This window comes from Stenotrophomonas sp. P5_A9 (assembly GCF_056400525.1).
The window spans coordinates 1-57,671 of the sequence record NZ_JBFULC010000018.1 but is presented as its reverse complement, the minus strand read 5'-3'; the positions used below and the strand labels follow the sequence as shown (position 1 = coordinate 57,671).

At 68.2% G+C, this 57,671-nt stretch carries 44 protein-coding genes (1 of these 44 running past the window's edge); 30 read left to right on the top strand and 14 right to left on the bottom strand.

The annotated features are described in order from the left end of the window. Nucleotides 1-2,740: the 3' portion of an ATP-dependent RNA helicase HrpA gene (gene hrpA, locus AC1DR7_RS08055; protein WP_457317892.1), read on the top strand. 1,364 nt of this gene lie to the left of the window's left edge; only the last 2,740 of its 4,104 coding nucleotides appear in the window; the start codon falls outside the window, past its left edge; the stop codon is at nucleotides 2,738-2,740. Between the two features lie 52 nt (nucleotides 2,741-2,792). Here the strand turns inward: hrpA and AC1DR7_RS08050 are convergent, their stop codons facing one another. Then, the gene (locus AC1DR7_RS08050; protein ID WP_256776877.1) at nucleotides 2,793-3,317 is read right to left on the bottom strand and encodes a hypothetical protein; all 525 of its coding nucleotides are present in this window, start codon (nucleotides 3,315-3,317) and stop codon (nucleotides 2,793-2,795) included. Nucleotides 3,318-3,442: 125 nt separating this feature from the next. Between AC1DR7_RS08050 and AC1DR7_RS08045 the strand changes: the two genes are divergently transcribed. Further along, nucleotides 3,443-5,623 (top strand): RelA/SpoT family protein, encoded by a 2,181-nt coding sequence (locus AC1DR7_RS08045; RefSeq protein WP_478076441.1) that lies wholly within the window; start codon nucleotides 3,443-3,445, stop codon nucleotides 5,621-5,623. Nucleotides 5,624-5,652: 29 nt separating this feature from the next. Then, complete coding sequence (locus AC1DR7_RS08040; protein ID WP_478051450.1) at nucleotides 5,653-7,209, top strand: tetratricopeptide repeat protein; 1,557 nt, start codon at nucleotides 5,653-5,655, stop codon at nucleotides 7,207-7,209. Nucleotides 7,210-7,213: 4 nt separating this feature from the next. On the opposite strand, the gene AC1DR7_RS08035 is transcribed toward AC1DR7_RS08040, so the two are convergent. Continuing rightward, nucleotides 7,214-9,313 (bottom strand): glycosyltransferase, encoded by a 2,100-nt coding sequence (locus tag AC1DR7_RS08035; RefSeq protein ID WP_478051449.1) that lies wholly within the window; start codon nucleotides 9,311-9,313, stop codon nucleotides 7,214-7,216. Between the two features lie 96 nt (nucleotides 9,314-9,409). Here AC1DR7_RS08035 and mrcB point away from each other — a divergent pair, with 96 nt between their 5' ends. The 4 genes from mrcB to tsaB are packed head-to-tail and all read left to right on the top strand — an operon-like array spanning nucleotide 9,410 to nucleotide 15,215. Further along, nucleotides 9,410-11,848, top strand: a complete 2,439-nt coding sequence (gene mrcB / locus AC1DR7_RS08030; protein ID WP_457317887.1) for a penicillin-binding protein 1B — start codon at nucleotides 9,410-9,412, stop codon at nucleotides 11,846-11,848. A gap of 22 nt (nucleotides 11,849-11,870) precedes the next feature. Then, nucleotides 11,871-12,401, top strand: a complete 531-nt coding sequence (locus AC1DR7_RS08025; protein ID WP_256776872.1) for a tetratricopeptide repeat protein — start codon at nucleotides 11,871-11,873, stop codon at nucleotides 12,399-12,401. A 37-nt stretch (nucleotides 12,402-12,438) separates the two neighbouring features. Next, nucleotides 12,439-14,502, top strand: a complete 2,064-nt coding sequence (locus AC1DR7_RS08020) for a DNA repair helicase YoaA (protein WP_457317886.1) — start codon at nucleotides 12,439-12,441, stop codon at nucleotides 14,500-14,502. A gap of 5 nt (nucleotides 14,503-14,507) precedes the next feature. After that, nucleotides 14,508-15,215 carry a tRNA (adenosine(37)-N6)-threonylcarbamoyltransferase complex dimerization subunit type 1 TsaB gene (tsaB, locus tag AC1DR7_RS08015; protein WP_457317885.1) on the top strand — a complete coding sequence of 236 codons (708 nt, stop codon included), beginning with the start codon at nucleotides 14,508-14,510 and terminating at the stop codon, nucleotides 15,213-15,215. Between the two features lie 118 nt (nucleotides 15,216-15,333). Here tsaB and AC1DR7_RS08010 read toward each other — a convergent pair whose 3' ends face one another. Both AC1DR7_RS08010 and gshB read right to left on the bottom strand, forming a co-directional pair. After that, the gene (locus AC1DR7_RS08010) at nucleotides 15,334-16,221 is read right to left on the bottom strand and encodes an energy transducer TonB family protein (protein ID WP_457317884.1); all 888 of its coding nucleotides are present in this window, start codon (nucleotides 16,219-16,221) and stop codon (nucleotides 15,334-15,336) included. Continuing rightward, entirely contained in the window at nucleotides 16,218-17,168 is a 951-nt protein-coding gene (gene gshB / locus AC1DR7_RS08005; protein ID WP_256776868.1) for a glutathione synthase, read from the bottom strand. The genes AC1DR7_RS08010 and gshB overlap by 4 nt, the downstream gene beginning before the upstream one ends. A gap of 250 nt (nucleotides 17,169-17,418) precedes the next feature. On the opposite strand from gshB, the gene pilG reads away from it, so the two are divergent. From pilG to AC1DR7_RS07970, 7 genes are all read left to right on the top strand, one after another. Then, the gene (pilG, locus tag AC1DR7_RS08000; protein ID WP_017356958.1) at nucleotides 17,419-17,820 is read left to right on the top strand and encodes a twitching motility response regulator PilG; all 402 of its coding nucleotides are present in this window, start codon (nucleotides 17,419-17,421) and stop codon (nucleotides 17,818-17,820) included. 18 nt (nucleotides 17,821-17,838) lie between these two features. Beyond that, nucleotides 17,839-18,201 carry a response regulator gene (locus tag AC1DR7_RS07995; protein ID WP_256776867.1) on the top strand — a complete coding sequence of 121 codons (363 nt, stop codon included), beginning with the start codon at nucleotides 17,839-17,841 and terminating at the stop codon, nucleotides 18,199-18,201. Then, nucleotides 18,201-18,731: a chemotaxis protein CheW gene (locus tag AC1DR7_RS07990; protein ID WP_478076440.1), complete on the top strand. Its 531-nt coding sequence runs from the start codon at nucleotides 18,201-18,203 to the stop codon at nucleotides 18,729-18,731. Before AC1DR7_RS07995 ends, AC1DR7_RS07990 begins: the two co-directional genes overlap by 1 nt. A gap of 43 nt (nucleotides 18,732-18,774) precedes the next feature. Further along, on the top strand, nucleotides 18,775-20,811 hold the full coding sequence (locus AC1DR7_RS07985; RefSeq protein ID WP_256776865.1) for a methyl-accepting chemotaxis protein: 2,037 nt from the start codon (nucleotides 18,775-18,777) through the stop codon (nucleotides 20,809-20,811). Between the two features lie 94 nt (nucleotides 20,812-20,905). Further along, on the top strand, nucleotides 20,906-27,745 hold the full coding sequence (locus AC1DR7_RS07980; protein WP_457317881.1) for an Hpt domain-containing protein: 6,840 nt from the start codon (nucleotides 20,906-20,908) through the stop codon (nucleotides 27,743-27,745). Then, on the top strand, nucleotides 27,732-29,057 hold the full coding sequence (locus tag AC1DR7_RS07975) for a chemotaxis protein CheB (protein WP_457317880.1): 1,326 nt from the start codon (nucleotides 27,732-27,734) through the stop codon (nucleotides 29,055-29,057). Before AC1DR7_RS07980 ends, AC1DR7_RS07975 begins: the two co-directional genes overlap by 14 nt. Nucleotides 29,058-29,086: 29 nt before the next feature. Continuing rightward, nucleotides 29,087-29,560, top strand: coding sequence for a chemotaxis protein CheW (locus AC1DR7_RS07970; protein WP_256776862.1), 474 nt, complete (start codon nucleotides 29,087-29,089; stop codon nucleotides 29,558-29,560). Nucleotides 29,561-29,890: 330 nt separating this feature from the next. Here the strand turns inward: AC1DR7_RS07970 and AC1DR7_RS07965 are convergent, their stop codons facing one another. Together AC1DR7_RS07965 and bioA are read right to left on the bottom strand one after the other, a co-directional pair. Further along, nucleotides 29,891-30,625 (bottom strand): 16S rRNA (uracil(1498)-N(3))-methyltransferase, encoded by a 735-nt coding sequence (locus AC1DR7_RS07965; protein WP_457317879.1) that lies wholly within the window; start codon nucleotides 30,623-30,625, stop codon nucleotides 29,891-29,893. Next, nucleotides 30,616-32,007: an adenosylmethionine--8-amino-7-oxononanoate transaminase gene (gene bioA / locus AC1DR7_RS07960; protein ID WP_457317878.1), complete on the bottom strand. Its 1,392-nt coding sequence runs from the start codon at nucleotides 32,005-32,007 to the stop codon at nucleotides 30,616-30,618. Before bioA ends, AC1DR7_RS07965 begins: the two co-directional genes overlap by 10 nt. 50 nt (nucleotides 32,008-32,057) lie before the next feature. Between bioA and nudE the strand changes: the two genes are divergently transcribed. The 10 genes from nudE (at nucleotide 32,058) to AC1DR7_RS07910 (ending at nucleotide 39,761) form a co-directional block, all read left to right on the top strand. Continuing rightward, nucleotides 32,058-32,606 carry an ADP compounds hydrolase NudE gene (nudE, locus tag AC1DR7_RS07955; RefSeq protein WP_457317877.1) on the top strand — a complete coding sequence of 183 codons (549 nt, stop codon included), beginning with the start codon at nucleotides 32,058-32,060 and terminating at the stop codon, nucleotides 32,604-32,606. After that, a complete protein-coding gene (cysQ, locus tag AC1DR7_RS07950; protein ID WP_457317876.1) occupies nucleotides 32,603-33,406 on the top strand; it encodes a 3'(2'),5'-bisphosphate nucleotidase CysQ in 804 nt (267 codons plus the stop codon). The genes nudE and cysQ overlap by 4 nt, the downstream gene beginning before the upstream one ends. A 20-nt stretch (nucleotides 33,407-33,426) precedes the next feature. Beyond that, nucleotides 33,427-34,239 (top strand): nucleoside triphosphate pyrophosphohydrolase, encoded by an 813-nt coding sequence (mazG, locus tag AC1DR7_RS07945; protein ID WP_256776857.1) that lies wholly within the window; start codon nucleotides 33,427-33,429, stop codon nucleotides 34,237-34,239. Next, nucleotides 34,236-34,559, top strand: a complete 324-nt coding sequence (locus AC1DR7_RS07940; protein WP_457317874.1) for a YnfA family protein — start codon at nucleotides 34,236-34,238, stop codon at nucleotides 34,557-34,559. The genes mazG and AC1DR7_RS07940 overlap by 4 nt, the downstream gene beginning before the upstream one ends. Nucleotides 34,560-34,816: 257 nt before the next feature. Beyond that, nucleotides 34,817-35,119 carry an Mpo1-like protein gene (locus tag AC1DR7_RS07935; protein ID WP_457320616.1) on the top strand — a complete coding sequence of 101 codons (303 nt, stop codon included), beginning with the start codon at nucleotides 34,817-34,819 and terminating at the stop codon, nucleotides 35,117-35,119. Between the two features lie 50 nt (nucleotides 35,120-35,169). Then, nucleotides 35,170-36,132: an SPFH domain-containing protein gene (locus tag AC1DR7_RS07930; protein ID WP_457320614.1), complete on the top strand. Its 963-nt coding sequence runs from the start codon at nucleotides 35,170-35,172 to the stop codon at nucleotides 36,130-36,132. Between the two features lies 1 nt (nucleotide 36,133). Further along, nucleotides 36,134-36,565 carry an NfeD family protein gene (locus tag AC1DR7_RS07925; RefSeq protein ID WP_256776853.1) on the top strand — a complete coding sequence of 144 codons (432 nt, stop codon included), beginning with the start codon at nucleotides 36,134-36,136 and terminating at the stop codon, nucleotides 36,563-36,565. 75 nt (nucleotides 36,566-36,640) lie between these two features. Next, complete coding sequence (gene gcvT / locus AC1DR7_RS07920; RefSeq protein WP_256776852.1) at nucleotides 36,641-37,753, top strand: glycine cleavage system aminomethyltransferase GcvT; 1,113 nt, start codon at nucleotides 36,641-36,643, stop codon at nucleotides 37,751-37,753. Nucleotides 37,754-37,843: 90 nt separating this feature from the next. Then, nucleotides 37,844-38,239, top strand: coding sequence for a glycine cleavage system protein GcvH (gene gcvH / locus AC1DR7_RS07915; RefSeq protein WP_256776851.1), 396 nt, complete (start codon nucleotides 37,844-37,846; stop codon nucleotides 38,237-38,239). Nucleotides 38,240-39,197: 958 nt separating this feature from the next. Continuing rightward, a complete protein-coding gene (locus tag AC1DR7_RS07910) occupies nucleotides 39,198-39,761 on the top strand; it encodes a hypothetical protein (protein WP_478051479.1) in 564 nt (187 codons plus the stop codon). Nucleotides 39,762-40,134: 373 nt separating this feature from the next. Here the strand turns inward: AC1DR7_RS07910 and AC1DR7_RS07905 are convergent, their stop codons facing one another. Together AC1DR7_RS07905 and AC1DR7_RS07900 are read right to left on the bottom strand one after the other, a co-directional pair. Further along, the gene (locus tag AC1DR7_RS07905) at nucleotides 40,135-41,508 is read right to left on the bottom strand and encodes a serine hydrolase domain-containing protein (RefSeq protein ID WP_256775830.1); all 1,374 of its coding nucleotides are present in this window, start codon (nucleotides 41,506-41,508) and stop codon (nucleotides 40,135-40,137) included. A 153-nt stretch (nucleotides 41,509-41,661) separates the two neighbouring features. Continuing rightward, the gene (locus AC1DR7_RS07900; RefSeq protein ID WP_478076439.1) at nucleotides 41,662-43,254 is read right to left on the bottom strand and encodes a GMC family oxidoreductase; all 1,593 of its coding nucleotides are present in this window, start codon (nucleotides 43,252-43,254) and stop codon (nucleotides 41,662-41,664) included. 216 nt (nucleotides 43,255-43,470) lie between these two features. Here AC1DR7_RS07900 and AC1DR7_RS07895 point away from each other — a divergent pair, with 216 nt between their 5' ends. Then, the gene (locus tag AC1DR7_RS07895; protein WP_457318357.1) at nucleotides 43,471-44,805 is read left to right on the top strand and encodes an NTP/NDP exchange transporter; all 1,335 of its coding nucleotides are present in this window, start codon (nucleotides 43,471-43,473) and stop codon (nucleotides 44,803-44,805) included. A 28-nt stretch (nucleotides 44,806-44,833) separates the two neighbouring features. After that, the gene (locus AC1DR7_RS07890; RefSeq protein WP_256775827.1) at nucleotides 44,834-45,190 is read left to right on the top strand and encodes a DUF1304 domain-containing protein; all 357 of its coding nucleotides are present in this window, start codon (nucleotides 44,834-44,836) and stop codon (nucleotides 45,188-45,190) included. 41 nt (nucleotides 45,191-45,231) lie between these two features. Here the strand turns inward: AC1DR7_RS07890 and AC1DR7_RS07885 are convergent, their stop codons facing one another. The 3 genes from AC1DR7_RS07885 to AC1DR7_RS07875 all read right to left on the bottom strand — a co-directional run bounded on the left by AC1DR7_RS07885 (nucleotide 45,232) and on the right by AC1DR7_RS07875 (nucleotide 49,016). Further along, nucleotides 45,232-45,414 carry a hypothetical protein gene (locus AC1DR7_RS07885; RefSeq protein WP_457318358.1) on the bottom strand — a complete coding sequence of 61 codons (183 nt, stop codon included), beginning with the start codon at nucleotides 45,412-45,414 and terminating at the stop codon, nucleotides 45,232-45,234. A gap of 204 nt (nucleotides 45,415-45,618) precedes the next feature. Further along, entirely contained in the window at nucleotides 45,619-48,099 is a 2,481-nt protein-coding gene (locus AC1DR7_RS07880; protein ID WP_256777739.1) for an acyl-CoA dehydrogenase, read from the bottom strand. Beyond that, nucleotides 48,096-49,016, bottom strand: a complete 921-nt coding sequence (locus AC1DR7_RS07875; RefSeq protein WP_478052079.1) for an alpha/beta fold hydrolase — start codon at nucleotides 49,014-49,016, stop codon at nucleotides 48,096-48,098. Before AC1DR7_RS07875 ends, AC1DR7_RS07880 begins: the two co-directional genes overlap by 4 nt. A gap of 165 nt (nucleotides 49,017-49,181) precedes the next feature. Between AC1DR7_RS07875 and AC1DR7_RS07870 the strand changes: the two genes are divergently transcribed. Continuing rightward, nucleotides 49,182-49,784: a TetR/AcrR family transcriptional regulator gene (locus tag AC1DR7_RS07870; protein WP_228884169.1), complete on the top strand. Its 603-nt coding sequence runs from the start codon at nucleotides 49,182-49,184 to the stop codon at nucleotides 49,782-49,784. A 141-nt stretch (nucleotides 49,785-49,925) separates the two neighbouring features. On the opposite strand, the gene AC1DR7_RS07865 is transcribed toward AC1DR7_RS07870, so the two are convergent. The 3 genes from AC1DR7_RS07865 to hslO form a co-directional block, all read right to left on the bottom strand. Then, complete coding sequence (locus AC1DR7_RS07865) at nucleotides 49,926-52,778, bottom strand: TonB-dependent receptor (protein ID WP_457318360.1); 2,853 nt, start codon at nucleotides 52,776-52,778, stop codon at nucleotides 49,926-49,928. Nucleotides 52,779-53,236: 458 nt separating this feature from the next. Then, nucleotides 53,237-54,094 carry an XOO1806 family protein gene (locus tag AC1DR7_RS07860; protein WP_256775823.1) on the bottom strand — a complete coding sequence of 286 codons (858 nt, stop codon included), beginning with the start codon at nucleotides 54,092-54,094 and terminating at the stop codon, nucleotides 53,237-53,239. A 119-nt stretch (nucleotides 54,095-54,213) separates the two neighbouring features. After that, nucleotides 54,214-55,110 carry an Hsp33 family molecular chaperone HslO gene (hslO, locus tag AC1DR7_RS07855; protein WP_256775822.1) on the bottom strand — a complete coding sequence of 299 codons (897 nt, stop codon included), beginning with the start codon at nucleotides 55,108-55,110 and terminating at the stop codon, nucleotides 54,214-54,216. A 79-nt stretch (nucleotides 55,111-55,189) separates the two neighbouring features. Here hslO and mtgA point away from each other — a divergent pair, with 79 nt between their 5' ends. The 3 genes from mtgA to AC1DR7_RS07840 are packed head-to-tail and all read left to right on the top strand — an operon-like array spanning nucleotide 55,190 to nucleotide 57,373. After that, the gene (gene mtgA, locus AC1DR7_RS07850) at nucleotides 55,190-55,939 is read left to right on the top strand and encodes a monofunctional biosynthetic peptidoglycan transglycosylase (protein ID WP_457318362.1); all 750 of its coding nucleotides are present in this window, start codon (nucleotides 55,190-55,192) and stop codon (nucleotides 55,937-55,939) included. Between the two features lie 23 nt (nucleotides 55,940-55,962). Beyond that, complete coding sequence (locus AC1DR7_RS07845; protein ID WP_478052756.1) at nucleotides 55,963-56,982, top strand: glycosyltransferase family 2 protein; 1,020 nt, start codon at nucleotides 55,963-55,965, stop codon at nucleotides 56,980-56,982. Then, a complete protein-coding gene (locus AC1DR7_RS07840; protein ID WP_256775819.1) occupies nucleotides 56,942-57,373 on the top strand; it encodes a CBS domain-containing protein in 432 nt (143 codons plus the stop codon). Before AC1DR7_RS07845 ends, AC1DR7_RS07840 begins: the two co-directional genes overlap by 41 nt. Nucleotides 57,374-57,671: the final 298 nt, after the last annotated feature.

Genomic DNA, 57,671 nt, shown 5'->3' with positions numbered 1-57,671 from the left:
GATCGAGGATTTCCCGTTCCTGGAAGCGCCCGACGAGCGTGCCATTGCCGATGGCTGGCAGCAGCTGGGCGAGCTGGGCGCGGTGGATGCCGAGCGCCGCCTGACCCCGGTGGGCCGCCAGATGGCGCGGCTGCCGGTGGACGTCAAGCTGGCGCGCATGCTGGTGGCCGCGCAGGCGCAGGGCTGCCTGCGGCCGATGCTGGTGATTGCCTCGTTCCTGGGCATCCAGGACCCGCGCGAGCGCCCGCCGGAGGCCCGGGGCGCGGCCGATGCGGCGCACGCGTTGTTTGCCGACGGGCGCTCGGAGTTCGTTGGGGTGCTGCGGCTGTGGGATGGCTATCGCCAGGCCCACGAGGACCTCACCCAATCCAAGCTGCGCGGCTGGTGCGAACGGCATTTCCTCGGCTTCCTGCGCATGCGCGAATGGCGCGAGCTGCATCGCCAGCTGCGCGTGCTGTGCGAGGAGCTGGGCTGGACCGAAGAACCCGCCGCGACCGCGCTGGAACCGCTGCTGGCCGGCTCGACCGCGCCGGCCCCGGCGCGCGATGACGAGGCCAAGGTCAAGGCGACCCGGGGGCAGCAGCATCGCGCCGCGCGCCTGGCCCGCGAAGGCAAAAGCGAGCCGCCGGCCGCGCCGGCGCCCGCCACGGCGGCGGCGGTCGAACCCCGAGAGGCGCGCGGTGGCTTCAGCGACAAAGTGCGCGCCGCCGCCTACCAGACCCTGCATCGCGCGCTGATTGCCGGCCTGCCCACGCAGATCGGCCACCGCAGCGACAAAGGCGATTTCCTCGCCCCGCGCCAGCGCCGCTTCCTGCCGTTCCCTGGATCGGTACTGGCCAAGCGGCCGCCGCCGTGGCTGCTGACCGCCACGCTGCTGGACACCCAGAAAATCTGGGGCCTGACCAATGCCGCGATCGAGCCGGACTGGGTGATCGCCGAGTTGCCGCACCTGCTGCTGCGCAAGCACTTCGACCCGCACTGGTCGCGTGCCCAGGGCCAGGTACTGGCCTCGGAGCAGATCAGTCTGTTCGGGCTGGTGCTGGCACCGAAGAAACCGGTGCACTACGGCCGCATCGCGCCCGGCGAAGCGCACGACATCTTCGTGCGGCAGGGCCTGGTCACCGGCGAGATCAACACCCGTGCCAGCGTCATCGCCGACAACCTCAAGGTGCTCGCACAGGCCCACGAGGAGGAAGCCAAGCTGCGCCGCGCCGGCATCGTCGCCGACGAAGGTTGGCAGGCGCGCTGGTACCTGGACCGGGTGCCGTCGGAGATCCACTCGGCCACCGCGCTGGATACCTGGTGGAAGGGCCTGGCCCCGGAAAAACGCCGCGCACTTGCCTGGTCGCTGGCCGACCTGCTGCCGGGCGAAGGCAGCGATGCCGAACGCTATCCCAAGTACCTGCCGCTGGGCGACGCACGCCTGGCGCTGCACTACCGTTTCGAGCCGGGCAGCGAGGACGACGGCGTCAGCCTGGACGTGCCCCTGCACCTGCTCAATGCGCTGGATGCGGCGCGGCTGTCGTGGCTGGCGCCCGGCTTTGTTGCCGACAAGGCCTCGGCACTGATCCGCAGCCTGCCCAAGGCGATGCGTCGCAACTACGTGCCGGCACCGGACTTCGGCCGGGCGTTTGCAGAGGCGTTCCCGGACCCGAGCGCCGATGACATCCGTGGCGAACTGGCGCGCTTCCTGTCGCGCGCCACCGGTGCACAGGTGGCCGCGACCGATTTCGATGACGCCGCGCTGGACGCCCACCTGCGCATGAACCTGCGCCTGTTCGATGCCAACGGCACGCTGCTGGCCAGTTCGCGCGACCTCGACGCCTTGCGTGCACGCTTCGGCGGGCAGGCCGGCGAGGCCTTCGCCGCCCGTGCCGGACGCGCGCTGGCCGTGGCAGGGCTGCGCGATTTTCCGACCACGCCGATCCCGCTGCAGGTGCCTGGCGAAGCCGGCGTGCCGGCCTATCCGGCGCTGGTGGACGAAGGCGAGACGGCTGCGCTGCGGATCTTCGCCGACCCTGCCGAAGCGGCCGAACGGCATCCACTGGGCGTGCGCCGCCTGCTTGAAATCGCGTTGGCCGACAAGGCCAAGCAGGCGCGCAAGCAGTTGCCGGTGCCGCCCAAGACGGGCCTGCTGTACGCGGCGATCGAATCGCAGGAACGCCTGCGCGGCGATCTGGTCGATGCGGCGATGAACGCGATGCTGGCCGACGGCCTGGGCGATATCCGCGATCCGGCGACGTTCGCCCATCGCCGCGACGTGGCCGGCAAGGGCCTGTTCGGCGAGGCGATGGCGCGGCTGAAACTGGCCGAGAACATCCTGGCCCACGTGGCCGAACTCAAGCCCTCGCTGCAATCGACCCTGATGGGCTGGGCACGCGGCAACCTGGACGACCTGGAGCAGCAGTTGGCGGCGCTGGTACATCCCGGTTTCCTGCGCGATACCCCGGCCGATGCCCTGGCGCAGTACCCGCGCTACCTGCGCGCGATGATCCTGCGCAGCGAGCGTGCCAAGCGCGATCCGCCGCGCGACCAGGCGCGCATGCTGGAATTGCGACCGTTCCTGGATGCGCTGGCCGAGGGTGAGGCACGCGGGTTGCGCCAGCGCCCGCAATGGCAGGCACTGCGCTGGGACCTGGAAGAATTGCGGGTCTCGCTGTTCGCGCAGGAACTGGGCGCGAAAACCGGTGTGTCGGCCAAGAAGCTGGCCCAGCGCGTGACCGCGTTGCGCCAGGCCTGAACCGGCCATGCCCCGTGCCGTAGGGCACGGGGCAACGGGTCGGTCCACCGGCTTACTTGATCCGGCGCACCTTGGCGCGGATGTTCACCCCGTCCACGCGCATGTACCAGACCCCGGCCACGCCCGGGGTGATCGCGACCGCGGCGTCGGTCTTGCGCCCGCCCGACAGGGTCGTGTCGTCGGTCTGCTCCCATTCCTGCGCGTTGGCGAACACGTACTTGCGGCCCTTGCCAAAGCCGCGGAACTCGCCGGGCAGGGTGGTGGCGATTGGTTCCTTGCTGCCGAAGTCGAAGAAGCCGCGGTTCTTGACGATCACTTCCTGGCGGCCTTCTTCGCGCGCCTGTTCGCGGACCTGTTCGCGCACCTCGGCGGTGGCCGCAGCAACCTTGCCCTGCAGCCAGCCATTGAGGGCGGCCAGTTCGGTCGGGCTGAGCTTGTCGAGCCCGGCGGCCTTGAATTCGGCCGGCGACATCTGCTGCTGCAGGTCGCCCTCGACCACGCGCTGTGCCAGCGCGGGGCCGGTCATGCTCAACAGGACGGCCGCACTGGCCAACAAGCGTAGACGGGAAAAGCGCATGGCAGGTCTCCGGTGGTTTGCCGCAGTGTAGGGCCAGCGGCGGCGTTAGGGGACGGGCGGCATGAGCTCATGCGCGGGGATACGCGCGTTTTGATTGTCCGCAGGCGGTCGCGGCGCTAGTGTAGATGCCTCTGTCTTGCCTGCATGATGCTGTGAACCGCGCTTCTGTCCCCGGCCTGGATGCCTTGTTGAACCGACCCTCGGCGGCGTTGCTGCCGCCTGCGCTGCGCGAGGCGCTGCTGCAGCGCTGGCAGCTGCCCGAGGCCGACCCACAGATGCACGCCAGCTGGTCGGTGCTGGCCGATACGCTGGACGCGCTGGCGCTGTTGTCGGCCGATGAGAGTGCCTTGCTGGCCGCGCTGCTGTTCGACCTGCCGTGGCTGCGTGCCGGCCTGGACGCCCTGCCGCTGGGGCCGTTGAAACCGGCCGTGGTCGGCCTGCTGGAAGGCCAGGACGCGGCAGATCAGGTCTGGGCGCTGCACGCCGGGCGCGATGCCGGGCGCAACAGCGAAGGCCTGCGCCGGCTGCTGCTGTCGATCATCCAGGACCTGCGGGTGGTGCCGGTGCTGCTGGCCCGGCAGTTGGCGCGCATGCGCGGTGCCGACCGCCAGCCTGAAGAAGAGCGCCGCGCGCTGGCCCAGCTGACCCGCGACATCCACGCCCCGCTGGCCAATCGGCTGGGCATCTGGCAGTTGAAATGGGAACTGGAAGACCTGGCCTTCCGTCACCTGGAACCGGAGACCTACCGGCGCATCGCGCGCGAAGTGGACGAGACCCGGCTGGCGCGCGAGCGCTACGTGGAAACGGTCAAGAAGGTGCTCTCGCGCGAGTTGCTGGCGCAGGGCATCAGCGCCGAGGTCAGTGGCCGCCCGAAGCACATCTACAGCATCTGGCGGAAGATGCAGAAAAAGAAGCTGGCCTTCGAACAGCTCTACGACATCCGTGCGGTGCGGGTCATGGTGCAGGACGTGGCCGCCTGCTACGCGGCGCTGGGCGTGGTGCATTCGCTGTGGGCGCCGGTGCCCAGCGAGTTCGACGATTACATCGCCCGCCCCAAGGCGAATGACTACCGGTCGCTGCACACTGCGGTGATCGGCCCGGAAGGCCGCACCATCGAAGTGCAGATCCGCAGCCACGACATGCACGCCCAGGCCRAACTCGGCGTGGCCGCGCATTGGCGCTACAAGGAAGGCAGCAAGGGCGCTGAAAAGGCCTTTGACCGGAAGATCACCTGGATGCGCCAGCTGCTGGAGCATTCCCAGGACGGCCAGGCCGGTGAGCTGGCCGGCGCGCTGGATGCGGAGCTGACCGAGGACCGGGTCTACGCACTGAGTCCCAAGGACGAGGTGATGGACCTGCCGCAGGGCGCCACCCCGCTGGATTTCGCCTACCACGTACACACCATGGTCGGGCACCGCTGCCGTGGCGCCAAGGTCAACGGCCGCATCGTGCCGCTGACCTACCGGCTGCGCAGCGGCGACCGCGTGGAGATCCTGACCGGCAAGGAGGCCGATCCGCGTCGCGACTGGCTGCTGGTTTCCAACGGATACCTGGCCAGCAACCGTTCGCGTGAAAAGGTGCGTGGCTGGTTCCACAAGCTCGACCGCGCACGCAACGTGCAGGCCGGGCGCGACCTGCTCGACCGCGAGCTCAAGCGCCTCGGCCTGCAACATGCCGATCTGGCCATCGCGGCCAAGAAATTCCATGCCGACAGCGTCGATGACCTGTATATCCAGGTCGCGCTGGGCGACACCGGACCCAACCAGGTCAGCCGCGCGCTGCTCGAGGCCGAGCGTGCGGCCAGCCAGCCGGCCGCACCGGCGCTGCCCCGGCCGACCGCGCGCCGCGACAGCCTGGGTAAATCCAAGTTCACCGTGCAGGGGGTGGGCAACCTGCTGGTGCAGCTGGCGCGCTGCTGCCAGCCGGTGGCCGGCGAACCGATCGTCGGCTACCTCACCCGCGCCCGTGGGGTCACCGTGCACCGCACCGACTGTGCCGCACTGGCGCGGCTGTCGGCCACCAGCCCGCAGCGGATCCTGCCGGTGGAGTGGGGCCAGGCCGGCAGTGGCTATGAAGTGGATGTGGTGGTCGATGCGGTCGATCGGCGCTGGCTGCTCAAGGACATTACCAACCTGATCGCGCAGGAAGATGCCTACGTCCTGGATATCCACAGCGACAACGTGCGCAACAGTGGCCGCGCGCACCTGCGGCTGCGGCTCAAGGTCAGCGACTACGGCCAGCTCTCCACCTTGCTGGGCAAGCTGGATGCTCTGCCCGGGGTGAGCGAAGCGCGACGTCTAGGCTGACCTCACGTGGCCCACGCTAGGCTCAGGGAATGAGCCACCCCCCTGACCACGAAGACGCCGCGCATGCCGCGCTGCGCAGGGTGCGCCGTGAGGGCCGCTGGTGGTGGCTGCAGGCGCGCCATGCGCGGCGTGTCTGGCGTTGGGTGCTGCCGATCGCCGCGCTGGTGTTCATCGCCCTGGTGATGCTGCGCGGCCCACTGGCCAACTGGTTCTGGAACGAGCCACAGATCGAACAGCTGCTCGATCAGGGCGACCGCGCGCTGGCTGCTGGCCGCCTGAGTGCAGACGATGGCAGCGGCGCGCGCGAGTTGTACCAGGCCGCGCTGGCGCTGGATGGCGACCGCAGCCAAGCCCGTACCGGGTTGGCGCGGACCGCGCAGGCGGCGTTGCAGCAGGGGCGCGAGGCACTCGACCGCGGCGATATCGAGGCGGCGCAACGTGGACTTGCGTTGGCGCGCGCGCTGCAGGTGCCGCAGCGCGATGCCGCGCAGCTCGCGCAACGATTGGCCCAGCGTGGCACCGCCCATGCCGGCATCGCGGTGCTTCTGGGGCGTGCCGAGGCGGCCTTGCAGGCCCAGCGCCTGGACGGGGATCTGGACAGCGCATTGCCGCTGTTCCAGCAGGTGCTGGCGGTAGCGCCAAACCAGCTGCGTGCGCTCGAGGGCCGCGAGGATGCCTTGTCTGATCTGTTGCAGCAGGCACGCGATGCCTGCGGGCGCGGCGATCTGGCGCGGGCGTCGGCGCTGCTGGGCAGCGCGCGCGGCTACGACCCGGGGCATGTTGATCTGCCGGTCACCCAGGAAGCGCTGAACAATGCCCTTGAAGCACGCCTGCGGCAGGCGAACCAGGCACTGCGGCGGCAGCGCTGGGACAGTGCTGCGGCCGACTTCCAGACAGTACTGGCGGCCGCGCCGGAGGACCCGGTGGCGCGGCAGGGCCTGCAGCACGTGATCGACGCGCAATTGGCCAACGCCACCCGGCTGGCGGGCGACTTCCGCTTCGAACAGGCCGACCGCGCGCTCGCCGCGGCGCAGGCGCTGGGGGCAACCGAGCGTGCGCTGGGCGCGGCCCGACAGGTGCTGGCGCAGGCACGCCAGGCCGCGCAGGCACTGAAGACGCCGGGGGCGCCGCGCGCACAGCGCGAGCGGCGTCTGCGCGCGCTGCTGGCGCGGATCGTGGACGCCGAAGCGCGGGGGCAGTTCCTGTCGCCACCCGGCGGGAGTGCGTATGACGCGCTGCGTGAGGCGCAGGCGCTGGCCGCCTATGACCCGCGCGTGCGCGCGGCGGCGCAGCGGCTGTTGCCGGCCAGCCGCAGCTGCTTCGAAGATCGCCTGCGCGAAAACCGGGTGCAGGCGGCGGGCGCTTGCCTGGAGGCCTGGCAGACATTGTCACCGGGCGAGGCCACGCTGTCGGCGGCACGTCGCCGCCTGGCCCAGCGTTGGTTGGCGATCGGCAGCGAGCGGCTTGGCGCGGGCGACCTGGCGTTCGCGCAACAGGCATTGGCGCAGGCGCGGCACTGGCAGCCGGACCTGGCCGAACTGGGCGAGTTCGAGCAGCGCCTGCGCGATGCGGGCGGCCCGGGTTGAGGCCTCAGTCCAGGAATACCCGCTGCACGGTGTCGCGTGCGGTTTCCAGCGAGAAATGCGCGGCCACGTTGTGTCGCCCCGCACTCGACAGGCGTTGCCACAGCGCCGGGTCCTGGTACAGGCGCACCACTGCGGCGGCGAACGCGGCGGCATCGTCGGCCACCAGCACATCCTCGCCGTCATGCAGGTGCATGCCCTCGACCGCGCAGGTGGTGGCGACCACCGGCTGGCCGTGGGCCATGCTCAGGTTGATCTTGCCCTTGACCCCGGCGCCGAAGCGCAGCGGCGCCACCGCGATCCGGACCTGGTCCATGTAGGGCGTCACCACCGGCACGAAACCATGGATTTCGACGCCCGGCTGGGTGGCCGCCAGCGTCCGCAGCGCATCGGGAACATCGGCGCCGATGCAGTGGAAGCGGATCTGTGGCAACTGCGCGCGGATCAACCCGAATACCTCGCCGATGAACCAGTGCATGGCATCCACGTTCGGTGGATGGCGGAAGCCGCCGACGAACACCAGGTCCTGGCGGTCGGCCCAGTCGCCGCCGCCGGGCGCGACTTCGTGCAGGTTGGAGATCAGTTCCACTTCCAGGCCCGGCGCGTCGGTCTTCAACTGCTCGCGTTCGGCCGCGCTGACCAGCACGGTGACATCGCTGGCGGCCATCACCGCCAGTTCGCGCGCGCGGGTGCGCTCGGCATCGCGCAGCAGCCCGGCGTTGCCGGCCAGTTCGGCGCCACGGCGTTCGCGCAGGTAGTGCAGGTCCACGGTATCGAACACGGTGCGGGCCTGGGGCGCGTAGCTGCGCAGCAGCGGCAGGCATTCGCTGGCCACATGGTGGCGCACCATCATCACCACCGCAAAGCGCGGCCCGTGTTCGCGCAGCCACGGCCCGATGCCCTGCAGGAACGGCGCATACCAGACCTCCACGCCCAGCCGCTGCAGCGCCTCGGTGGGGGCGCCGGCATGTTCGCGGCGGGTCGGGACGAACACCACGTGGGCGCCGCCGTCGATCAGCATGCGAATCAGGTTGTACTGGCGCAGCGAGCCGGAATCGCGGTCGGGCTGCGGCACCGCTTCGTCCAGGATCAGGACCTGGCGCTGTCGGCGATGCAGCAGCGCGGGCGAGGGCACGCTGCCGACCGGCGGCTGGGCAAGCAGCGCCTGCGCCCATTTGTCGGCGAAGACGCTGCGGTTGCGCACCTGGTAGGCCTTGACCCCGCTGCCGGTGTCGGTGCCGTTGCTGGTGCCTTCGTCATGCACCAGGCGGCTGGCCGGCTGCACCAGCACGCGCAGGCCGGCGGCGCGCACGCCGAAGGCCAGGTCGGTGTCTTCGTAATAGGCCGGGCGGTAGCGGGTGTCCAGGCCGCCCAGCTGGTCCCACAACGCACGCGGGATCATCAGCGCCGCACCGGAGCAGTAATCGGCATCGCGCAGGGCGGTGTAGCGGGGATCTTCGGCCGATTCGAAGCGGCCGTAACTCCAGCCGCTGCCATCCTGGAAGACCACGCCGCCCGATTCCTGCAGACGACCGTCCGGATACAGCAACTGCGCGCCGACCAGGCCGGCCTGCGGCACCTGCACGAATGTGGCCAGCAACGCATCCAGCCAGCCCGGCTGCGGCACGGTGTCGTTGTTGAGCAGCACCACATAGCGGCCGCGCGAACGCGCCACGCCGTCATTGCACGCCTCGATGAAGCCGCCGTTGCGCTCGCGGACCTCGTAACGGAGCCCGTGGATCTGGCGCATCCATTCAGCGGTCTGGTCGCTGCTGCCGTCATCCACCACCAGGATTTCGCAGGCCGCGTGCGGCGGGTGCGCGGCCAGGGCGCGCAGGCAGGCCAGGGTGTGCGCGGCCTGGTTGTAGACCGGGATGATGATGCTGACCACCGGTGCGTGGCTTTCGGGCACGCTGAACGGCGCGAAGGGCAGGGCGGCGGGCTGGTACAGCGGCGCGCGGCGCGGCGGCGGCAGTGCCTGGGTATGCACGCGGATGCGCTGCCAGGTGGCGCGCCAGCCCCGGGTACGCAGGCTGGCCAGACTGCGGTGGAACAGACCGAGCATGCGGTTCAGGAAATAGCGTGCATCGGCCAAGGACATCGACATCCCGTTGCAACTCCAGCTTAAGCGGGGGAACCCGGGAGAACGCGCCGCTCGCGGTGGCTGCGTTAGACTCGCCGGAATTCATATTCTCGCATCCCCGTGCCCCGACGCTACGATTCCGACGACATCGACGAGTTCGAAGACGACACCGAAAGCCGCGGCCCGCTGTGGCGGCGACGGTTGATCACCTGGGGCATGGCGGCGTTCGCGCTGGCACTGGGGTTCCTCATTCCCTATACGGTGTACCTGAACAAACAGGTCACCCAGCGCTTCGGCGAGCTGCGTTGGCAGATCCCTACCCGCGTCTACGCCCGCCCGCTGGCGCTGGCACCGGGCGTGGCGATGGATGCGGCCACGCTCAAGACCGAGCTGGCCGCGGCGGCCTACCGCGATGACGGCACCGGCAAGTCCGCGGCAACCTACAGCCAGGAAGGCGGCCGCTTCGTCATTGCCAGCCGTGGCTACAACGATGTCGATGGCCGGGTCGCCCCGCGCCGCGTGGAGTTGAGCCTGTCCGGTGGCGAAATCGCCTCGCTGCGCGATGCCGACAGCCGCAAGGCGATCAAGGCCGCGCGGCTGGATCCGGCGCGGATCGCCACGCTGTACGGGCAAAAGCAGGAAGAACGCCGGCTGGTGCGCATCGAGGACACCCCCGAACTGCTGGTCACCGGCCTGCAGGCGGTGGAAGACAAGGACTTCAACCGCCACCACGGCATCGACCTCAGCGGCATCGCCCGCGCGATCTGGGTGACCCTCCGTTCCGGCGGCCAGAGCCGCCAGGGCGCGTCGACCCTGACCCAGCAGCTGGCGCGCAGCGGCCTGCTCGGGATCGGCAAAGAGCAGACGGTCACCCGCAAGTTCAACGAGGTGCTGTACGCGCTGATCATGGAAGCGCGCTACGACAAGCGCACCATCCTGGAGGCCTACCTCAACCAGGTCTACCTCGGCCAGCGCGGCAGCCAGGCGATCCACGGCATGTCCTCGGGCGCCGAGTTCTGGTTCGGCCGCGATCTGTCTTCGCTCAACACCGAGCACGTCGCGCTGCTGATCGGGCTGGTCAAGGGTCCGTCCTACTACGACCCGCGCCGCAATCCCGAGCGCGCGCTGGACCGGCGCAACTTCGTGTTGGGCAAGCTGCACGAAAGCCAGTTGATCGATGACGGCGAGTACCAGCGTGCGCTGAAGGCGCCGCTGGGCGTGCCCAAGACCCCGGGGCTGATCGCCGCCAACCGTTTCCCGGCCTATGTGGACCTGGTGCGTCGCCAGCTCGGCCACGACTATCCCGAATCGGTGCTGCAGGGCGCCGGCCTGAGCGTGATGACCGGCATGGCGCCGTCGGCGCAGGCCTACGCGGAAGGTGCGGTCACCAAGACCATCAAATCGCTGGAGAGCAAGAAGCGCCCCGAGCTGCAGGCGGGTATGGTGCTCACCGACGTGCACAACGGCGATGTACTGGCCGTGGTCGGCAGCCGCGACGTGTCCGAACCGGGCTTCAACCGCGCCATCGAGGCGCAGCGGCCGGTCGGTTCGCTGCTCAAGCCATTCGTGTACCTGCTTGCCCTGGCCCAGCCGGACCGCTATTCGCTGGCTACCTGGGTGGACGATTCGCCGGTGACGGTGCAACTGGGACGCGGCCGCAACTGGTCCCCCGGCAACGCCGACAACCGCAGCCACGGCACGGTGCGCCTGATCGATGCGCTGGCCCATTCCTACAACCAGGCCACGGTCCGGGTGGGCATGCAGGTCGGCCCGGAGCGGGTGACCCAGCTGATCCACGTACTGGCCGGGCTCAAGGCCGACCCCAACCCGGCGGTGATCCTCGGTTCCACCGACCAGAGCCCGTATGCGATGGCCCAGCTGTATCAGTTCCTGGCCTCCGGCGGCGAGATCCAGCCGCTGCATGCGGTGCGCGGCGTGCTCGACCCGCAGGGCAAGCTGATGAAGCGTTATGACAAGACGCCTGCGCCGGCCCAGGAAGGCGACTCGATTGCCGCCAACCTGATCAGCATCGGCCTGCAGCAGGTGGTGGCCAGCGGGACCGCGCAGCGTCTGAACGCCGACGGCCTCGGCCGCCTGCAGCCGGCCGGCAAGACCGGCACCACCAACGACGGCCGCGACAGCTGGTATGCCGGCTACACCGGCGACCACCTGGCGGTGATCTGGATGGGCAACGACCAGAACGAACAGGCCGGGCTGTATGGCGCCACCGGTTCGATGCGGGTGTGGTCGGGCATATTCCAGCGCCTGCCCAGCGCGCCGTTGAAAGTCAGCAGCAAGGGCCTGGACTGGCAGTACGTGGATGCCAGCGGCACCGGCAGCACCGATGAAACCTGCCCCGGCGCGCGTCGCTTCCCGTTCGTGGTCGGCTACGCGCCGGCGTATGCGCCGTGCACGGCCCCGACCGCCGTGCCGGAAGGCGAGGGCGGTGAAGCCACTGGCGAAGGCGGTGGCTGGCGCAGCTGGTTCGGGCTGGACAAGAAGCCCGAGCCTGCCGCCGAGCCGGCCCCGGCCGCTGCAACCCCTTCCCCAGCGCGATGATTCCGGAACGAGGCCGGCCCGCATGACTCACCGTACCCTGATCCGGTCCGCATCCCTGCTCACTCTGAGCTTGGCGCTGACTGCCTGCGTCACCCCGACCGCGCCGGTGAAGGCGCCGGTGGACACCACGACGCCTGCCCAGCGCATGGCGGCGGTGGACGCGGTGGCCGCCGGTGCCGACGAAAAGGAACTGGCGATACAGCCGCTGCGCGATGCCGAGATCGAAGACCTGCGCATGACCGCGCAGGCCCGGCGTCAGGCCAACGACCTGGCCGGCGCAGCCGATGCATTGAACCAGGCGCTGCTGATCTCCGAAGGCGATCCGTCGATCCTGCAGGAACGTGCCGAGATCGCGCTGCTGCAGGGCGACTGGGCGCGCGCGGAAACCCTGGCGCGCAAAGCGGTCGAGCTGGGCTCCAAGACCGGCCCACTGTGCCGCCGTCACTGGGCCACCATCGAGCAGTCGCGGCTGGCCCGTGGCGAAAAGGAAAACGCGGTCTCCGCGCACGCGCAGCTGGAAGGTTGCACGGTGCCCGGGATCAAGCGCTATTGATGTAGTGCCGGCCGCTGGCCGGCACTAACATTCCTTCATGTCCCGCCTTGCCCATGCCAGCAGCGAAGCCCTCAGCGAGGGCGGTACGCTCGCCAGCCAGCTGGATGCCTTCGTCGCACGCCCGGCGCAGCTGCGCCTGACCGTGGCCATCGCCGAGGCCTTCGACCAGCGCGATGTGCTGCTGGCCGAGGCCGGGACCGGCACCGGCAAGACCTACGCCTACCTGGTGCCGGCGCTGCTGTCCGGGCTGAAAATCATCATTTCCACCGGCACCCGCGCGCTGCAGGACCAGCTCTACCATCGTGACCTGCCACGGGTGCGTGCCGCGCTCGGCGTCGGCCACAGCAGCGCCCTGCTCAAGGGCCGCGCCAACTATTTGTGCCGTTACCGGCTGCAGCAGGCGCGCGGTGAGCCCCGCTTCGTGTCGCCCGAACAGGTCGCGCAGTTCCAGCGCATTCTGGCCTGGTCGGGGCGCACCCGTTTTGGCGACATGGCCGAGCTGGACGCGCTGCCGGAAGATTCCCCGCTGTACCCGATGGTGACCTCCACCGTCGACAACTGCCTGGGCACCGAGTGCCCGTTCTGGGACGACTGCTTCGTGGTGCAGGCGCGCCAGCGTGCACAGGCGGCCGACGTGGTGGTGGTCAACCACCACCTGCTGCTGGCCGACCTGGCGCTCAAGCAGGAGGGCTTCGGCGAGATCCTGCCCGGCGCGCAGGCGTTCGTGATCGACGAAGCGCACCAGCTGCCCGAGCTTGCCGCCAACTTCTTCGGTGAAAGCTTCGGCATGCGCCCGTGGCAGGAACTGGCGCGCGACTGCCTGGCCGAAAGCCGCAGCGTGGCCGGCGCGCAGGCCGCGCTGCAGGTGCCGGCCGCAGCGCTGGAACAGATCCTGCGCGACCTGCGCACCGCCATGGACGGGTTGCCCCCGCGTGGCACCCAGTGGCGCGCACTGACCGTGCCGCAGGTGCGCGACGGCTTCGATGCGGCGATGAGCGCGCTGGTGAACCTGCGCGATGCACTGGTCGGCGTACGCGAGGCCTCGCCCGGACTGGATGCCTGCCACGCCCGGGCGCTGGAAGCGGTGTCGCGGCTGTCGCGCTGGCTGGGCGACGACGCGCCGATGCTGGATTTCGATACCGACCCCGAGCACGCGCCGGCGCCGGCGGAAGTGTTGTGGTACGAACTGACCCCGCGTGGTTTCCGTTGCCAGCGTACGCCGATGGATGTGTCCGGTCCGTTGCGCGAGCATCGCCAACGCTCGATGGCGGCGTGGATATTCACCTCGGCCACGCTGACCGTGGACGGCGGCTTCGAGCATATTTCCCAGCGGCTGGGCCTGGACGATCCGGTCACGCTGCTGCAGCCCAGCCCGTTCGACTGGGCCACCCAGGCGCTGTGCTACCTGCCCACCGATCTGCCCGATCCGGCCGCGCGCGGCTTCGGCACCGCGCTGATCCGCGCGCTCACGCCGGTGCTGGACGCTTCGCACGGACGCGCCTTCCTGTTGTTCGCCTCGCACCGCGCGTTGCGCGAGGCGGCCGAGGCATTGCGCGATGCGCCCTGGCCGTTGTTCGTGCAGGGCGAGGCGCCGCGCGCGACGCTGCTGCAGCGGTTCCGCGAATCGGGCAACGGCGTGCTGCTGGGCTCGGCCAGTTTCCGCGAAGGCGTGGACGTGGTCGGCGACGCGCTCAGCGTGGTGGTAATCGACAAGCTGCCGTTCGCCGCGCCGGACGATCCGGTCTTCGAGGCCCGGCTGGACGCGATCCGCCGCGATGGCGGCAACCCGTTCCGCGACGAACAGCTGCCGCAGGCGGTGATCGCGCTCAAGCAGGGCGTGGGCCGGCTGATCCGCAGCGAGACTGACCGGGGCGTGCTGGTGCTGTGCGACCCGCGCCTGCTCAGCCGCGGCTACGGCCGGATCTTCCTGGATTCGCTGCCGCCGTTCCGGCGCACCCGTTCTCTGGACGATGTGCGCGGCTTCTTTGCGCCACAATGGCTGCCTGCCGACCTGCCGTCGCCGCCGGTTTCTGCGGCGCCCCCGTCCGTTGCCCCCGTGCTGCCCGCTGCACCTGATGAATTCCCCACTTCCCTGTTCTGACCGCCATGAAACTGCTCGCCTTTGAAACCGCCACCGAAGCCTGCTCCGTTGCCCTGTATGTGGATGGGCAGGTGCTGGAGCGGTTCGAGATCGCCCCGCGCCGGCATGCCGAACTGAGCCTGCCGTGGGCCGAAGCGCTGCTGGCCGAGGCCGGGGTGGCGCGTTCGCAGCTGGATGCGATCGCGCTGGGGCGTGGACCGGGCGCGTTCACCGGCGTGCGCCTGGCAATCGCCATTGCCCAGGGCATTGCGCTGGCGCTGGACCGCCCGCTGGTTCCGGTCTCCACGCTGCAGGTGCTGGCACTGCGCGCGCCGGCCGATGCCGACCACGTGCTGAGCAGCATCGATGCGCGCATGGGTGAGGTGTACGTGGCCCGGCAGGTACGGGTGGACGGCCAGTGGCAGTTGCAGGGCGAAGAGACGGTGTGCGCGCCGGAGGCGGTGGTATTGCCCGATGGCACGCGCTGGTTCGGCGTGGGCACCGGCTTCGGTGCGGCCGAGGATGTGTTGGCCCGCCGCCTGGGCGATCAGCTCGACGGCGTGGATGCCCAGGCGCTGCCGCGAGCGTCGGATGTGCTGGCGCTGGCGGTGCCGGCGTTCGCGCGCGGGGAGGGCATGGCCCCCGAACGGGTTGAGCCGGCGTACCTGCGCGACAACGTCGCCTTGACCCTGGTCGAGCAGCAGGCGGCGCGGGCGGCGAAGCAGGCGTCCTAGGAAGGCGCCAGCCACGCATGGCGTGGCTCTACCGGGGCGATCATCCAAGGGGCGAGGGCCGGCAAACGGGCGGTAGCGCCACGCCATGCGTGGCTGTACGGTCCGGCGATGCTGACGATCAGCGGTCGTCGCGCAGCGTGCCGCCGGGCAGGAACGCCCAGGTGCGGGTGACCTGCAGGATCTCCACGCCGTCCTCGGTCTTGGGCAGGGGCGGGAACGGCTGGGCCAGGCGAATCACCCGCAGGGCCGCTTCATCCAGCAGCGGGGTGCCGCTGCTGCGCAGGATGCGGGCGCTTTCCACGCTGCCATCGCGGCGCACCCCGACGGTAATCACTACCTGCCCACCCAGCCGACGCTGACGCGCCTCATCGGGGTAGTTCAGGTTGCCCACGCGCTCGGCGCGGTCGACCCAGGCACGCAGGTAATTGGCGTAGGCGTATTCCCGGGTGCTGGCCGAGACGAACTTGCGGTTCGGGCGCTTGGCGTACTGCGCCGAGCGCAGGTGCACCTCGGCGGCCAGGCGGGCCATCTCGGCGTCGCGCTGCTCGCGTGCGTTCAGCGGTGCCTCCGGCTGCGGATGCTCGGGCAGCGGTTGCGGCTGGGCGCTGGCGACCTGCTCGGTGCTATTGCGGCTGGACACCACCCGGGTCTGCGGCGGCGGTGGGCTGGCCGCGTCCTGGCGCTGCTGCGGCACCGGCGACAGCCCGGCCTGCGGCTGCGGCACGATCCCGGCCTGGTTGTCGCGCGGTCGCAACGCCTTGTCGTGGTCGCCGCCGCCCTGCTGGTTGGCCTGGGCCAGGAAGTCGGCCTGCCTGGGCGTGAGCGGGGTCTGGGTCTGGCTGAAGATCACATCCAGGGTCGGCACCAGCGCGGCCTTGTCGCTGACCGCAAAGCCCACGCCCAGGATCAGCAGCGCATGCACCAGCAGCGACAGCGCCAGGGTCGCGCCCAGGCGCTGCGATTCGCGTGCCTGCAACGGCACCAGCGGCGCGACCGTCGCGGTCATCGCGGCAGACCGGCCTCGATCGCATCGAACAGCGTCCCGGCGATGTTCAGCCCGAACTGGGCGTCCAGCTCGCGCACGCAGGTCGGGCTGGTGACGTTCACTTCGGTCAGGTAATCGCCGATCACGTCCAAGCCGACGAAGCGCATCCCGCGGCGCTTCATCTCCGGGCCGACCTGGGCGGCGATCCAGCGGTCGCGCTCGCTCAGCGGGCGGCCTTCGCCGCGGCCGCCGGCGGCCAGGTTGCCGCGGAACTCGTCGCCCTGCGGGATCCGGGCCAGACAGTAGTCCACCGGCTCGCCATCCACCAGCAGGATGCGCTTGTCGCCGGCGGTGATGTCCGGGATGAACTTCTGCGCCAGGGCCAGCGTGCGCTCGCCGTCGGTCAGGGTTTCCAGGATCACGTTGAGGTTGGGATCGCCGGTGCCGCTGCGGAAGATCGAGCGCCCGCCCATGCCGTCCAGCGGCTTGAGCACGGCCTGGCCGTGTTCCAGCACGAACGCCTTCAGGTCGGCGTTGCGGCGGCTGACCAGGGTCGGCGGGCAGCACTGCGGAAACAGCAGCGCAGCCAGCTTTTCGTTGAAATCGCGCAGCCCCTGCGGATCGTTGACCACCAGCGCGCCGGCCTGCTGGGCCACGCTCAATACATGGGTGTCGTAGATGAATTCGGCATCCACCGGCGGGTCCTTGCGCATCAGCACGACCTGGCCGGGGCCGAACACGGTCTGGCTGAATTCGCCCAGGCTGAACCAGTCGGCCTTGTCCTCGCGCACCTGCAGCGGGGCGGTGCGGGCCACCGCCTGGCCGTCGCGCAGGGCCAGCCCACCGGGGCTGACGTAGTGCAGGGCGTGGCCGCGGCGCTGGGCTTCCAGCAGCATCGCGAAGGTGGTGTCCTTGGCAATCTTGATATGGGCGATGGGGTCCATCACCACGATGACGTTCAACGGCATGGTCGCAACCTGGCGGGCAGGGCGATGATGGTAGCCGCAACCGCGCCCGCCTGCCTGCCCCGGACCGGTGCAACGCAGTGTCCGGCGGCCGGCCCGGTTTGCGCAAAACCGGCGCCGGCCGTCACCGCCGACCCGCCTGCGGCTTGGCTGAAGTGGCCGCGCTTGAAGCCTGCGCCGGAAGTGCGATATAGATACGCTTTCGCAGCGGCGCCGGACCAAAGCAGAAGCGTCGCGCGCTCGGGGAAAGGTAATGACTGAAAACATGGCTGCGGGTGGGGAACTCGCAGGGCTCAGGGTCATGGTCATCGATGATTCGAAGACCATTCGCAGGACCGCCGAAACACTGCTCAAGCGCGAAGGCTGCGAGGTGGTGACCGCGACCGATGGTTTCGAGGCGTTGGCCAAGATCGCCGACCAACAGCCGCAGATCATCTTCGTGGACATCATGATGCCGCGTCTTGACGGGTATCAGACCTGTGCGCTGATCAAGGGAAATCAGCTGTTCAAGTCGACCCCGGTGATCATGCTGTCCTCCAAGGACGGCCTGTTCGACAAGGCGCGCGGCCGCATCGTCGGCTCGGAGCAGTACCTGACCAAGCCTTTCACGCGTGAAGAACTGCTGGGTGCCATCCGCACATACGTCAACGCCTGACCAGGGGGGAAAGGCACAATGGCTCGAATCGTTCTGATCGAGGATTCACCGACCGACCGTGCGGTGTTCACGCAGTGGTTGACCAAGGCCGGGCATGAGGTTCTCGAAGCGGACAACGCCGAGGACGGGCTGGTGCTCGTCCGCGAGCAATCGCCGCAGCTGGTCCTGATGGACGTGGTGCTGCCGGGCATGAGTGGCTTCCAGGCGACCCGCGCGATGGCGCGCGACGCGGCGACAAAGCACATCCCGGTGGTCATCGTCAGCACCAAGGCGATGGAAACCGACAAGGCGTGGGGGCTGCGCCAGGGGGCCGCCGACTACATCGTCAAACCACCGCGCGAGGAGGACCTGATCGCGCGGATCAACGAGTTGGTGGTCTGATGCGTTCTCCTTTCGACATCCTCGAAGTCTACGAACGGCGCAGCCTGGCCCACGCCGTGCAGCTGCCCGAACGGCAGTTCGCGCAGGACCTGTGGCGTGGCGTCGGCTACCGGGTGGGCAAGCGGCATCTGGTCTCGGATTTCCGCGAAGTGGTGGAAATCGTGCCGATGCCGCCGATCACCCCGGTCCCCGGCGCACAGCCGTGGCTGCTGGGCGTGGGCAACCTGCGCGGCAATCTGTTCCCGGTGGTGGACCTGAAGTACTTCCTGGAAGGCGAGYGCACCGTGCAGCAGGAAGGCCAGCGCGTGTTGATCATGCGCCAGGCCGGCGGCGACGTCGCCCTGACCATCGATGAACTGTTTGGCCAACGCAGCTTCGAGCAGAACCAGGACATCGCCGTCGGCGACCTGGCCAGTGGTCGCTATGCGCACTTCATCGACCGCGCCTTCCACGGCGACGGTCACGACTGGGGCGTGTTCTCGCTGTCGCTGCTGTCGCGTACTCCCGAATTCAGGCAGGCCGCAGCCTGATCGCTGCTGCCTGTCTCACCGCATTGAAGATCGAGGTTGAACGATGAGTACTGCTTCGGAATCCGCCAAGGCCGGCAAGCTCGGGTCGGTGGGAACCAATTTCTGGCTCGGCCTGCTGGCCCTGTCGATGATCGTGTTCGGCGTCAATACCGGCGTGGCCACCTGGCAGGGCAGTCGCCTGGCCGGCGCCAGTACCGGCGCGGCCGACCTGCAGGTGTTGTCCCAGCAGCTGGCCAACCAGGGCCGTGAGGCGGTGCTGGGCAACGCGCAGGCCTTCACCGCGTTCAAGGAAACCAAGACCCGCATCGAAAGCACGGTGAGCAGCCTGCAGGGCCGCTACGGCAGCGAAGCGAACGTGTCCGGTCCACTCAGCCAGCTCAGCCAGACCTGGGAGCCGCTCGGCAAGAGCGCCGCCCAGCTGGTGGCCAGTGAGCCGGCCGTGCTGGCCCTGGCCGGCAACGCCAACAACTTCGTCAATGGCGTGCCGGCACTGCAGGCACAGCTCAATGAAGTGGTCCGCGCGATGTCGGCCGGTGGCGCGCCTGCCTCGCAGGTGTACAACGCGCTGCAGCAGGTCGTGGTGGTCGGCTCCATGGCCCGCCGCGTGACCGAAATGCGCGCCGGTGGCGGCGGTGCCGCCGCGGCAGGCGACGCGCTGGCCCGCGACTCGGTGGTGTTCACCCAGGTGCTGGATGCGCTGCGCAATGGCAACGAAGAGCTGGGCATCGCCCCGGTCCGCAATGCCGGTGCACTGGCGGCGCTGGAACAGTCCCAGAAGCAGTGGGACACCATGAAGAAGGACGCCGATGCGATCCTGGCCAGCTCGCGCCAGCTGTTCTCGGCGCAGTCCTCGGCCGCGGCACTGACCGGCGGCGCGACCAGGATGCTGGATGACAGCAAGAAGCTGTTCGAAGCGTTTTCCTCGTTCGGCTCGGTGCGGGATACGCGTCTGTTCCCGAACTTCTGGCTGGGCGTGATCTCCGGCGCGCTGTCGCTGATCGCCATCATCGGCTTCGTCAGCAGCACCGTGCGCAGCCGCTCGCGCGAGCAGGACCTGCGTTACCAGACCCAGGTGGAATTCAACAGCCGCAACCAGCAGGCCATCATGCGGCTGCTGGACGAAATCAGCTCGCTGGGTGAAGGCGACCTGACGGTGAAGGCCTCGGTGACCGAGGACATGACCGGCGCGATCGCCGACGCCATCAATTACGCCGTGGACGAACTGCGCCACCTGGTGACCACGATCAACGACACCTCGGCCAAGGTCGCGCTGTCCACCCAGGAAACCCAGGCCACGGCCATGCAGCTGGCCGAAGCGGCCGGCCACCAGGCCAACCAGATCACCTCGGCCTCGGACCGCATTGGCGAAATCGCGTCGAGCATCGAACAGGTGTCGCGCAACTCGGCCGAATCGGCCGACGTGGCACAGCGCTCGGTGGTGATCGCCGCCGAAGGCGCCGGCGTGGTCCGCGAGACCATCCAGGGCATGGACCAGATCCGCGACCAGATCCAGGAGACCTCCAAGCGCATCAAGCGCCTGGGCGAGTCCTCGCAGGAAATCGGCTCGATCGTGGAACTGATCAACGACATTTCCGAACAGACCAACATCCTGGCGTTGAACGCCGCGGTGCAGGCGGCCTCGGCCGGTGAAGCCGGTCGTGGTTTTGCGGTGGTGGCCGACGAAGTGCAGCGACTGGCAGAACGTACCTCCGGCGCGACCCGGCGTATCGAAGGCCTGGTCCAGGCCATTCAGGCCGATACCAACGAAGCGGTCAGCTCGATGGAGCAGACCACCGCCGAGGTGGTGTCCGGTGCACGCCTGGCCGAAGACGCCGGTACGGCCCTGACCGAAATCGAACGCGTGTCCAACGCGCTCAACAACCTCATCAAGAACATCTCGATCGCCGCCCAGCAGCAGTCGTCGGCCGCGTCGGACATCACCCGCACCATGGGCGTGATCCGTCAGATTACCGGCCAGACCTCGCAGGGCGCGGGACAGACCGCCGAGTCGATCGGCCATTTGGCACAGCTGGCGGCCGACCTGCGCCGCTCGGTTGCCGACTTCAAGCTGCCGGCGTGAGCCGCGGGCAGGGCGGAGAGGGAAGGAATCAGCAGATGATGCATCGCGAGAATTCAAAGCACGACACGCGCGCCACCCTGCCGGGAGTCCCGGCATGAGCACGCTGCGCGATGCCATGAGCCACGCCGCCCTGGGCTGGGTCAAGCCGGAGCTGGATGAGACCCTGCGCCAGGTGCGCAATGAGGTCGAGTACTACGTGGAGGACCCTGCCGACGGCAGCCGCATGCGCTTCTGCGCCGGCTACCTGCACCAGGTGCAGGGCACCCTGCGCATGGTCGAGCTGTATGCCCCGGCGATGGTGGCCGAGGAGATGGAACAGCTGGCCAACGCGATCGGTGCCGGTGAGGTGCCCGACCGCGACGAAGCCTGCGCGACCCTGATGCGCGGCAGCGTACTGCTGCCCGACTATCTGGAACGCCTGCAGAACGGCCACCGCGACATTCCGATCGTGCTGCTGCCGCTGCTCAATGACATCCGTTCGGCGCGCGCTGCGCCGGGCATCAATGAAAGCGTGCTGTTCGCTTTCGCCCCGGACAGCGTCAGCGCCACCGAGGCCGAACTCGACCACGCGCGCGGCAGCCTCAGCGGCCGCAACCGCGAGCTGCTCGACACCGTCGGCAATGCGGTCAAGGAAGAACTCCTGCGGATCAAGGACGCGCTGGACCTGCACCTGCGCACCGGCGGCGAGCCGGTACAGCTGCAGACCCAGGTCAACGAACTCGGCGCGGTCGCCGATACCCTGGGCATGATGGGCCTGGGCGTGGCCCGTGGCGTGGTCGTGCAGCAGCGCGATGCGCTGCGCGGGGTGGTCGACGGCGAGCAGCAGATCGATGAGAGCCTGCTGCTGGATATCGCCGGCGCACTGCTGTACGTGGACGCGTCGCTGGATGACCAGGTCGCGCATCTGGGTGCCAACATCAGCGGTGAAGACGATCCGAGCGCGGTGGAAAACCGACGCACGGTGGAAGTGCTCGCGCATGAAGCGATCGCCAACTTCGCCGCCGCACGCGAACACTTCGTCGCCTTCATCGAAACCAACTGGAACCATCAGCAGCTGCAGGAAGTACCGCGCCTGCTTGGCGAGGTCGCCGGTGCGCTGCGCATGCTCGACCTGGCCACGCCGGCCGACTACCTGCAGGGCGTACGCCAGTACATCGCGGTGGAACTGATCGGCCGCCAGCGCGTGCCCAGTGGCCGCCAGCTGGATACGCTGGCCGATGCCATGGCCAGCCTGGAGTACTACCTGGAAGCGCTGCGCGAGCGTCGCCCGGGCCGCGACGAAATCCTGGACATCACCCGCACCAGCCTGGAAACCCTGCGTTACTGGCCGCTGCCCGATGCGCATGCCGCCGCCCCGGATGCCAGCGCCGAAGCGCTGCCGGTGGCACCGGAAGCGATCGAGCTGGCGCCCTGGGAAACGCCGGCGCCGGAACATATCGACACCGCCATGGCCGCGTCCGCACCTGCCCCGGGCAGCGTGCCGCCGTCGCTGCCGGATTTCACCTTCGACCCGCTGCCCGATGCGTCCGCCCCGGCACCCGCCGCAGACGCGGGCGATGCCGCCGGCCTGGTGTTTGCCGCCTCCACCGCCAGCGTCCCGGACGCGGTGCAGTGGACGCTGTCCGACCCGGCCACGCGCGATGACGCCGCCAGCTTCGTCCACTTCGACCCGGTGTTCGCCGAAGACACCACCGCGACCCGCTGGGACACCCAGCCGCCCATGCATGCCGCGCTCGACGCGCTGGATGCGCTGCATGCCCAGGCCGCGCCGTCCGAGGCGGTGGAGCCGGCCGACAGCCACGCGCCGCTGTCGTTCAGTGGCGGCTTCGACCCGGTCTCCGCCGAGCACGACGCGCTGGAGATCAGCGACGAGCCGATCACGTTCACCTTCGACGCGCCGCTGCACAACGCCGATGGCGTGCTGTCGCTGCAGATCGATGACGCCCCGGCCACGCCGGTGCAGGACGTCTTCGTCGACGCCGCGCCGGCCCTGGACGTTGAGCACCTGCCGCCGTTCCTGCAAGCCGAGGTCGATACCTTCGACGCAGGCACGGCAGAGCCGGCGCTGGACGTCGGAAACGCCGCAGCTGCTGCGGATGTCGCAGACGCCGCGGAAGCAGAAGCTGCAGAAGCTGGAGAAATCGCAGAAGTCGCAGACGCCGATGAGGTCATCGAGGCCTTCGAAGCCACTGACGCCACTGACGCGAGCGTGCCTGCGTTCGACGCCGATGCCGACGCCAACGCAGCTGACAGCGCCGATGCGCACGATCAGACGCCGCTCATCACCCACAGCAGCACCGGCGTGCATGCTGCGGTGATCAGCAAGATCGAACTGGACGACGAATCGGCGCGCTTCCTGGCCGAGCTCGACGCTGCTGCATCGCAGTTCAGCACCGAGCCGCAGGCCGCGCCTGCCGCCTCGCCTGCGGTCGCGGAAAGTGCTGCAGTCGACGATGCCGACAGCATCGAGGCCGGCTTCGAGGACGACGGCGAGAACATCGACCAGGACATCCGCGAGGTCTTCATCGAAGAGTTCGACGAGGAACTGGTCAACCTCGGCAATCTGCTGCCGGTCTGGCGCGCTGCGCCGGACAACATGGACCGGCTGCGTCCGATCCGTCGCGTGTTCCATACCCTCAAGGGCAGCGGCCGCCTGGTTGGTGCACGCACCTTGGGCGAATTCAGCTGGAAGATCGAGGGCATGCTCAACCGCGTGCTCGACGGCACCCGTCCGGCGACGCCGGCCGTGGTGGCGATGGTCGGGCAGGCCTACGACGTGCTGCCGCAGCTCAACGCCGCGCTGCGTGGCGAAGGCCGGGTGACCGCCGACCTGCAGGCCATGCAGGCCATCGCCGACCGCGTTGCTGCCGGCGAAGAGACCTTCCATGTACCGCTGCAGCGTGCGACCCCGGTCGTGGCGGCACTGGTTGAAACCGTTGAGACCATCGAGCCTGCTGTCCAGGCACCGGTGCAGGCGGTCGAGGCGACCGGCACGCCGGCCAACATCGATGAAGTCCTGCGCGAAATCCTTGAAGCCGAAGTGGACACCCACCAGGCGACCTTGCAGGCCTGGCTGCGCGAGGCCAGCGTGGCCCCGCAGCCGGTGACCGACACCCTGCTGCGCGCGGTGCACACCATGAACGGTGCGTTCGCGATGACCGACGTGCCGGAAATCACCGCGGTCACCGGCGTTGCCGAGAGCTACATCAAGCGCTCGCTGGCTGCCGATGCCACCCCGGATGCCGAAGGCGTGGACGCGCTGTCGGCCACCGCCGAGGCGATCCGCACCACCATGACCGCGCTGCAGGCCGAGGCGCCGCGCATTCCGGTGCAGACCGCGCTGGCCGCGCGCCTGCAGGCGTTGGCCGACACGCTGCCCGAGGCACGCTGGCCGGCGCTGGTCGCCGACGACGAGCTGGCGTTCGAGCAGGACGCGCTGGACGCCCTGGAACAGGAGGATGCCGCGCAGGCCTTCGCCGCAGACGACGTCGCCGTCGCCGCGCCTGGGCAGGACGCGCTGTCCACGCTGCCGCAGGCAGACGGGCAGGGCGGCTACGCCGGGCGGGATGACAGTGCCGATGCGCAACTGCAGCAGGCCGAGCTGGAGGCCGACGCACTGTCGGTGGTCGACCTGGCGTCGATCGACGCCGAGGACGCAGGCCAGGCCGGTGGCGTGGAAGCGCATGTGCCGGAGGCCGATGCCCTGGCGTTCGGCGAACTCACCGCGAGCGATGACCTGTCGGCGTACTTCGACGCCGAGCTGCCGACGACGCCCGCCGCGGTGAGCGCGGACGATGCCGCGCCGCCTGCCGATGGCCCGCAGCCGGACGATGCGGGCGCCGCACAGGTCGTGCACGACGGACTGGACGCGGTCGAACTGACCGGCGCCGAGGACCTGTCGCGCTACGTCGATCTGGATGTCACCCCGGCCGCCGACGCGCCCGTGGTGGATGCGCCGATGGCGGAAGTGGCCGGCGATGACGCGCAGACTGTCGACGCCGAACTCGGCACCGACGTCGAAGCCGAAGCCGACGCCGACGCCGACGCCGAAATCGCAGACGAACCACTGGTCGAGGCGGCCGAGGTCGAGGCTGTCAACGCAGACACCGGTACCGCTGGTGTTGACGCTGTCGCGGAAGAGCAGGCGGAAATCCCCGCTTTCTCCGAGCGCGATGTCGACACTGCCACCGAAGAAGAACGCGAGGCATTGGAAGACGCGCTGCCCTCGACCCCGGCGTTCGGCGAGCTGGTCGACGAGCAGCAGGTGCTGGACGATGGCCTGACCGTCATCGACGCGCCGACGGCACGGGACGACACCGACAGCGTGCTCGGCCTGGATGCCACCCATGAGATGCAGGAGCAGCACGACGAGGCCGATGCCTTCGCCGAAGACGCGGTGGATGCCGATGCCACCGAGACCGCCGCGCCCACGCCGTTCTTCGAACTGGAAGACGCGCCCGTGGTCGCGGCGGCCGGAACCGCAGCCCTGGCCTCGATCGCGGCCGGCACGAGCACGAGCGGCACGTCGGCTGCCAACGACGCGGTCGGCCTCGACGCTGAAGAAAGCGTCGAAGAAGACAGCACCGAGCCACTGGACTTCAGCGTTCTGGACGAGGAGCTGGTCGACATCTTCGTGGAAGAAGGCAAGGACCTGCTCGACCATTGCGATGGCCTGATCAGCGAACTGCGCGCCGCGCCGAACGACCGTGACGTCATCGCCGGCCTGCAGCGCGACCTGCACACCCTCAAGGGTGGCGCGCGCATGGCCGGGATCAACCCGATCGGCGACCTCGGCCACGGCATCGAATCGTTGCTGGAAGCCGTTGCGTCCAACCGCACCGACATCGACCGCAGCGATGTGCACCTGCTGGAACGTGGCTTCGATCGCCTGCACCAGATGCTGACCCGCACCGGCCAGCACCGCAGCGTGGCGATGCCCGAGGACCTGATCGGCGCCTTCGAACAGCGCACCTTGGGCCGGGTTGAGCCGGTCGCGGCCGACAGCGCCGTCGATGCACCCGATGCCGCCCCGGTGGAGGTCGACACGGCCGTCGCCGAGGCCCCGCTGTCCGCGCCGTTGCCGTTGGAGGCCAGCAGCGAAGACGACATGCTGGCCCGTCCGCAGCAGGAGCAGGTGCGCGTGCGCGCCGACCTGCTCGACCGTCTGGTCAACCACGCCGGTGAAGTGGCGATCTACCGCTCGCGACTGGAACAGCAGCTCGGTGCCTTCCGCGGTGCGATGGGCGAACTGGACCGCACCAATGCGCGTCTGCGCGACCAGCTGCGCCGCCTGGACCTGGAAACCGAGGCGCAGATCGTCGCCCGCTACCAGCGCGAGCAGGACCAGGCCGACCACAAGTTCGATCCGCTCGAACTGGACCGTTTCTCCACGCTGCAGCAGCTCAGCCGCGCGCTGAACGAGTCGGCGGCCGATCTGGGCGGCCTGCAGGGCGTGCTGGACGACCTGTCGCGCCAGTACGACGTGCTGCTGCAACAGCAGTCGCGGGTCAGCTCGGAACTGCAGGATGGCCTGATGCGGGCGCGCATGGTGCCGTTCGACGGGCTGGTGCCGCGCCTGCGTCGGGTGGTCCGCCAGGCCGGCCAGGACACCGGCAAGCAGGTCCACGTCACCCTGGATGGAACCCACGGCGAACTGGACCGCAACGTGCTCGACCGCATGGTCGCGCCGCTGGAACACATGCTGCGCAACTCGGTCGCGCATGGTCTGGAAACCCCGGACCAGCGTCGCGCCGCCGGCAAGCCGGAGGAAGGCGAGATCGCCATCCGCCTGCGCCGCGAAGGCTCGGAAATCGTGCTGGAAGTGGCCGATGACGGCGCCGGGCTGGACCGCGAGGCGATCCGTCGCCGCGCCGAACAGCGTGGCCTGATCGAGGCCGACGCCGTGCTCGGCGATGCCGAACTGGACGCGATGATCTTCTCGCCCGGTTTCAGCACGGCCGAGCAGGTCAGCCAGCTGGCGGGCCGTGGCGTGGGCATGGACGTGGTGCACAACGAAGTGCGCCAGCTTGGCGGCTCGGTGGACATCCACTCGGTGCGCGGCCAGGGCGTCACCTTCACCCTGCGCCTGCCGCAGACGCTGGCGGTCACCCAGGCGGTGTTCGTGCAGATCGGCGAGACCACCTTCGCCGTGCCGGTGGCCTCGGTCAGCGGCATCGGCCGGATCTCGCGCGAGCGCTTCGAGACCATCGACGGCAGCTACCACTACGGTGGCGAAGCCTTCGCCCTGCACGATCTGGGCACGCTGATCGGCCAGGGCCAGGCCCGCGCCGAAGGCCAGGCCCAGGTGCCGCTGCTGCTGGTCCGCGCCGGTGAACTGCGCGCGGCCGTGGCCATCGACCAGGTGCTGGGCAACCGCGAAATCGTGGTCAAGCCGGTCGGCCTTCAGATCGCCTCGGTGCCGGGTATCTACGGGGCGACCATCACCGGCGATGGCCGGGTCGTGGTCATCCTGGACGTTGCCCCGCTGGTGCGCCGCTTCCAGGCCAATCCGCACAAGCCGATCGCCCCGACCACCCAGGTCAGCGACCGCGACGTGCCGCTGGTGATGGTGGTCGACGATTCGCTGACCATGCGCAAGGTCACCGGGCGCATCCTGGAACGCCACAACTTCGAAGTGGCCGTCGCCCGCGATGGCGTGGAAGCGCTGGAGCGGCTGGAAGAACGTGTGCCCGACCTGATGCTGCTGGATATCGAAATGCCGCGTATGGATGGCTATGAACTGGCCACCGCGATGCGTGCCGATCCCCGCTACAAGGACGTGCCGATCGTGATGATCACCTCGCGCAGCGGCGACAAGCACCGTCAGCGCGCCTTCGAAATCGGTGTCCAGCGTTACCTGGGCAAGCCTTACCAGGAATTGGACCTGATGCGAAACGTGTACGACCTGCTGGGGATCGCCCGTGTCCGCGAATGACCTGCCTTCGCTGTTGTCGGTAGCGCTGCTGGCGCGGGTCGGTCCTGCCCGTGAGCGCCTGCGTGAGGCGCTGGCTCAGGCCGGCGCCACCCTGGTGCTGGAGGAAGATCCCAACACGCTGGAGCTGCAGGCGCTGCGTGACGCCGCGCCGGGTGCGGTGCTGATCGCGCTGGAGCCGGCGATCGAAGACGCGCTTGAACGGCTGGACCCGGTACTGGGCTCGCCGTCGCTGACCCTGATTTTCGACGAAGCCGAACTGGCCGCACGCCGCGATGGCTGGGAAGCCCAGCGTTGGGCGCGGCACCTGGTGGCCAAGCTGCATGGCCACCACGACGTATTGCCGCCGGGTTCGGAACAGGACGGCCTGCTGCAGCCCGAGCCGGGCCTGCCGACCACGCCGGCACAGCTGCATGCCGATGCCCCGTTGGACTTCCATGTGCGCGAGGCCTTCGACGCCGCCGGCGACGTGCCGGCCGATGGCCTGTACCAGGCGCCGGATACGATGAGCGAGCCGATGTCGCTGGAAGAGGCGCTGGCCGCGCTGCAGCCGGCGTCGTCCGCGCCGTCCGCGCCGCCGCCGGTTCCCGTGTCCGCCCCGCCGGCTGCGCCGCCGCGCGTACCCCTGGGCGATCACAGCAGCTGGTCGCTGGTGGATGATGATGCGGTCGAGGCGATCGCACCGCCGCCGTCGGCACCCGCCGGCGCCGCAGCGCCGCCGACCGATTTCGACATCGCGCGGCTGTCGCTGGTGGAACTGGAGGCCGAGCGCCCCGCCGACGGCGCCGCCGCCGGTGCCGTGCTGGTGCTGGCCGGCATCGGCGGGCCGGACGCGCTGCGTCGCCTGCTGGCCACGCTGCCGGCCGGGTTGGCCACGCCGGTGCTGGTGCATATGCGCCTGGACGGGGGCCGTTACGGCAACCTGGTCAAGCAGATGGCGCGCGTCTCGGCGTTGCCGGTGGTGTTGGCCGAAGCGGAACAGCCGGTGCAGGCCGGCAACGCCTACATCCTGCCCGATGACGTGGGCCTGGCCGTTCGCGATCGCGGGCTGTATTTCAGCGCCGATGCGCAGGGTGTCCAGGTCGGCACGCTGCCGCCGGCCGACAGCGCCGTGGTGCTGCTCAGCGGCGCCGATGCCAGCCACGTGGATGCGGTGCTGGCGCTGGCCGGAGAAGGCGCCTGGGTGGCCGGGCAGGTCGGTGAAGGCTGCTACGACCCCACCGCCGCCAACGCCGTGGTCGCCGCCGGCATGCATGCCGGCGAGCCGCCGCAGCTGGCCCATAGCATCGTCGAACGTTGGGGCGTACGCGAGTAATCGCCGCGCCCCCTTCCAGGAATCACGCCATGAGTTACGCCAGCAACGACGAAATCCGCGGGGTATTGATCCAGGCCGGGCACGAACGCGTGCTGCTGCCCAATGCCACCGTGGCCGAAATGATGTCCAAAGTCGCCGTGCAGACCGTGCCCGATGCGCCGGCCTGGCTGGTCGGGCAGATCGCCTGGCATGGCTGGGACGTGCCCCTGCTGTCGTTCGCCCGGCTGTCCGGGCTGGGCGATGAGCTGGTGACCAGCAACAACAAGGTGGTGGTGCTCAAGGCACTGGGTGGCAACGCCAAGCGCCCGTACTTCGCCCTGCTGACCCAGACCTTCCCGCAGTTGATCGCGGTCCCGCGCGACGGCCTGCTGGCCGACGCTTCCGAGGAAACCCTGCCGCAGGGCGTGCACATGCGCGTGCTGCTCGGCGAGCAGAGCGCGCTGCTGCCGGACCTGGATGCGCTGGAAGCAGCGCTGGACGAGGCCTACCCCGTCGCGGGGTGAGTCTTCGCGTTCGCGAAGGCTCCCCACGATCTGCGGAGCAGATCGTGGGCCCCCGTGGACCATGCCTCCAGATCCCCGCGCCAGGCGGCGCGCCCCCTTGACTCAAGGGGGCTGTTCCACCCGATGCTTGCCGGAGTGCCGGAGTGCCGGAGTGCCGGAGTGCCGGAGTGCCGGAGTGCCGGCGTGCTTCGGCGCCCGTGCCTTCCCCTGTATGTTGGCACCGCGTTTGGCACGGCGTTCGTATCGATCAACGACCCATACCTGCCGAACGCGCACGATTCGGCCCTCCGGTAGAGCCACGCCATGCGGGGCTGCTGTTGCCGTTGCCACTTACCCCAGGTCGCCCAACCGCGCCTGCACGGCGGCGATCGCGGCCAATCCGGCGGTTTCGGTGCGCAGGATGCGCGGCCCCAGTTGCAGGCCCTGGAAGCCGGCCTCGACCAATGCCTGGCGGTCGCGTGGCGACCAGCCACCCTCCGGGCCGATCGCGATCACCACTCCGCCCGGTGCCGGCTGCAGGGTGGACAGGCGATGCTCGCCGAGCGGGTCCAGGGTCAGTTTGAGCGCCTGCGCAGGCATCTGCCGTGCGGCGTCCAGCAGCGATTGCGGCGCCGCCACGTTGGGCACCCGCGCGCGCCCGGATTGACCACACGCCGACACCACCACGCTGGTCCAGTGCGCCAGCCGCTTCTCGGCGCGCGCCGCATCCAGTTTCACCTCGGTGCGCTCGGCGTTGACCGGCACGATCGCCGCCACGCCCAGTTCAGTGGCCTTCTGCAGGATCAGGTCCATCTTCTCGCCACGCGCGATGCCCTGCAGCAGGGTGATGTGCAGCGGCGACTCGTTGTCCAGCGCGCTGGCCGCGTCGATCCGGACCTGCGCGTCGCGCTTGCCCACCACCACCAGGGTGGCGTGGTAATCGTGCCCATCGCCGTTGAACAGCACGCAGCCGTCGCCTTCGCGCAGCCGCATGACCCGCACCAGGTGGTTGGCCGCCTCTTCGGGCAGCGACAGGGTCTGGCCGACGGCCAGCGGGGTGTCGATATGGCACCGGGTCATGCGCATGCAACGGCCTCCTCGATTGCAGCCAGGGTGGTCTGGGCCAGCAGGTCCAGGTGTTCGTCTTCCACGCAGTACGGCGGCATCCAGTACAGCACGTTGCCCAGCGGCCGCAGCACCACCCCACGCTTGAGCGCGGCCGTATAGGCGTGCAGCCCCACCCGCGCCTCGGCGGGGAAGGGCGTGCGTTTGTCGCCATTGCGGGTCAGTTCGAAGGCCACCACCATCCCGGCCTGRCGCACATCGGCCACGTGCGGGTGGTCATTGAACGGAGCGGCCAGTGTGCGCATCACCTCGGCGGTGCTGCGGTTGCGCGCGATCACGTCTTCGCCGGCGAAGATGTCCAGCGTCGCCAGTGCGGCGGCGCAGGCCAGCGGATTGCCGGTGTAGCTGTGCGAGTGCAGGAACGCGCGCTCGCGCGAATCGTCCAGGAACGCGTCGTACAGCGCCTGGGTGGCCAGCACCGCCGACAGCGGCAGGAACCCGCCGGTCAGGCCTTTGGACAGGCACAGCAGGTCGGGCATCACCCCGGCCGGCTCGCAGGCGAACATCGTGCCGGTGCGGCCGAAGCCGGTGGCGATCTCGTCGGCGATCAGGAACGCGCCGTTGGCATCGCACAGTGCGCGCGCGCGCTGCAGGTAGACCGGGTCGTGCATGCGCATACCGCCGGCACATTGCAGGCGCGGTTCCAGGATGACCGCGCAGATCTCACCGGGGTGCTGGTCGAACAGCGTGGCCAGCGCGTCGGCGGCCTGGTGGGCGCGCTGCGCGGCGCTCTGGCCGGGCTCGGCCAGGTAGGCGTCCGGCGAGGGGGCGAACAGCGCCTCGGTCAGCAGCGGGGCATACACGCGGCGGTACAGCGGGATATCGCCCACCGACAGCGCGCCCAGCGTTTCGCCGTGGTAGCCGTTCTCCAGCGCCACGAAGCGGGTGCGGTGGTGCTCGCCACGGTTGCGGAAGTAGTGGAAGGCCATCTTCAGCGCCACCTCGACCCCGGCCGAGCCGTTGTCGGCATAGAACACCTTGGCCAGCGGGTCGCGTCCGGCCTGGCGCGGGGCGATCGCCAGCAGGCGCTCGGCCAGACGCACCGCCGGTTCATGGCTGAAGCCGGCCAGCATCACCTGCTCCAGCTGGGTCGCCTGGTGGGCGATGGCGGCGCCGATCCGCGGTTCGGCGTGGCCGAACAGGTTGGTCCACCAACTGCTGACCCCATCCAGGTAGCGTTTGCCGTCATGGTCGATCAGCCACGGGCCTTCCCCCCGGGCGATCGGCACCAGTGGCAGGGTGTCGGGGTGTTCGCGCATCTGCGTGCACGGGTGCCAGAGCACGGCCAGGTCGCGACGGCGCCACTGGTCGGCCAGCGATAGGGGGGCTGGGTCTGCTAGCATTTCGGGCTCATGAAGACGTTTTCACCAGCTCCCATTCTAGAGAGGCTCGCATGAGTCGTCGCCTGCCCATCATCCACCGCATCACGGACGAGCAGAGCGGGCCGTTCCAGCGCCAGCACCTTGATCTGGAATTCTCCAACGGCGAACGCCGCCGCTTCGAGCGCCTGATCAGCCATGGGCATGGCGCGGTGGTGGTGGTGCCGATGCTTGACGATGAAACTGTTCTGCTGGTGCGCGAGTACGCCGCCGGCGTCCACCGCTACGAACTGGGCCTGGTCAAGGGCCGGATCGATGCCGGCGAAACGCCGGTGCAGGCCGCCAACCGCGAGCTCAAGGAAGAAGCCGGTTACGGCGCGCGGCGGCTGGACGTGCTGCGCGCGATGACCCTGGCGCCCACCTACATGAGCCACCAATCGTGGCTGGTCGTGGCGCGCGACCTGTACCCGGAGCGGCTGGTTGGCGATGAGCCCGAGGAACTGGACGTGGTGCCCTGGAAACTGGCCGACCTGGACCAGCTGATGCTGCGCGAGGACTTCTCCGAAGGGCGTTCACTGGCGGCGCTGTTCATCGCCCGCCAGTGGCTGGGCGGCCAGGAATGATCAAGCTCACCACCGATCTGCGCGAAACCGTCATCGCCATCGCCCAGGACGCGGCCGCCGCCATCATGGCCGTGTATGCGACCCCGTTCGATGTGGAAATCAAATCCGATCGCAGTCCGGTGACGGCCGCCGACCTGGCCGCCAACCACGTGATCGAGCGCGGCCTGCAGCAGCTCACCCCGGACCTGCCGATCCTGTCCGAGGAATCGGCGCAGGTGCCGTGGGAGGTGCGCCAGCACTGGGGCGCCTACTGGCTGGTCGACCCGCTCGACGGCACCCGCGAGTTCGTCAAGCGCAACGACGAGTTCAGCGTGAACATCGCGCTGATCTACCAGGGCGCGCCGGCATTCGGCGTGGTCCTGGCCCCGGTGAGCGGCACGGTCTGGCACGCCATGCGCGGCGAACTGGCCTACCGCCGGCTGGGCATGCACGATTCGGTCCTGCGCGCGCGCACCCCGGCCACCGCGCCGCTCAAGGTCGCCGCCAGCCGCTCGCATCGCAGCGAACAGACCCAGGCGCTGCTGGACCGGATGGGCGACATCGAGGTGATCGCGCAGGGCTCGTCGCTGAAGTTCTGCCGGCTCGCCGAAGGCACGCTGGACGTGTATCCGCGGCTGGGCCCGACCTCCGAATGGGACACCGCCGCCGGCCAGTGCGTGCTGCACGCCGCCGGTGGCGCGGTGCTGTCGGCGGCCACCGGCAAGCCGTTCCGCTACAACCGCCGCGAGAGCCTGTTGAACGGCGATTTCATCGCCCTGGGCGACACCCGCCTGCCATGGCGGCAGTGGCTGCCGGCCTGATCGCTGCAAAGGAGCATGGGATGACCGCGACTGCTGAACTGGACCGCCTGCTGGGCATCATGGCGCGGCTGCGCGACCCACAGGGCGGCTGTCCGTGGGACCTGCAGCAGGATTTTGCCAGCATCGCCCCGTACACCATCGAGGAGGCCTACGAGGTCGCCGATGCGATCGACCGCGGCGACCTGGACGACCTTCAGGACGAATTGGGCGACCTGCTGCTGCAGGTGGTGTTCCATGCGCAGATGGCCAGCGAGCAGGGCGCCTTCGCGTTCGCCGACGTGGCCCGTTCGATCAGCGACAAGCTGCAGCGCCGCCACCCGCACGTGTTCGCCCAGGTGCAGGTGGATGGCGCCGAGGGCGTCAACGCCAACTGGGAAGCGATCAAGCGCGCCGAGCGTGCCGCCAAGGGCGACACCGACACCTCCGCACTCGCCGGCATTTCACGCGGACTGCCCGAATGGCAGCGGGCGATGAAGCTGCAGGCGCGCGCGGCGCGGGTTGGTTTCGACTGGCCCGGTCCTGCGCCGGTGATCGACAAGGTGCGCGAAGAACTGGATGAAGTCGCCGCCGAGTTCGCACAGGGCCCGGTCGAGCACAACCAGGCGCGCCTGCAGGAAGAACTGGGCGACCTGTTGTTCGTCTGCGCCAACCTGGCCCGCCACGCCAAGGTGGACGTCGGCGCCGCGCTGCGCCAGGCCAACCACAAGTTCGAGCGCCGCTTCCGCGCGATGGAAGCCAAGGCCGACGCGGCCGGGCAGGCGCTGGCCGCGCTGGACCTGGACGCGCAGGAAGCGCTCTGGCAGCAGGCCAAGGCCGACGAAGCCAAGCCGTGAAGACGCTGCTGCTGTTCGTGCTCACCGCCGTGGCGGAAATCGTCGGCTGTTACCTGCCGTGGTTGTGGCTGCGCAAGGACGGCAGCGCGTGGCTGCTGCTGCCGGCGGCGGGCAGCCTGGCGCTGTTCGCCTGGCTGCTGACCCTGCATCCGGCCGCCAGCGGCCGTGTGTATGCGGCCTACGGTGGGGTCTACATCGGCACCGCGTTGATGTGGTTGTGGCTGGTGGAAGGCATCCGCCCCAGCCGCTGGGACCTGCTCGGCGTCGCCCTCTGCCTGGCCGGCATGATGGTGATCATGTTCGCCCCGCGCACCACCTGAGAGGAGGTAGTGCCGGCCGCTGGCCGGCTCCTCGGAAACCGTCCCCGAACGCGCACTGCCGGCCGCTGGCCGGCTCCTCGGAAAGCGTCCCCGAACGCGCACTGCCGGCCGCTGGCCGGCTCCCCGGAAAGCGTCCCCGAACGCGCACTACCGGCCGCTGGCCGGCTCCTCGGCCGCCTTTTGCAGAGCCGGCCAGCGGCCGGCACTACCGGGACGCACGCGCTATGCTGGGTGCGTCCGGTTTTGCAAGGCGCGCCATGTCCCGCTTCGCCAGTTTCCGCGAGTTCTATCCGTTCTATCTGGACGAGCACCGCAATGCGGTCTCGCGCCGGCTGCACGTTGTCGGCAGCTGCGCGGTGTTGTTGCTGGTGGCCGTCGCGATCGTGCGCGGCCAACCCGTCTGGCTGCTGGCAGCGCTGGCCTGCGGGTACGGGTTTGCCTGGGTGGGGCACTTTTTCTTCGAGAAAAACCGGCCGGCCACCTTCAAGCATCCCTTCTATTCTTTCGCCGGCGACTGGGTGATGTTCCGGGACATCCTCTGTGGCCGGATCCGGTTGTAATGGCAGCGTAGCCATGCCCGGGCCCGGCCCGGCATCAAAGGAGTGACGCGATGTTTCCGACCGTGCTGTTTTCGCTGGTGCTGGCCTTCGTGGCCGTGGTCATCCTGTTCAAGGCAGTGCGGATGGTGCCGCAGGGGTATGAGTGGACGGTGGAGCGTTTCGGGCGCTACACCCACACGATGTCGCCCGGCCTGCATTTCCTGATTCCCATCGTGTACGGGGTGGGGCGAAAGGTGAACATGATGGAGCAGGTGCTGGACGTGCCGGGCCAGGAGGTGATCACCAAGGACAACGCGGCGGTACGCGTGGACGGGGTGGTGTTCTTCCAGGTGCTGGATGCATCCAAGGCCGCCTACGAGGTGTCCGTGCTGGAGGTGGCGATGATCGCGCTGGTGCAGACCAACATCCGCACCGTGATCGGCTCGATGGACCTGGATGAATCGCTCAGCCAGCGTGAGGTGATCAACGCCAAGCTGCTGAACGTGGTCGACCATGCGACCAATCCGTGGGGCGTGAAGGTCAACCGGATCGAGATCCGCGACATCCAGCCGCCGCGCGATCTGCTCGATGCGATGGCGCGGCAGATGAAGGCCGAGCGCGAGAAGCGTGCGCAGATCCTGGAGGCGGAGGGCTCGCGGCAGTCGGAGATCCTGCGTGCCGAAGGCGAGAAGCAGGCCGCCGTGCTCGAGGCCGAGGGTCGCAAGGAAGCCGCCTTCCGCGATGCCGAGGCGCGCGAGCGTTCGGCCGAAGCCGAGGCCAATGCGACCCGCATGGTCTCCGAAGCCATCGCCCAGGGCGACGTGCAGGCGATCAACTACTTCATCGCGCAGAAGTACGTGGAGGCGTTCAAGGAACTGGCCACCTCGCCCAACCAGAAGCTGGTGCTGATGCCGATGGAGGCCAGCGGGGTGATCGGCTCGATCGCCGGCGTCGCCGAGCTGGCGCGCGAGGCCTTCGCCAAGCAGGAAGACAAGCGCACCACGCGCGGCGTGCCGCCGCGGGTCGGAGGCTGAGATGCGCTGGGAAGTCGTCGGCTGGGGCGCGCTGGCGCTGGTCCTGTTCGCGGCCGAGGCGCTGGCGCCAGGCGCCTTCATGTTGTGGATCGGGATCGGTGCCGCGGCGGTGTTCGTGCTGGTGGCGGTGTTTGCCGACATCCCGTTGCTGTGGCAGGTGGTGGCCTTCGTGCTGCTGTCGGTGGTGTCCATCCAGTGCTATCGGCGTTGGGGACGTTCGCATGGGCGGCAGAGCGATGCGCCGCTGTTGAACCGGCGCGCCGAGCAGTTGATCGGCCGGGTGGTGGTGATCGACCAGGACATCGTGGCGGGCAAGGGCCGGGCCAAGATCGACGACGCGTTCTGGGTGGTGGCTGGCCCGGATCTGCCTGCCGGCAGCCGGGTGCGGGTAGTGGCGGTGGAGGGGATGACGCTGAAGGTGCAGCAGGTCTGACGCAACGCCGCAGGCGTTGTGAAGTCGGTTCTGGGATAATCGAGGTCTTGCCTTCATTCCCCCGGAAAAACGGTCATGACCCAGAAGACGCTTCTCAACGAGACCCACCGCGCACTCGGCGCCAAGATGGTCGATTTCGGTGGCTGGGACATGCCCATCCATTACGGTTCGCAGCTGGACGAGCACCACCTGGTGCGCAGCGACGCCGGCATGTTCGACGTCAGCCACATGACCGTGGTGGATCTGCGCGGTGCGCAGGTCAAGCCGTTCCTGCGCAAGCTGCTGGCCAACTCGGTGGACAAGCTCAAGGCGACCGGCAAGGCGCTGTACTCGTGCATGCTCAATCCGCGCGGCGGGGTCATCGATGACCTGATCGTGTACTACCTGGCCGACGATTTCTTCCGCATGGTGGTCAATGCCTCCACCCGCGAGAAGGACCTGGCCTGGATCCGCGAGCAGGCTGCCGCGTTCGACGTGGCCGTCACCGAGCGCGAGGACCTGGCGATCATCGCCGTGCAGGGGCCGACCGCGCGCGAGCGGGTGATCGGGCTGGTGGGCGAGGGCGACCGCGCGGCACTGGAGAAGCTGGGCCGTTTCGCCGCGCTCGAGGCGACCGCCAGCAGCGGCGCGCCGTTGTTCGTGGCGCGCACCGGCTACACCGGTGAGGACGGGTTCGAGATCCTGCTGCCGCAGACCGAGGTGGTCGCATTCTGGAACGCGCTGGCCGCTGCCGGCGTGCGTCCGGCCGGGCTGGGCGCACGCGATACGCTGCGCCTGGAAGCCGGCATGAACCTGTATGGCCAGGACATGGACGAAGACATCACCCCGTACGAGGCCGCGCTGGCCTGGACGGTGGCGCTTGATGAGGGCCGTGATTTCATCGGCCGCGACGTGCTGGAAGCGCAGAAGGCGGCCGGCGATGCGCGTCAGCTGATCGGCCTGGTGATGGACGAGAAGGGCGTGCTGCGCCACGGCCAGGCGGTACTGACTGCCAGCGGACAGGGCGAGATCCTGTCCGGCACGTTCTCTCCGACGCTGGGCAAGGGCATCGCGTTCGCGCGGGTGCCGGCCGGTGAACTGGGCCTGGTGCACGTGGACATCCGCGGCAAGCAGGTGCCGGTGCGCGTGGTGAAGTTCCCGTTCGTGCGCGAGGGCCAGGCCCAGCCGGGCGTGCTGGCCGACGCCTGATGTTTTTGACGGCGCCGACCTGTCAGCGGTCGGCGCCGATGGTTACACTACCCCCGTTTCTTGACCCCTGAAATTCCTCGGAGCAGTCCCATGAGCGAGATCCCCGGCGACCTCAAATTCCTCAAGTCCCATGAGTGGGCACGTGTCGAAGGCAACGGCCGCGTCACCATCGGTATTTCCGACCACGCCCAGGGCCTGCTCGGTGACCTGGTCTACGTCGAACTGCCGGCGGTGGGCGACGAAGTGAAGGCTGGCCAGCAGGCGGCCGTGGTCGAGTCGGTCAAGGCCGCCTCGGACGTCTACAGCCCGGTCACCGGCACCGTGGTCGAAGTGAACGAAGCGCTGTCGGACAAGCCGGAAACCATCAACGAAGATGCCTACGGCGAAGGCTGGATCTACGTGGTGGAGTTCTCGGCCAACGACGAGTTGAACGATCTGCTCGGCCCGGACGAGTACGCCGAGCTGCTGGAAAACGACGAACATTGATCGTCGCCTGATCGAAGGAACGGCCGCCTGGTGCGGCCGTTTTTTTTTGCCCGCGCGGTGGCGCACGGCGGGCGACGTTGGTCGCCACGCCAGGTTTGGATCAACGTCGACGGCGCTGCCGTTATGTGTACGTGATGAAAAACCGGTGCGGCGCGCGCAAAGGATGATCCGGCAGGTACTCATGCGGAACGGTTGGGTCGACGTCGGCGTGGGTCATGAGGGTGCCTTTCGGTGTCCGCGCGCGCGCGTCGGGAACCGGCGCGGTGGTCGTACCCGGTGCGCGCGGCGCATCGGATCGGTACGAACCGAACGGTCGCGACGGTCTGAAAGTTTGCGCATTTGTGCAAATCCGATGGCAAAAAGCGATCGAGCATGTGAAAAGTTTTCGCGTCCGTTTGGGTGCCGTGTGGGTAGGCGTTCGGCCGTAAGCGCACGCACGCGCGGGTCAGGTGGTGCACATGCGCCGGGCGCGCGCTGAAAATACGAAAGTGCTTCTTTTAAGTGGTTTTCTTTTCGCATGTGCTGCGCGATGCACGTCGATGCGGTGCGTGCGGCGTGTCATGGCATGCCGCTGGCGGTGTTTGCAGCGGGGGTGGCGACGCCGTCGCGGGGACGCTCCATGTGAAATTTTTTCGCCCGGGTTGTTGACAGTGAAAAAAACCGTGATTAGGTTTCGCCACAGCAGACCTTGCTGCGAACAGAGTGAGCAGAATCGACATCCAGTCGCGAAGCACAACCTGGACATCCACCTCGCGTCCGAAGACGGTGGAGATGGCGTCGCTTCCCCCGGCGAACTCCAAGGCCCCTTCCCATTCGATACCTGCCCGGCCACCTGCGGTGGGTATCCCCGTATCCGTCACGACGCGCTTGACGCGACGGCGGTCCCCGCGATGTCGCACTGCGGGTTTGCTTTACCTGGGCGTTTCCACTCCATAGATCACTGACGAGGAGCCATCCCATGGCAACCAAGAAAGCTGCGAAGAAAAAGCCGGCCGCCAAAAAGGCCGTCAAGAAGGTAGCCAAGAAAGCCGCTGCCAAGAAGGTAGCCAAGAAGGCCGCTGCCAAGAAGACGGTGAAGAAGGCAGCCAAGAAGGCAACCGCCCGCAAGGCAGTGAAGAAGACGGCGAAGAAGGCAGTCCGCAAGGTCGCCAAGAAGGCCGCCGCCAAGAAGACCGCAAAGAAGGCAGTGAAGAAGACGGCGAAGAAGGCAACCCGCAAGGTAGCCAAGAAGTCCGCTGCCAAGAAGACCGCCAAGAAAGCCGTCCGCAAGGTAGCCAAGAAGGCCACGGCCAAGAAGGCGACCAAGAAGACGGCCAAGAAAGCGGCCAAGAAGACCGCCAAAAAGGCCGTCCGCAAGGTAGCCAAGAAGGCTACCGCGAAGAAGGCCACCGCACGCAAGGCGCCGGCCAAGAAGGCGTCCGCCAAGAAAGCGGTGAAGAAGGTTGCAAAGCGCAAGCCGGCCGTTCGCAAGAAGAAGGCCGCTCCGGTCGCCCTGCCGGCAACTCCGGCACCGCTGATCTAAGTCGTTCCCGATAGCCGTACCTGAAACCCCCTTCCCTGGCAGCCCAGCGGGGAGGGGGTTTTTTTATGGGCGCCGTGTTTGTGGCCGTTACGCGGCGCATGCGCAGCAGGGTAGAGCCGAGCCACGCTCGGCTGCCGTCGCCGTCGCCGTCGCGCTTACGCCGCGCGTCGGCAGTGCCCGCCGCTGGCCGGCTCCCCCCCGCTGCCCGCCACGCCCGACGCTACATGCGATCGATGCCAGGCTGATCGACCGCGAGGTTCGTACGCATTGCGCAGCCACCCATGGGGTGGCTCTACCCATCGCCTGGCCGATCCGTTCGGCCACAAAAAAGGCGGCCGAGCGGCCGCCTTTTTGATTCACGCCGGTGCCGCACTCAACGCGGCGAGGCCACCGCGCGATTGGAAGAGACGCCCTTGCGCTTGGTCGCCGGCGCGGCGTCTTCGGCCATCAGGCTGTCGCTGCCGAAGTCGGTGTCCACGTCCAGCCAGCGCTGGGTCGGCAGGCCCATGGCCTGGTCCAGGATGGTCGGGAGCAGGCCGCTGGGCAGGCTGCTTTCACCATTCCAGAGGATGGCGATGCCGAGGTCGCGCTCGGGCACCAGCGCGACCAGGCCGCGATAGCCTTGCACCGCGCCGGCGTGGAAGACCACTTCATGGCCGGCGTAATCGAAGTTGCGCCAGCCCAGTGCGTAACCGGCCGAATGCAGGCGTTCGCGGCGCCAGCCCGAGCGCATTTCGCCCGGGGTGTTGATCAGGGTCGAGTGCAGGGTGGCCAGCAGCGGCGCGGGCAGCACGTCCGGGCGATGGCCGGTGTGGGCCAGCAGCCACTGCGCCATGTCGCTGGCGCTGGCGTTGACGCCCGCTGCAGGGGCCAGGCGGTAGTAGGTCGGCTTCGGATTCAACGATACCCAGCCATTGCGGCTGCGCACGTGCGGACGCGCCCAGCGCGAGCTGGCCTGGATGCCGGCCAGACCAAGGCTGGCATCGTCCATGCCCAATGGTTTGAACAGGCGGCGCTCGACGGACTGTTCGTAGAAGCTGCCCGAGGCGGCGTAGACGACGTCGCCGATCAGGCTGAAGGCCACGTTCTGGTAGGCGTAGCAATCGCCCGGCAGGCACTTGAGCGAGGTCGAGGCCAGCTTGTGGGTGAGCGTGTAGTACTCGGCGTTGCCTTCCACGTCGCGGTCGTAGGCGTTGTAGGGCAGGCCGACGCGGTGGCTGAGCAGATCGGCCACGGTCAGGCGGTCGGTCGCTTCAGGCGTGCTCAGCTGGAAACCGGGCACGTAGTCGGTGACCTTGCTGTCCCAGCGCAGCGTGCCATCGTTGACCAGCAGGCCGGCCATGGTGCCGGCGAAGGCCTTGGACAGCGATGCAAGGCGGAACACGGTGTGTGCGTCGACCTGTTGCGGGTTGTTGACGTCGGTGACACCATAACCGCGCGCGCTGAGCACGCGGCCGCCCTGGACGATGGCCACGGCCATGCCTGGCACGCGCTCGCCGTAGGTGAGCTGCTGGGCCATCGATTCGATCGCGGCGACGTTGAAGCCCTGCGCCGGCGGCAGCACCTTCGGGTTCGCCTCAGTGGCGCGGTACGCGGCCGGCTGGGTGTGCGGAATCGCCGCGGCGTTCTCGATGTTGACGGGGAACGCGGGGGTCTGGGCAGTGGAAGACATTGCAATGGGCATCAACATGCCCAGCAACCCGGTGGCCGCCGAACGGATCGGTCGGCGCCTGCTGTTCTGATTCATCGTGTAGGGCCCGTGCGCAACTGCTGTGACCGATTCTAGCGCCGCTTTTCGTGATTGCACAAACGAAGCGAAGATGAATGCGTATCTGGTTGAAAAGGCGCGGTTTTTGCATCACCCGGCCGCTCCCCGCGGTACTTGGCAGCGCAGCCCTGTTCAGCTTGAGACAGCGTCCTGCAGTATCCACTGCGCGGCACGCTCGGCCAGCATGATGGTCGGCGCGTTGGTGTTGCCGCTGACCAGGCTCGGCATCACCGAGGCATCCACCACCCGCAGCCGGCGCAGTCCGCGCACGCGCAGCTGCGGATCGACCACCGCGTCGGCGTGGATGCCCATCGCGCAGGTGCCGACCGGGTGGTAGATGGTTTCGGCCTTGGCGCGGATGAAGGCGGTCAACGCCGCATCGTCCAGGTCCTGCCGGGGCGGGAAGATCGGTGCGCCGCGCCAGCGATCGAAGGCCGGTTGGCGCAGGATCGCCGCAGACATGCGCACGCATTCCTTCATCATCGCCAGGTCGGCGCCGTCGGCATCGCTGAGGTAGTTGGCTTCGATCCGCGGCGCGGACGCCGCGTCGGCATCGCGCAGCAGGATCCGGCCGCGGCTGCGCGGATGCAGGGCGCAGGCATGCAGCGTGTAGCCATCGCCGGGGAGTCGGTGACGGCCGTGGTTGTCCAGCATGGCCGGCACGAAGTGGAACTGCACGTCGGCGCGCGCGTCGGTGGCCAAGGCCGAGCGCGCGAAACCGCCGGCTTCGGCGATGTTGCTGCTGCCGGCGCCGCGACGGCCGCGCAGGAAATAGTCGACGGCGATGCGCGCCTGGTTGGCGCGGTCGTAGCTCACCCCCGGCAGGGTGTGCACCAGGGTGCAGATGTCCAGGTGGTCCTGCAGGTTGCCGCCGACCCCGGGCAGGTCGGCGCGCACGCTGATGCCATGCCTGCGCAGCGGCGTGGCCGCGCCGATCCCGGACAGCATCAGCAACTGGGGTGAATGGATCGCGCCGGCACTGAGGATCACCTCGCCGCTCGCGGCGGCATGCCGATGCTGGCGGCCCTGGTGGAAAAACACGCCGCTGGCGGCGTCGCCGCTGAAGCTCAGCGCGGTGGCACGCGCGCCGGTAAGCACGGTCAGGTTGCGCCGACCGCGCGCGGGGCGCAGGTAGGCGGTGGCGGTGGAACACCGGGCGCCTTCGCGCTGGGTGACCTGGTACAGGCCGACGCCGAGCTGCGCAGCGCCGTTGAAGTCATCGTTGCGTGCGTGCCCGGCCTGCACGGCCGCATCGAGGAAGGCGGCCGAGAGGGGGTTGTGGTGGCGCAGGTCGGACACCGACAGCGGCCCGGCGTCGCCATGCAGCGCGCTGCCGCCGCGGCTGTTGGATTCGCTGTGCAGGAACCACGGCAGCACCTGCGCCCATTCCCAACCGCTGGCACCGGCGGCGGCCCAACCGTCGTAGTCGGCGGCCACCCCGCGCACGTAGCACATCGCGTTGATCGAACTGGAGCCGCCCAGCACCTTGCCGCGCGGCCACCACAGCCGGCGTCCGTCCAGTGCCGGCTCGGTTTCGGTTTCCAGGTTCCAGTTGATGCGCCGGTTGTTGACCAGCCGGGCCAGTCCGGCCGGCATGTGGATGAACGGGYTGCGGTCGCGCGGACCGGCCTCCAGCAGCAGCACCCGGCAGCGCGGATCGGCACTGAGGCGGTTGGCCAGTACGCAGCCGGCCGAGCCGGCGCCCACGATGATGTAGTCGTACATGGTTCCCCTCGAATACGGACCGCTCCCCAACGGTGCCCTGCGAGCATAGGGCAGGGCGGCCGGTAGCGGGGACGGGATGACAGCCACGCTGCGTTGCGTGCATGGCCCTGCCGGAGACTGGCGATGTTGCGGTGCATCGTTTACCTTGCGGGCTCTGCTGCCTGGAGTCGCCACGATGCCGCCGTTGTCACGCCGCCCGGACCGGGAGTGGGTGCGATGAGTGCTGCAGCACCGGCACCGGTACGTCCGGGGCTGCGCGGGGCGCTGCGGCAATCCCCTCCGCTGATCTGGGCATGCCTGTACTTCTTCTGCCTGCTCAGCGGCTACTACGTGCTGCGCCCGGTGCGCGAGGCGATGGCCGCTTCGTCCGATCCGCAGGCGGTGTTCCCGCCGGTGCTGATCAACTGGTTCAGTGCGCATGGCATCGCGCTGCAGGACTTCGTATTGCAGGTCCTGTTCACCTGCGTGTTCCTGATCATGCTGGTGCTGCAGCCGCTGTACGGCGCGGTGGTCAGCAGCTACCCGCGCCGGGTGTTCCTGCCGGCGGTCTATGGTTTCTTCATCGTCTCCCTGTTGGGCTTCTATCTGCTGTTCGACAGTGGCGTCCCCGGGCGCGGCATGGCGTTCTTCTTCTGGGCCGCGGTGTTCAACCTGTTTGCGGTCGCCGTGTTCTGGAGCTTCATGGCCGACGTGTTCTCCAACACGCAGGCGCGCGCGGTGTACGGCTACATCGGTGCGGCCGGCACCCTCGGTGCCTTCCTGGGCCCGATCATCACCTCGGCGCTGGTGCAGCGGGTCGGCATCGCCAACTTGATGCTGGTCTCGGCGGGATTCCTCACCGCCTGCCTGGGGTGCATCTGGCGGCTGCGGTTGTGGGCCGTGGCGCGGGAGCAGGAACAACAGCTGGCCTCGGGTGAGACCCCGATGGGCGGCAGCGTGCTCGACGGCCTCAAACTGATCGCGCGCGAGCCGCTGCTGCGCTGGCTGGCGGTGCTGGTGCTGTTCGGGGTGGGCATCGGGACGCTGCTGTACAACGAGCAGGCGGCGATCGTGCGCCGTCTGTACACCGACCCGGCGGCCAGCACCGCGTTCTTCTCGCGGGTGGACCTGGCAGTCAATGCGTTGACCCTGATCCTGCAGCTGGGCCTGACCCGCTGGCTGCTGTCGCGCCACGGCATCGCCCCGGCGCTGTTGATCCCCGGCTTTGCGATCATCATCGGCTTCTCGGTGCTGGCCGCTTCGCCGTTGCCGATGCTGGTGGCGCTGGTGCAGATCATGACCCGCGCCAGCGAGTTCTCGCTGGCCAAGCCCGCGCGCGAGACGATCTTCACCCGTGTGGACCGCCAGTGGCGCTACAAGGCCGGCGCGGCGATCGACACCGTGGTGTACCGCGGTGCGGACCTGACCTTCGCCTGGGTCCACAAGGGGCTGTCGCTGTTCGGGTCGCATGCGGTGTTCGCCGGTGGCCTGGTGGTGGCCGGGATCATGACCACGGCCGCGTTCGGGTTGCTGCGCGAGGAAAAGAAGCTGCCGGCCGAGCGCCCGGAGTAAGCTCTCCGCATCCCATCGAGGCCTGCCCATGTACTGGACCGCACTGACCCTGACCCTGCTGGTCGCCCTGCTGCACGTGTACTTCCTCGTGCTGGAGATGTTCCTGTGGACCCGGCCGCTCGGTCTGAGGACCTTCCGCAACACGCCGGAGAAGGCTGAGGCCACCCGCGTGCTGGCCGCCAACCAGGGCCTGTACAACGGCTTCCTGGCCGCCGGCCTGTTCTGGGGCGTGTTCGATCATCTGCCGATGCTGGTGAACTTCTCGCTGGGCTGCGTGATCGTGGCCGGCTGCTACGGCGCGTACAGCGTCAACAAGCGCATCTTCTTCATCCAGGCCGTGCCGGCGATCCTCGCCGTGGCCGCCTGGTGGATGGTGCCGGCCTGAACCGGCGTAGAGCCGCCCCATGGGTGGCTGCGCGATAACGATCAGCGCTTCGCCTGCAGCACCACCGATACCGGGCTGCGCGCGTTGAACACGGTGATGCATCCCTCGTCGCGCGCGTAGTTTGGACGTGCGGGTAGGTCGATGCCTGAAGCGAAGAGCCAGATCAACGGCTGCGAGGACGGCCGTTGCCTGGCTTGGGCGGGACGGGTGGGTTGGCAGGACACGCCGTAAATCCATCCGTGGAGGCTCGCGTGCGCCCTCCATGGCGCACGCGAGCTTACAGGGACGTACTTGCAGCGTGTCCCGCAAACCCGCGCACCTCTGCCCAGCGCACGGGCTTTCAGATATGGCATGTCCGTGTGCTTGGATAAAACGAAAAAAAAACGGCGGACCGAAGTCCGCCGTTTTCGTTTATGCCGCTGCCTGGATCACGCCGCTTCCTGCGACTGCTGATCCTTGCGTTCGCGGTCGTAATACCCGGCCGAACGCAGCTCGTGCGGATCGAAATCGTCCACGGTGATGGTTTCCAGGGTCAGCGTGCGCAGCTCTTCCAGCAGCGTGCGCTCGTCCTGGGTGATCACGCCCTCGGCCACGGCTTCGTCCAGCTGGGAGTGGAAGTCCAGCGCCTCGATACCCTTGGTCTTGACCGCCTTGATGAACTTGCGCTCCACCGGCTCGGCCATGATCGCCTTGGACAGGTAGCTGTTGATGCGGCCACCCGGGTTGTTCTCGCACGGGGTCAGGAACACGCCGTTGGCCAGGCGATCACGCGCTTCGTTGGGCGCCATCAGCAGTGCGGCCACGCGGTGGCCCAGCCGGTCGCCCGGCGCCTCGGCACGACGGCCGAACGGGAAGATCAGCAGCCACATCAGCCAGCCGATCGGACGGATCGGGAAGTTGCGCAGGGCACCGGACAACGACTCTTCGATCTTGTGCACGCTGTCATGGAAGGCCCAGGCCAGCAGCGGCTGGTCGGCCGCCGGTGCCCCTTCGTCGTGGTAACGCTTGAGCATCGCGCTGGTCATGTAGATGTGGCTCAGCACATCGCCCAGACGACCGGACAGCGATTCCTTGAACTTCAGCTTGCCGCCCAGCGTCATCATCGAGATGTCGGCCATCAGCGCCAGGTTGGCCGAATACCGGTCGAGTTTGCGGAAGTAACGGCGGGTGTAGGCGTCGCCCGGGGCGGCACCGATACGCGCGCCGGTCAGGCCGAACCAGAACGAACGCACGGCGTTGGAAATGCCGAAGCGGATATGCCCGAACAGGCTGCGGTCGAATTCCTGCAGGCCGGCCTTGGTGTCCGGGTCCTGCGCGGCCTTCATTTCCTTCAGCACCCACGGGTGGCAGAGGATCGCACCCTGGCCGAAGATCAGCAGGCTGCGGGTCATGATGTTGGCGCCCTCCACCGTGATCGCGATCGGCGCGGCCTGCCAGCTGCGGCCGGCGAAGTTGCGCGGCCCCAGGATGATGCCCTTGCCGCCGATCACATCCATCATGTCCGAGATGACTTCACGGCTCATGGTGGTGCAGTGGTACTTGGCGATCGCCGAGGGCACCGACGGCACATCGCCGCGGTCCACCGCAGCCGCGGTGGCCTGGCACAGCGCGCTGATCGCGTACGCCTTGCCGCCGATGCGGGCCAGTGCTTCTTCCACGCCTTCGAAGCGCCCGACCGACAGGCCGAACTGCTTGCGGATGCGCGCATAGGCACCGGTCACCACCGCACCGGCCTTCGCGCCGCCACTGGCGGTGGAGGGCAGGGTGATCGAGCGGCCCACGGCCAGGCACTCGTTGAGCATGTTCCAGCCCTTGCCGGCCTTCTCGGCGCCGCCGATCAGCTGGGTGAGCGGAATGAACACGTCCTTGCCGCGGATCGGGCCGTTCTGGAAGGTCGAGTTGAGCGGGAAGTGGCGGCGGCCGATTTCCACGCCGGCGGTCTCACGCGGCAGCAGCGCCAGGGTGATGCCGATATCGCGGGTGGTGCCGATCAACCCGTCCGGGTCGTACATGCGGAAGGCCAGGCCGATCAGCGTGGCCACCGGGGCCAGGGTGATGTAGCGCTTGTCGAAGGTGAGCTTGACGCCGAGCACCTGCTCGCCGTTCCACTCGCCCTTGCAGACGATGCCGTAATCGGGGATCGAGGTGGCGTCCGAGCCGGCAAACGGACCGGTCAGGCCGAAGCAGGGCACTTCGCGGCCATCGGCCAGGCGTGGCAGGTACTGGTCCTTCTGCGCCTGGGTGCCGTAGTGGTTGAGCAGTTCGCCCGGGCCGAGCGAGTTGGGCACGCCGACGGTGGAGCTGACCACGCTCGACACCGAGGCCAGCTTCTGGATCACCTTGTGGTGGGCCAGCGCGCTGAAGCCCAGGCCGCCGTATTCCTTCGGAATGATCATGCCGAAGAACTTGTTCTTCTTGATGAAGCTCCACAGTTCCGGCGGCAGGTCGGCGTAAACGTGGGTGATTTCCCAGTCATTGACCATCTTGCACAGCGCTTCGACCGGGCCATCGAGGAAGGCCTGTTCTTCGGCGGTGAGCTGCGGCTTGGGGTAGTTCAGCAGGATGTTCCAGTCCGGGTCACCGGTGAACAGCTGGCCTTCGAAGCCGACCGAGCCGGTTTCCAGCGCGATGCGCTCGGTCTGCGACAGCGGCGGCAGCACCTTGCGGAACACCTTCATCATCGGTGCGGTCAGCAGCGGCTTGCGGATGAAGGGCAGCAGCAGCGGCACGGCGATGACCGCGACGATGGCGGCGGCCACGATGGTGGCGGTCTGGTTGACGTAGGGGATGAACCAGCAGGCGGCCAGCAGCACGACGCTGATGATCGTCCAGGTGATCAGCCGCATCCGATGGTAGGCGACGATGGCGCCCGCCAGCAGGATGGCCAGGAAGGGAACGACAATGCTCATGAGCGTGCTCCGGTGACGTGCTCGGTAGTGGCGGACTGTGCCACGGCGGAGGCCGAGGGCAACACGTCCAGATAGTCCAACACAGTAGCGGTAAAGGCGTTGTTGTCGTCACCGGCGACCATGTGCGTGGCCTCCGGCAACTGCACATGGCGCGCATGCGGCACCAACGCGAGGAATTCGGCCACCGTCTGCGGGGTGACCAGGGTGCTGCGCCCGCCGCTGACCAGCAGCAACGGGCATTTCACCTGGCGCGCCGCTTCGGCGAGCGCGTCTTGGTGCTGCTCGCTGTCGCGCGCCAGTTCGGCGACCAGGCGCGGGTCCCAATGCCAGCGCCAGCGACCGTGGCCGTCTTCGCGCAGCAGCGCGCGCAGGGAATCGTCGGACTTGCGCGGGCGGTGTGGCATGTAGGCCGAGATCACGTCGGCGGCCTGCGACAGCGATGCGAAGCCGTCCGGGTGCGCGGTCATGAACATCAGAATGCGTTCGACCCCGGCGGTGTCCCAGCGCGGCGTAATGTCCACCAGCACCATCGCCGAGAACAGGCCAGGCCAGCGCGATTCGGCGAGCAGCCCGAACAGGCCGCCCATCGAGGCGGCGACCAGGATCGGCGGCTGCGGTTGTTCGCCGGCCAGCACGATCAGGTCGTCGGCGAACTGCTCGCCGTGGTACGCAAGTTCGGTCGGGTTCCAGTCCGAATCGCCGTGGCCGCGCGCGTCATAAGCCAGGGTCTGGTACCCGGCGGCGGCGAGTGACTGCGCGGTGGTGATCCAGGCATGCCGGGTCTGGCCGAAGCCATGGGCGAACAGCACCGTGCCGCGGCGTCCCGGCGGGGAGCGGGTAGCAGCCAGCACGGCGTCCTGCGCGCCGGTCAGTCGCTCATCTTCAAAACGGGGCAGGGTAGCGGAAGGATTGACCATACTCGTTAGTATGGACCTGCCCCGTGGCATGTCAATACTTGAGGGTATGGTGGTCGCTGCAATGCTGCGGGAGGGGCGGGCCAGCACGCGTGATGAAGGCGCCGGACCGGCTGCGGCCGCGGCATTTGGCGGACACGGACCCCGGCGTATGGTTAAATCGTTGCCATGAATGAACCTGAAGCTTCCGCCGGCGAGCCACGTGCCGGCCGCAACAGCCGCCTGAGCGCGGAAGACTGGGCCCAGGCCGCCCTGGACCTCATTGCAGAACAAGGCGTTGGTGCGGTCGCGGTGGAACCGTTGGCGCGTCGGCTGGGGGTGACCAAGGGCAGTTTCTACTGGCATTTCCCCTCCCGTGATGCGCTGCTGCAGGCCGCGCTGGAGCGCTGGGAGCTGTTCGAGCAGGAGCAGGTGTTCGGCAGCCTGGAAGACGTGCCCGATCCGCGCGTGCGCCTGCGCCAGTTGTTCCAGGTGGTGGCGCACGAGGTACAGCCGCACATCATCTACAGCGAGCTGCTCAAGGCGCTGGACCACCCGATGGTGCGGCCGGTCATCGACCGCGTGTCGCACCGTCGGCTGGAATACCTGGTGGCCTCGTTCCGCCAGGCCGGGCTGAGCCGCACCGATGCGCAGCACCGCGCACGGTTGGCGTATGCGGCCTATGTCGGCTTCCTGCAGTTGTCGCTGCAATTGCAGCAGCCCAAGCAGGCCCGCGAGGATTTCGAGGCGTACGTCGAGCATGTTATCGAGACGCTGATCCCGATCGGCTGAGCAGCGCCGGGTTGCAGGCGAAAAGGCTGCGGAGACGCGGCCTTTTTCGTGGTCGACCGTTTCCGCGCCGGCAGCTGTCGCACAAAAAACAACGGCCCCTTTCGGGGCCGTTGCTGCATCAGGTGCTGATCCGTGGAGCGATCAGAACTTCTGCTGGTACTTCATGTAGACGAAGCGACCGATGTCGAAGCCACCGTAGTACGAGTAGCCCGAGTTCGGCTGGGCGTATGCCGGCGCAGCCCAATGGTCGAACACGTTGTTGGCACCGATGGCCACCGACGCATTCCACGGCAGGGTGTAGGCAACCTGCAGGTCGTGGAAGGTGTTGGAGCCCAGCTCGTTCTGCGCCAGGATCTGACCGGCAGTGTCCGGAGCGCTGAAGTTCGGCAGGGTGCAGCGGTCGTCGAAGAAGCACTCTTCCTTGGTACCGGAGTAGTAACGCGCGGTCCAGGTCACCGACAGGTTGTCCAGCTGCCAGTTGATCGTAGCGTTCGAGCGCAGGCGGAAGTTGCCGCCGAAGCCGTTCTGCTGGGTCGGCGGGTTGTCCGAGTTGTCCTGCTTGATTTCGCTCTTGACCACGTAGCTGTTCTGCAGCGAGGTGGTGAAGTTGCCGAAGCTGGTCTCGAAGCGGTAGTTCAGGTCGAAGTCGAAGCCTTCCACTTCCTGGTAACCGGCGTTGCGCAGGCCGAAGTTCAGGGCCGTGATGTTACCCGCAGCGTTACGGCTGAACCCGACGCAGCGCGACTCGATGCCACGCAGGTAGCAGTCATTGAGCAGGTCGGTCGGCGTATCGGCAACGATGGTGTTGTCGATGCGGATGTTCCACCAGTCCAGCGAGGTGTTGAAGCCGGTGAGGAACTCCGGGCTCCAGACCACGCCCAAGGTCTTGGACTTGGAGGTTTCCGGGGTCAGCTCCGGGCTCGAGCCGGTGACGAACGGCACGTTGGTCTGCTCACCCGGGCCCGGGGAAACGGTGGTGCCCGAGGAATCGAGCTGGCGGAAGCCCGCCGGCACGTCCTGGAGGCAGCGCGCGTTGCCGCCCGCCGGACCGTACGAGGTATCGCACGGATCGGTGTAGTCCTCGAAGGTCTGCGAGATACCGCCGTACAGATCGGCCACGGTCGGGGCGCGGAAGCCTTCCGACCAAGTACCACGGATCAGCAGCTGGTCGATCGGCTTCCACTTCAGGCCGAACTTGCTGTTGAGCGTGTCACCGAAGGTGTCGTAATCCGAGTAACGGGTCGCGGCGGTGACGGTCAGTTCCTTGGCGAACGGCAGGTCGGCCAGGATCGGCACCTGCAGTTCCAGGTAGACCTCGTTGAGGTTGTAACCGCCCGCGGTCGGGCCGGAAGCCAGATCGGTGGAGATACCGGTCTGGGCCAGCGCGTCCGGCGAGAACGAGCCGCTTTCTTCGCGACGCTCGATGCCCAGGGCAACGCCCAGGTCACCGGCCGGCAGGGTCAGCACGCTGCCGGAGATGTTGGCGAAGTAGTTCTTGGTGACGGTCTTGGAGACGGCCTGGCCCGGCTGGTACAGATAGGCCTGCACGTTCGGGTCGGACAGGCTGTTGGGCGAGTTGTAACCGTCCGGGATCAGCGGGTTCCACGGGGTGCATGCCCCCGGGCCGGAGCCGACCGGGATCGGAACCGCGTCGGTGGGGGTGCCGCACTGGTACTGGCCGTTCGCGTTGAGGAACGACGGACCGGTGGCCCGGCCAACCGCGTAGGTGTTCAGGTTACCCGTGCTGATCTGGGTGCCCTTGTTCTGGTTGTACAGGTAGCCCGCTTCCCAGTCCCAGTACTTCTCACCGGTCTGGAAGGAGCCGCTGAACACGCCAGTGAAGCGGGTGGTGGTCAGGTTGTTCTGCACCTGGCGCGGCACTTCCCAGCCGCGGCGGACATAGTCGATGTCCTCGCCAACCGGGTTGAACACGCTGTCGGCCGAGAGGCCCACTTCGCTGAGCGGGAAATTGGCGCTGGCAAACGGATAACCGGCGTTCTGGGCGAACGACTCGCGGTCGGTGTACATCACGCTGGTGTCGAAGCGCACGTTGTCGGTGAAGTCGAACGTGCCGTTCAAGAAGGCCGACTTGCGCTTGATGCCGCTGTACACGGTCGAGGCCAGCGCCGGGTTGGAGACATCGGTGCCGTTGATCGGACGGTAGCTGGCAAAGTCGGTCGGATCCAGGCCGGCGACGTCACGACGCAGGGTGTAGTTGGTGCCGTTGTAGAGGAAGCGGCCCCACTGCGAGGTACCGGACAGGCCGCCCGGACGCGGGTCGCTCTTCTCGCCGGTCGGGAAGCGGTCGCGGGAGAACCAGCGGTCCTTGGCCCACACCGGATCTTCGTTGGTGTATTCGACGCCGGCGGTCAGCGAGCCGCGCTCACCACGGAAGCCCATGATGAAGTCGTAGTTCTCGCGCTTGCCATCGCCCTGATCCCACTGGCCGATGTAGACGTTGGCTTCGGCGCCTTCGAAGTTCTTGCGGGTGATGATGTTGATCACGCCGGCGATGGCGTCCGAGCCGTAGATGGTGGATGCGCCGTCCTTCAGCACTTCGATGCGTTCGACCATGGCCGACGGAATCGAGGCGACGTCCTGCAGGCCATCGTTGGTGATGCCCAGGCGACGACCGTCGACCAGGACCAGGGTGCGGTTGGCACCGAGGTTGCGCAGGTCGATGTAGTAACCACCGACGGCTTCACCCGAGCTCAGCGGCGAGGTGCGGCTGATGGCCGGGGAACCGGCGGTCGGAATGTTCTGCAGGATGTCGGCGACCGACTTGAAGCCCTGCTGCTGGATCTGGTCACGGGTGATGGTCAGGACCGGCTGTGCGGTTTCGGTATCGACCTGGCGGATGCGCGAACCGGTGACCTCGATGCGATCGAGGTTGGTCGGGCTGCCCGACTCCTGTGCCTGTGCAGTGGCGACGCCGGCGCTCGCGACCAGCGCGACCACGACCGCATCACGCAGCTTGTTGGACTTGAAATTCATTGGCTCTCTCTCTCCAAGGGAATCTTGGGTATTCACTAGGGTGTGTTTGCCTGCGGCGGCACCAAAGAAGCGGCGCCAAGCACCACGAGGCTGACTCGATAGTAACTGCGGATTCCAAAGAATTAAAGTAGCGTTAATACAGCTTGTGCGTGGCCTGTCGTTGAAAAAATGCCTTCCAAATCAATTACATCTTGATTTGGCTGCCTTATTTTTGTCTCGATGGTTAAGATAAGGTGAAGAAAATAGTTGCAATTGATTTGTCACCATTTGTATCAATCGGTTTCGAGTCGCATCAGCGAGGTGGCGCATCACGCCCGGTTTCTGACCGTTCATGAGACACAAGATGTGCAACGTCTTCGGCGATCCGTCTGCTGGGAGGCGGCACCACTGGAACAAAAAAAGGCGCGCCGTGGCGGGCGCGCCTTTCGAAACATCCACCCGCGCCAGGCGCTGGGGGATCAGAGATCCTGTTCGTAGCGGACGTAGGGCACGGTGCCTTCGTCGGTGCTCTCGTTGCGCGGGGCGAAGGGATTCTTGCCGCGGGTGATCACGTTCTCGGCACCGACGGTGAGCTGACCGCTCCACGGGGTGCGCCAGGTCAGGCCGACGCCGAGGCCTTCCCACTTGCCGGGCTGCCCGGGCACATCGACCACGCGGCCGATGATGTTGCCGCTGAAATTGCCGTAGCCGGCACCGATGGTCAGGCTCTTGCTGTCCCAGCGGTCGACCAGCGCCGGGGAGGCATCGGACAGCGGAACCAGGCGTGCCTTGGCATAGGTGCCGCCGATCGACACAAAGCCTTCGCGACCGATGTTCTTCTGGCCGAACACGGTCAGGTCGTTCTGCTCGGCGCGCAGCGCCGGCGACTTGTTGGGACCGGCCAGCCACGCGGGCAGGGTATCGCGGCCGCTGCCGGCGGTGATGCCCAGGCGTCCGCCAGGACGGTTGAATGCAGCGGTGCCACTGACCCGGCGGCTGAGCGAGCTGTCTTCATCGTCCCCCAGGCTGGCCAACATGCAATGACTGGCCAGGCCGCTGATGCTGGTGCCGCGGCTGCTGTTGCAGAGCAGGCCCAGCGAATCGCCGGAGGACAGCCCGAAGGCGGCGTCCAGCGAGCTGCGGCCGAAATGCCAGCGTGCGCCGACCGCCTGTTCGCCGGTCGGTTCCAGGTACAGCAGGGCCTCGACCTTGCCGCTGCCCTTGTTCCAGATCGGCAGCACGGTGCTGTCCTGGCGCGGCTTGTTCTGCGCATGCGCGCCCGTTATCGCAGCGAGGGCGATCACAAGGGCCAGCGGTAGACGCAGAAGGGAGCGCATGGGAATTCTCAGACAGCAGCGGTGAGCACAAGTTCCCGCCGAAGCGGGACACTGATCCTAGGGCGTTTATGATTTCTTAACAAGTCTTCGTTCTCCCCAGAACAAAACTCGTGCGGCAATTACTGAAGCCGTTCAGGTGCCGGCGAGGAAACACCGGTATCGCTGAACAGTATGGCCAGTTCCGTCAAGGGAAAGTGATACTCGCGTCCGCAGAATTCGCAACGCACGTCAATCGCGCCGGTGGGTTCGGCCGCGGCGCGGGCTTCCACCTCGCCCAGCGATTCCAGCATGCCCTCCACCCGCTCGCGCGAGCAGGAGCAGTCGAAGCGCAGCGGGCGTTCGCCCAGCAGTTCCGGCGCTTCTTCATGGAAGAGGCGGTGCAGCAGTTCATTGCCGGCCACTTCAAGCAGTTCCTGCTTGCCCAGCGTCTCGAACAGGGCGCTGGCGCGCGACCAGCCGTCGTGGTCGCCCTCGTCGCCGGGCAGCTTCTGCAGCAGCAGGCCGGCGGCGTGTTCGCCGTCGGCGGCCAGCAGCAATCGCGTGGGCAGCTGTTCGGACTGACGGAAGTAATCTTCGAAGGCTTCGTCAAGGCCGGAGGCGGTGAGCCCGACCAGGCTCTGGTAGCGCTGCGGTTCGCGCGGGTCCAGGCCCGGGTTCTCGATGGTGATGGCCAGCAGCGCATCCTCGCCCAGCGAGGTCAGATCGCGCGGCGCATCGCCACCGCCGTCGGCCAGTTGCACGATGCCGCGCAGGGTACCGGCGGCCGTGCATTCGGCGAACAGGGTGCGCATGGGGGTGTTGCTGCGCAGCTGGATCGACAGGCGCCCGTCGACCTTGGTGTGCCCGGTGAACAGCGCCGAGGCGACGCTGGCCTCGCCGAGAAGTTCAGCGGCGGTCGGCGGGTACACGGCATGGGACAGGATCTCGCGCCAGGTCGCATCGAGGTGCACGTGCACGCCGCGGACGCCGGCAGCGGGAAGCAGGAAACGGACAAGGGTGTCGGATTGGGCGGTCATCGGCTCGGTGGCTGCGCTTATAGAGGGGCGGTTGCCGGATAATGCGCCGACAACCGTGCAAGCAAAGGATGCACCACTGATGGGGGCAGAGCGCAGCAATCTCAAGGCCGGACCGGGCCTGGAACCGTCACGCCCGCGGCGTTGGCACTGGAAGCGGTTGCTGTGGCTGCCGGTGCTGTTTGCCGCCTTCAGTGTGCTGCAGGTGCTGGTGCTGCGCTTCATCGATCCGCCGCTGTCCACGGTGATGCTGTGGCGGTACGGCGAGGCGCTGGGCCAGGGCGATTGGGACTACCGCCTGCATTACCAGTGGCGCGACCTGGACCAGATGGCACCGAGCCTGCCGATCTCGCTGGTGGCCGCCGAAGACCAGCGCTTCCCCGAGCACAATGGCTTTGACCTGCAGGCGATCGAGAAGGCGCGCGACCACAACGCCAAGGGGGGGCGCCTGCGCGGGGCCAGCACGATCAGCCAGCAGGTCGCCAAGAATCTGTTCCTGTGGCAGGGCCGCAGCTGGATCCGCAAGGGCCTGGAGGTCTGGTACACGGTGCTGATCGAGGCGCTGTGGCCGAAGTCGCGGATCCTGGAGATGTACGCCAACATTGCCGAGTTCGGCGACGGCATCTATGGCGCGCAGGCGGCGGCCCGGCAGTACTGGGGCAAGGACGCCGCGCGCCTGAGCCCGGCCGAGAGCGCGCGCCTTGCCGCGGTGCTGCCGGCGCCGCGCCGCTACAACGCCAGCAAGCCGGGGCCGTACGTGCAGCGCCGCGCGGCATGGATCCAGCGCCAGGCCCGCCAGTTGGGCGGCGGCGCCTATCTGGGCGAGGACTGAATGCCGACCGCTACAATCCCCGCATGACAGCCCAACGCCTGACCCTGGTCATTGCGGCACACAACGAAGCGCTGGTGCTGCCGATGCTGCACCCGCGGCTGCGCGCGGTACTGGACGGGCTGCCCGATATCGAGGGGCGGGTGCTGTATGTCGATGACGGCAGCACCGACACCACGTGGGCGGTGATGCAGGCGCTGGCCGAGGCCGACCCGCGCGTGGGCGTGCTGCGGCTGTCGCGTAACTTCGGCAAGGAAGCGGCACTGACCGCGGGATTGGATTTCGTCGGGGACGGGGCGGCGATGATCCTCGACGCCGATGGCCAGGATCCGCCCGAACTGATTCCCGAGTTCGTCGCCTTGTGGCAGCAGGGCTACGACAACGTGTACGGCACGCGGCTGGTGCGCGACGGCGAAAGCTGGTTCAAGCGCAGTACGGCGGCGGCGTTCTACCGGGTGATCGGGCGTCTGTCCAAGACCCCGATCCCCGCCGATACCGGCGATTTCCGCCTGTTGTCGTCGCGCGCGCTGGAGGCGCTGGGACAGCTGCGTGAACGCCACCGGTTCATGAAGGGGCTGTTCGGCTGGGTCGGCTTCCGGCGCAAGGCGCTGCCCTACCACCGGCATGCGCGGTTGGTGGGGGAGAGCAAGTTCGGGCTGTGGAAGCTGTGGAATTTCGCGCTGGAAGGGATCACCGGTTTTTCGACCGCGCCCTTGCGGGTGACGACGTACCTGGGACTGGCCGCGGCCGGCTTCGCTTTCCTGTTCGCACTGTGGATCGTGGGCAAGGCGGCGCTGTACGGGGACCGGGTGGCGGGCTGGCCGACGATGATGGTCGTGATCCTGTTCCTGGGCGGCGTGCAGTTGATCGCACTGGGCCTCATCGGGGAATACCTGGGGCGGCTGTACGAGGAGTCCAAGCAGCGTCCGCTGTACCTGGTTGACACTTGGCAGGCGCCGTTCGTGGCAGACTCGGGCCTGCATCCCATCAGTGGAGAGCAGCGAGATGACCACGGTACGACAGCTGTTGGAAGGCAAGTCCCCTGAGGTTTTCGCGGTACCCCCGGACGCGGCGGTGATCGACGCGATCCGGCTGATGGCCGACAAGGGCATCGGGGCGGTGGTGGTGATGGAGGGCCGGCAACTGGTCGGGATCCTCTCCGAGCGCGATTACGCGCGCAAGATCGTGCTGCACGAGCGCTCTTCGCGGACGACGCGGGTGAGCGACATCATGACCGCGAAGGTGGTGACGGTGGCCTTGGCCGAGCAGGTCGAGCATTGCCTGCAGCTGGTGACCGATTACCGCATCCGGCACCTGCCGGTGGTCGATGCTGGCAGCGTGGTCGGGGTGATCTCGATCGGCGATCTGGTCAAGTCGGTGATCGATGAGCAGGCGCAGAAGCTGGATCAGCTGCAGCAGTACATCGTGGCGGGGTGAAGCGGTTACGCGCCTGTTGTCCGCGCTCTTTCCCATGCGCTAGGAGGCTCGGCGGTCGGTGGGTCGGGCGCKGGGCCCGCATGCCCTTTCCGGCGACGCCCCCGGCGTCGGCCTGCRGCCGCCACCTCCTCCTTTATTTCGCCTCCAAGCGCATGCGGGCCCMGCGCCCGACCCACCGACCAAGGCCATAAGAGCCTGGCTTCTGCCTTTGCACCGCAAGCCGAGCCCCGTGGCGGCCGGTAGGCCCCTGGCGCAAATGTCCCCCGGCCGCGGGGCGGCCTCCTCCTTTATTTTGCCC

Bases quoted from the DNA above. Each gene is read 5' to 3' on its own strand.
- AC1DR7_RS08040 (WP_478051450.1), top strand. From the start codon at position 5,653: ATGAGCCACCCCCCTGACCACGAAGACGCCGCGCATGCCGCGCTGCGC.
- AC1DR7_RS07965 (WP_457317879.1), bottom strand. From the start codon at position 30,625: ATGCGCATGACCCGGTGCCATATCGACACCCCGCTGGCCGTCGGCCAG.
- AC1DR7_RS07895 (WP_457318357.1), top strand. From the start codon at position 43,471: ATGAGTGCTGCAGCACCGGCACCGGTACGTCCGGGGCTGCGCGGGGCG.
- AC1DR7_RS07890 (WP_256775827.1), top strand. From the start codon at position 44,834: ATGTACTGGACCGCACTGACCCTGACCCTGCTGGTCGCCCTGCTGCAC.
- AC1DR7_RS08020 (WP_457317886.1), top strand. From the start codon at position 12,439: ATGTCCCGCCTTGCCCATGCCAGCAGCGAAGCCCTCAGCGAGGGCGGT.
- AC1DR7_RS08010 (WP_457317884.1), bottom strand. From the start codon at position 16,221: ATGACCGCGACGGTCGCGCCGCTGGTGCCGTTGCAGGCACGCGAATCG.
- AC1DR7_RS07995 (WP_256776867.1), top strand. From the start codon at position 17,839: ATGGCTCGAATCGTTCTGATCGAGGATTCACCGACCGACCGTGCGGTG.
- hslO (WP_256775822.1), bottom strand. From the start codon at position 55,110: ATGACCGCCCAATCCGACACCCTTGTCCGTTTCCTGCTTCCCGCTGCC.
- gcvH (WP_256776851.1), top strand. From the start codon at position 37,844: ATGAGCGAGATCCCCGGCGACCTCAAATTCCTCAAGTCCCATGAGTGG.
- gcvT (WP_256776852.1), top strand. From the start codon at position 36,641: ATGACCCAGAAGACGCTTCTCAACGAGACCCACCGCGCACTCGGCGCC.
- mtgA (WP_457318362.1), top strand. From the start codon at position 55,190: ATGGGGGCAGAGCGCAGCAATCTCAAGGCCGGACCGGGCCTGGAACCG.
- AC1DR7_RS07905 (WP_256775830.1), bottom strand. From the start codon at position 41,508: ATGAATCAGAACAGCAGGCGCCGACCGATCCGTTCGGCGGCCACCGGG.
- AC1DR7_RS07980 (WP_457317881.1), top strand. From the start codon at position 20,906: ATGAGCACGCTGCGCGATGCCATGAGCCACGCCGCCCTGGGCTGGGTC.
- AC1DR7_RS07875 (WP_478052079.1), bottom strand. From the start codon at position 49,016: ATGGTCAATCCTTCCGCTACCCTGCCCCGTTTTGAAGATGAGCGACTG.
- AC1DR7_RS07870 (WP_228884169.1), top strand. From the start codon at position 49,182: ATGAATGAACCTGAAGCTTCCGCCGGCGAGCCACGTGCCGGCCGCAAC.
- gshB (WP_256776868.1), bottom strand. From the start codon at position 17,168: ATGCCGTTGAACGTCATCGTGGTGATGGACCCCATCGCCCATATCAAG.
- AC1DR7_RS07845 (WP_478052756.1), top strand. From the start codon at position 55,963: ATGACAGCCCAACGCCTGACCCTGGTCATTGCGGCACACAACGAAGCG.
- AC1DR7_RS07970 (WP_256776862.1), top strand. From the start codon at position 29,087: ATGAGTTACGCCAGCAACGACGAAATCCGCGGGGTATTGATCCAGGCC.
- AC1DR7_RS07930 (WP_457320614.1), top strand. From the start codon at position 35,170: ATGTTTCCGACCGTGCTGTTTTCGCTGGTGCTGGCCTTCGTGGCCGTG.
- AC1DR7_RS07910 (WP_478051479.1), top strand. From the start codon at position 39,198: ATGGCAACCAAGAAAGCTGCGAAGAAAAAGCCGGCCGCCAAAAAGGCC.
- cysQ (WP_457317876.1), top strand. From the start codon at position 32,603: ATGATCAAGCTCACCACCGATCTGCGCGAAACCGTCATCGCCATCGCC.
- AC1DR7_RS07935 (WP_457320616.1), top strand. From the start codon at position 34,817: ATGTCCCGCTTCGCCAGTTTCCGCGAGTTCTATCCGTTCTATCTGGAC.
- AC1DR7_RS07985 (WP_256776865.1), top strand. From the start codon at position 18,775: ATGAGTACTGCTTCGGAATCCGCCAAGGCCGGCAAGCTCGGGTCGGTG.
- nudE (WP_457317877.1), top strand. From the start codon at position 32,058: ATGAGTCGTCGCCTGCCCATCATCCACCGCATCACGGACGAGCAGAGC.
- pilG (WP_017356958.1), top strand. From the start codon at position 17,419: ATGACTGAAAACATGGCTGCGGGTGGGGAACTCGCAGGGCTCAGGGTC.
- AC1DR7_RS07840 (WP_256775819.1), top strand. From the start codon at position 56,942: ATGACCACGGTACGACAGCTGTTGGAAGGCAAGTCCCCTGAGGTTTTC.
- AC1DR7_RS08025 (WP_256776872.1), top strand. From the start codon at position 11,871: ATGACTCACCGTACCCTGATCCGGTCCGCATCCCTGCTCACTCTGAGC.
- AC1DR7_RS07880 (WP_256777739.1), bottom strand. From the start codon at position 48,099: ATGAGCATTGTCGTTCCCTTCCTGGCCATCCTGCTGGCGGGCGCCATC.
- AC1DR7_RS08035 (WP_478051449.1), bottom strand. From the start codon at position 9,313: ATGTCGATGTCCTTGGCCGATGCACGCTATTTCCTGAACCGCATGCTC.
- mazG (WP_256776857.1), top strand. From the start codon at position 33,427: ATGACCGCGACTGCTGAACTGGACCGCCTGCTGGGCATCATGGCGCGG.
- AC1DR7_RS08050 (WP_256776877.1), bottom strand. From the start codon at position 3,317: ATGCGCTTTTCCCGTCTACGCTTGTTGGCCAGTGCGGCCGTCCTGTTG.
- AC1DR7_RS07860 (WP_256775823.1), bottom strand. From the start codon at position 54,094: ATGCGCTCCCTTCTGCGTCTACCGCTGGCCCTTGTGATCGCCCTCGCT.
- AC1DR7_RS07925 (WP_256776853.1), top strand. From the start codon at position 36,134: ATGCGCTGGGAAGTCGTCGGCTGGGGCGCGCTGGCGCTGGTCCTGTTC.
- AC1DR7_RS07865 (WP_457318360.1), bottom strand. From the start codon at position 52,778: ATGAATTTCAAGTCCAACAAGCTGCGTGATGCGGTCGTGGTCGCGCTG.
- tsaB (WP_457317885.1), top strand. From the start codon at position 14,508: ATGAAACTGCTCGCCTTTGAAACCGCCACCGAAGCCTGCTCCGTTGCC.